Genomic DNA, 55,888 nt, shown 5'->3' on the forward strand with positions numbered 1-55,888 from the left:
CCGTGCCTTCCACGGCGCTGATGCAAGCCCAGGTGGTGTGGTTGTGCGGCACGATGCGCTTGCCGGGGCGCATCACATTGAGGTACAGCGCAAAACTTTGGTCGGCGTCTTCGGCGATCAGATAGCGCGCCTGCAGTTCGGGACTGACGGGCGCATTGAAATCGGCCTCGCTCCACAGGTCCTTGCGGCCGGCCAGCTGGTTCAGTACCGCCAATACCTTGGCCAGGGAGGGGCGCGTCGCCTCACCGCTTCCAACAATAACTTTAATGTTTTGAATGGCGGCGCCAACCACCTGGTTGCGCTCTGCTGCTGCGTTCATGGGCATGTTCCTGAGTGAAATTGCGGTTTGGTGAGCCTAATATAGTCAAGTCATATTTTTCAAACAACTCAGAAATAGAGATAAACGCATTAGCATTCGTAATATGAAGACGCTGCAGTGGAGGCCCTTGCATGAAAACCCTTGACCTGGAATTGCTGAGGTCCCTGGTCGCCATTGACGAGCAGGACAGCTTTGCCGGCGCCGCCGTCCAGCTGGGCAAGACGCAGTCGGCGGTGACGCAGCAGATGCAGCGCCTGGAGGACCAGATCGGCCATCCGCTGTTCGAAAAGCACGGCCGCAGCAAGCGCTTGACGCCGCACGGCCACAAGCTGCTCGAATACGCGCGCCATCTGCTGGCCATCAACGACGATGCGCTGCGCAGCCTGCAGCAGGGCAACCTCGAGGGCGTGCTGCGCATAGGCGCGCCGCACGACGTGGCCGACAACATGCTGCCGACCTTGCTGGCGCAGGTGGCGCGCGTCTCGCCCTTGCTGCAGCTCGACATCCACGTGGGGCGCAGCCCCTTCCTGATGGAGTCGCTCAAGCGCGGCGAGATCGACATGAGCATCTCCAACCGCAACGACCCGGGGCTGGACGGCGTGGTGCTGCGTACCTCTCCGACGGTGTGGCTGTGCTCGGCGAGTTATGTGCACGACCGCGGCAAACCGGTCCCGCTGATCCTGGTGGAAGGCCCGAGCGTGTTCCACCGGCTGGCGCGCGAGGCGCTGGACGCCGCCGGCATCCCATGGACGCCCAGCTACACCGCGTCCAGCCTGATCGGCATCAAGGCGGCGCTGCGCGCGGGGCTGGGCGTGACCGCGCGCGGCATCGAGACGGCGGGCAGCGACCTGCGCGTGCTCGGCGAAACCGACGGCCTGCCGCGCTTGCCCGACCTTGACTACTATCTTTTCATTCGCCGCAACGTCATCAACCCGGTCACGCGCAAGGTGTTCGAGATGCTCAAGGCCAACCTCGGTTTGATTCGCAGCGCGGCGGACCCGGCCTCTCCGGCATGGCCCCCGGTCAGGGGAATCTGACACCTGATGTGCAAGGGCGCGGGGCCGAGGTGTCCAGGGCCTGATCATCCTGTCGACTTTTTTCTTACTTCCAAAGAGCGCGTGCGCGCGAATCAACGGCCACCGTAAGACCTCGAAAGAAGCGCCGTAACAAAATGTTGGACGCAAGCCACATGAAGCGGTCGAACTCGCACGCGAATGCGCTGCTTGCATGGTTCGAGGTTACGCTTGCCGCTCGTTGACAATGCCCGGCATGGGTCGGGGTTGCAGCGTACCTGAGAACAAATGCAAGGAGAGTTCATGTCTGTTTCATCGTTTCCCATCAAGCGGCGCACCCTGCTTGCTGGCTCCGCGGCCACCCTGGCGCTTGGCGCCTCACCCGCATGGGCCGCCTACCCCGACAAGCCAATCAAGATCATCGTTCCCTGGGCAACGGGGGGCAGCACCGACGCCATCACCCGCGTGCTTGCGCAGCGCCTGAGCGAAGGACTGAAGCAGCCCGTGATCGTCGACAACAGGCCGGGCGGCGCGGGCCACGTCGGCATTGACCAGGCCGCCAAGTCGGCGCCCGATGGCTACACGCTGGCGATTGTCGAGTTGTCCCATGTGTATGCGCCCGCGGTTGTCGCCAACCTGCCTTACGACATGCTGCGCGACTTCACGCCGATCACGCTGGTGGGCACGTCGCCCATGGTGCTGTTCACCGGCATGGGCCCTGAAAACACCGACTTCAAGACTTTCCTGAAAACCGCCTCGACCACCAAGGGCGGGCCCCCCGCCATGGCGAACAGCGGCACCGGCTCCATCAGCCACCTGGTGGGTGAGCTGTTCTCCCAGGAAACCAAAATCAAGTTCAACATGGTGCCTTACCGCGGCGGCGCGCCGGCCATGGTGGACCTGGCTGCTGGCCAGGTGTCTTCCTACTTCGCCACGCTGGCGACCGGCTCCAGCCTGATGGCCGCCGGCAAGGTGAAGGCGCTGGCGGTGACGGGCCGCAAACGCTCCGATGTCCCCATCCTGCGCTCCCTGCCGACGATGACGGAACTCGGCCTCAAGAACATGGACGTCGCCCAGTGGTGGGCATTGGTGGCTCCGGCGACCACGCCGCTTGAAGTCACCGAGCGGCTTCGCCTGGAACTCCTCACCGCCATGTCGGACCTCAAGGTAGTGGAGCGCATGTCCGCCCTGGGTGTGGAAATGAAGGGCACTTCGCGCGACCAGTTGCGCGGCTTCCTCCGGGCTGAGTCCGAGCGCTGGCGCACCCTGGCGCGCAACGTGGGACTGAAGCCGCAATAAGGTCAGTTCAGCATGGGCCCCGGCGCCGGCCATTCCAGCCAGCGCCGCGCGGCCGCTTCCAGCGCTTCTTGTGAGCCCGTCGTCAGCAGGGTGACGTGGCCGGGTATTTCGCCCGGCTGCAACTGCCCGGCCGCCTGGAGCAAACGGCGTGTCTGCCGCGCGACCGGCTCGCCGGTTTCGATCAGGCTGACATCGGGTCCCACCAGCACCTGCAATGTGTCCCGCGCGAAAGCGTAGTGCGTGCAGCCCAGCACCAGGGTGTCGACTTGCCCTGCCTGCTCGCCGAACGGCCCGATGGCTTGCGTGTATTGCGCGCACAAGGCGTGGATACGCGCGGCATCATGGTTCTGGATCGCATCGGCCAAACCATCGCAGGGCTGCAGGATGAATTCCGCCTGGCCTTTCAGCGAATCGTGCAAGGCGCGCAGCTTGGCGCTGGCCACCGTGCCGCGCGTCGCCATCACGCCGATGCGGCGTGTGCGGCTCAAGGCAAGGGCCGGCTTGAGCGCCGGCTCGACGCCGACCAGCGGCAGGTCCGGGTGCTCGGTTCGCACAAGATGGACGGCGGCCGCCGTCGCGGTGTTGCAGGCGATCACCAGTGCCTTGATCGCATGCTCGTCGCGCAGCTTGCGCACGACGGCTCGCGTGCGCTCAATGACAAAAGCATCACCGCGCTCGCCATAGGGCGCGAACCCCGCGTCGGCCAGGTAGACGAAAGCCTCGGCGGGCAGTTGCGTCCGCAGCGCCTTGAGGATGCTGAGGCCGCCCACGCCGCTGTCGAACACGCCGATCAAGAAGAGCCCCCATGGTCGCTCACTGCGTGTAGCTCCCTGCCCCCCGAGGGGGCCGCTGCGCCTGCGGTCTGGCAAAGCCAGTCCCGCGGCCCCAACTTGAAGGGAGGGCGATCAGGCACTTGCTTAAGCGCTGGTGACCGGGATCTGCTTGAACTCGCCGGTGGCGATTTTTTTCTGCCACTCGGCCGGGCCGGTGATGTGCGCGCTGGTGCCGCCCGCATCGACCGCGACGGTGACCGGCATGTCGACCACGTCGAATTCGTAGATCGCTTCCATGCCCAGGTCGGCAAAGCCCACCACCTTGGCGGTCTTGATGGCCTTGCTGACCAGGTAGGCGGCGCCGCCGACGGCCATCAGGTAGGCGCTTTTGTGCTTCTTGATGGCTTCGATGGCCACCGGGCCGCGCTCGGACTTGCCGATCATGGAGATCAGGCCGGTCTCGGCCAGCATCATTTCGGTGAAGCCGTCCATGCGGGTGGAGGTGGTCGGGCCGGCCGGGCCGACGGCTTCATCGCGCACCGGATCGACCGGGCCGACGTAGTAGATGACACGATTGGTGAAATCGACCGGCAGCTTTTCGCCCTTGGCCAGCATGTCCTGAATGCGCTTGTGCGCGGCGTCGCGGCCGGTCAGCATCTTGCCGCTGAGCAGCAAGGTCTGGCTGGGTTTCCAGCTGGCGACCTCTTCTTTCGTGAGCGTGTTGAGGTCGACCTTTTTGCTCTTGTTGTAGTCGGGCGCCCAGTTCACGTTGGGCCACAGGTCCAGCGAAGGCGGGTCCAGGTAGACCGGGCCGCTGCCGTCCATCACGAAGTGGGCGTGGCGCGTGGCAGCGCAGTTGGGGATCATCGCGACGGGTTTGCTGGCCGCGTGCGTGGGGTACATCTTGATCTTGATGTCGAGCACGGTGGTGAGGCCGCCCAGGCCCTGCGCGCCTATGCCCAGCGCGTTGACTTTTTCGAACAGTTCGAGGCGCAGCTCTTCGGTTTTGCTGAGCTTGGCGCCCGAGGACGATTTGGCCTGCAGCTCATACATGTCGAGGTCGTCCATCAGGCTTTCCTTGGCCATCAGCACGGCTTTTTCGGCGGTGCCGCCTATGCCTATGCCCAGCATGCCGGGCGGGCACCAGCCGGCGCCCATGGTGGGCACGGTCTTGAGCACCCAGTCGACCACCGAGTCGCCGGGGTTAAGCATTACCAGCTTGCTTTTGTTTTCGCTGCCGCCGCCTTTGGCGGCCACGGTGACGTCGATCTTGTCGCCGGGCACCAGCTCGGTGAAGATCACCGCCGGCGTGTTGTCCTTGGTGTTCTTGCGGTCGAACTGCGGGTCGGCCACGACTGAGGCGCGCAGGGTGTTGTCCGGGTGGTTGTAGCCGCGGCGCACGCCTTCGTTGATGGCGTCGTCAAGGCTTCCGCTGAAGCCTTCCCAGCGCACGTCCATGCCGACTTTCAGGAACACGTTGACGATGCCGGTGTCCTGGCAGATGGGGCGCTGGCCGGTGGCGCTCATCTTGCTGTTGGTGAGGATCTGCGCGATCGCGTCCTTGGCGGCCGGGCTTTGTTCGCGTTCGTAGGCGCGTGCCAGGTGGGCGATGTAGTCGGTGGGGTGGTAGTAGCTGATGTACTGCAGCGCGGCGGCTACGGACTCGATGAGGTCGGCTTGCTTGATCGTGGTCATGGTGGGGTGGGGATCGTCGTTTTAGGGGATTTCGGGCAAACCCCGTAATTATCCGCCCTCGGCACCCGGGGCCGGCCGGCGGCTTTTGGCAAAACCCCTTAGATGAGAATCTTTCTTGTTTGCCGTCATACTTCGACTTTCTCCCTTTCTTTTTTGACAGCGCAGGACATTCCATGACGACAAGCAGCAGCACGCGCACCGAGCGCGATACCTTCGGCCCGATCGAGGTGCCGGCCGACAAACTCTGGGGCGCGCAGACGCAGCGTTCGCTGCAGAACTTCGACATCTCGGGTGAACAACAGCCGCGCGAGATCATCAAGGCGCTGGCCCAGGTCAAGCGATCTTCGGCCAGGGTCAACCACGCGCTGGGCCTGCAGGACGAGAAAAAAACTAAAGCCATCGTAGCCGCGGCCGATGAGGTGATCGCAGGCAAGCACGCCGACGAGTTCCCGCTGGTGGTTTGGCAGACCGGCTCGGGCACGCAGACCAATATGAACGTCAACGAGGTGCTGGCCAACCGGGCCAGCGAAATCCTGGGCGGCGAGCGCGGCGAAGGCCGGCTGGTCCATCCCAACGATGACGTCAATCGCAGCCAGTCGTCCAATGACGTGTTCCCGACCGCCATGCACGTGGCCGCGGTGGAGGCGCTGACCCGCAAGCTGCTGCCGGCCATCGCGAAGTTGCGCGCCACGCTGGCGAAAAAAGCCAAGGACTTCGACGGCATCGTCAAGATAGGCCGCACCCACCTGCAGGACGCCACGCCGCTCACGCTGGGCCAGGAGTTCTCAGGCTACGTCGCGCAACTCGATCACGGCGAAAAGCATGTGCGCGCCGCCTTGCCGCACCTGTGCGAGCTGGCGCTGGGCGGCACCGCCGTGGGCACCGGCCTGAACGCGCCCAAGGGCTATGCCGAGCAGGTGGCGGCCGAGCTGGCCGTGCTCACGGGCCTGCCCTTTGTCACGGCGCCCAACAAGTTCGAGGCCATGGCCTCGGTGGACGGCCTGGTGCACGCGCACGGCGCGCTCAAGACCCTGGCGGCCAGCATGATGAAAATCGCCAACGACGTGCGCTGGCTGGCCAGCGGACCGCGCAGCGGTATCGGTGAACTCAGCATTCCCGAGAACGAGCCCGGCTCGTCCATCATGCCGGGCAAGGTCAACCCGACGCAGAGCGAAGCCGTCACAATGCTGGCGGCCCAGGTGTTCGGCAACGACGTGGCCATCAACTTCGGCGGTGCTTCGGGTAACTTCGAACTCAATGTCTTCCGTCCCATGGTGGCGCACAACTTCCTGCAGAGCGTGCGCCTGCTGGCCGACGGCATGGTGAGCTTCAACGACCAATGCGCCGTGGGCATAGAGCCGAACCGCGAACGCATCACCGAACTGGTGGACCGCTCCTTGATGCTGGTGACGGCGCTGAACACCCACATCGGCTACGACAAGGCCGCCTTCATCGCCAAGAAGGCGCACAAGGAAGGCAGCAGCCTGCGCGACGCGGCGCTGGCCTCGGGTCACGTCACAGCGGAACAGTTCGACCAGTGGGTGGTACCGGCCGACATGGTCGGCCGGTAGGTAGGCACACCCCCGTCCAGGCTCACTTCGTGTAGCCTGTTCCCCCCTTTCAGGGGGCGGCGCCTGCGGCCGGGCAAAGCCAGTTCCGCGGCGCCTGCTTGCAGGGGAGCGGGGCATTTAATGCTGCCGGCTCGCGTGTCTCTGGGACAATGGGCCATGCTGAAATTCGTCCACCGCACCCTCAACCAGTTCATCAATTCGCAATCGCTTTCTGGCGTGGTGCTGGCGCTGGCGGCCGTACTGGCGTTGGTGGTCAGCAACTCTCCATGGGGTGAGGCTTACAACCGGTTTGTGCAACTGCCGGGTGAGGTGCGTGTAGGCGGCGACCTGCTGGTGCTTTCCAAGTCCTTGCTGCACTGGGTCAATGACCTGTGGATGGCAGTGTTTTTCTTCCTGGTGGGGCTGGAGATCAAGCGTGAGTTGCTGGATGGCGAACTGGCTTCGCGCAGCCAGGCCTTGTTGCCGGCAGGTGCCGCGCTGGGCGGCATGGTGGCGCCGGCGCTGATCTATATGGCCATCAACGCCGGCGACCCGATCGCCATGCGGGGCTGGGCGATTCCGGCGGCCACGGACATTGCCTTTGCGTTGGGCATCCTGGTTTTGCTGGGCAGCCGCGTGCCGGCCTCGCTCAAAGTGTTCTTGACGGCCGTCGCCATCATTGACGACCTGGGCGCCATCCTGATCATTGCGTTCTTCTATACCGATGCCTTGTCGGTGGCCGCGTTGCTGGCCGCAGGCCTGGGCGGGCTGGTTCTGCTGGCCTTTAACCGGGCGAAAGTCATGGCGATAGGACCTTATGTGGCGGTGGGGCTGGTGATCTGGCTGTTTGTTTACAAGTCCGGGATTCATGCCACGCTGGCGGGCGTCATCACCGCGCTGGCCATTCCCCTGTCTGACGGCAAGGGCGGCTCGCCGCTCAAGGCGGCCGAGCACGCGCTGCACCCCTGGGTGGCTTTTGCGGTGTTGCCCATGTTCGCATTTGCCAACGCGGGAGTTTCCTTGCAGGGGGTGACGATGGGAACGCTGCTTCAAAGCGTCCCCTTGGGGATCACGGCCGGCCTACTGGTGGGCAAGGCGGTCGGGGTGTTTGGCGCTTCGTGGCTGCTGATCCGTTTTGCCGGCGCGCGCTTGCCGGCTGAATCCAGCTGGCAGCAATTTATAGGGGTCTGCCTGCTCTGCGGTGTGGGCTTCACCATGAGCCTGTTCATCGGCACGCTGGCCTTCGCCGGGCAGGACGCCGGCTACGAAACGCAACTCAAGCTGGGCGTGCTTTGCGGTTCGCTGCTTTCCGGCGTGGCGGGCACGCTGCTGCTGTTGCGAGGCGGCCCCAAGGCGCCGGAATAAAAGCTCAGTGCTTTTGCGCCGCGATGCCCGACATGATCTTGTCGGTATAGGCAATCGCAATGGCCGACAGCAGGAAGGTGATGTGGATCACCGTCTGCGCGATCAGGACCTTGTCGGTGTAGTTGTCGGCGTTGATGAAGGTTTTCAGCAGGTGGATGGAGCTGATGCCGATGATGGCCGTGGCCAGCTTGACCTTGAGCACCGAGGCGTTCACGTGGCTCAGCCATTCGGGCTGGTCGCGGTGACCCTCGAGGTTCATGCGGCTCACAAAAGTTTCGTAGCCGCCCACGATGACCATGATCAGCAGGTTGGAAATCATGACCACGTCGATCAGAGCCAGCACCACCAGCATGATGACCGTCTCGTTGAGCGACGCGACGGGTATGGCGGTCTTGTAGCCGATGCTGGTGATCAGCGATTGCAGGGCGGTCTGGCTGCCGAAGGCGGCTTCTATCAAGTGCCACAGCTCGACCAGGAAGTGCATCACGTACACCGCCTGCGCGGCGATCAGCCCGAGATAGAGCGGCAGCTGCAGCCAGCGGCTGGCGAAAATCAGGTTGGGCAGGGGGCGGAGCGGGGAGATTTTTCCGGGGGGTTGGGCTTGGGTAGGTTCAGTCATGATGGCGTAAGCTGGGGGTTTGCGGCATTGTAGGGGGAGGCGGGCCGCCTCCGGATTCGATGCTTTTTGTAAGGTTCAAGCCAGTCAGTGGCTTGTAAGTGCCGCAGAAGACAGTACCACGCATTCAGTGACAAACAGGAGACATAAACAATGAGCGCCCCCCAATCCGCGATCGAATCGACCCTGGTTGAAAATCGCATTTTCCCGCCTGCCTCCGCCACCGTGAAAGCGGCGCGCATTTCGGGCATGCCGGCCTACCAGGCCCTGTGCGCCGAAGCTGAAAAGGATTTCGAAGGTTTCTGGGCCCGGCTGGCGCGCGAAAACCTCAGCTGGAAAAAGCCGTTCAGCCAGACGCTGGACGAGTCCAGCGCGCCGTTTTACAAATGGTTCGCCGACGGCGAGCTCAACGCTTCCTACAACTGCCTGGACCGCCACCTGGGCACGCCGACCGAAAACAAGAAAGCCATCATTTTCGAGAGCGATGACGGCAAGGTCACCAACGTCACCTACAAAGAGTTGCACGCCAAGGTCAGCCAGTTCGCCAGCGCGCTCAAGGGCGCGGGCATCAAGAAGGGCGACCGCGTCATCATCTACATGCCGATGACGGTTGAGGGTGTGGTGGCCATGCAGGCCTGCGCGCGCATAGGCGCCACGCATTCGGTGGTGTTCGGCGGCTTCTCGGCCAAGAGCCTGCAGGAGCGCATCCAGGACGCCGGCGCGGTAGCCGTCATCACGGCCAACTATCAGCTGCGCGGCGGCAAGGAACTGCCGCTCAAGGCCATCGTCGATGAAGGCATCGCCATGGGTGGCTGCGAGTCGATCAAGAACGTGATCGTCTACCAGCGCACCGCCACGGCCTGCAACATGGTGGCCGGGCGCGACAGCCTGATGCACGAGATCACGGCCAAGGCGCCGCCGGTGTGCGAGCCTGAATTTGTCGGCGCCGAGCACCCGCTCTTCATTCTTTACACCTCGGGCTCGACCGGCAAACCCAAGGGTGTGCAGCACAGCACGGGCGGCTACCTGCTCTGGGCCAAGCTCACCATGGACTGGACTTTCGATATCCAGCCGGCTGACGTGTTCTGGTGCACGGCCGACATCGGCTGGATCACCGGCCACACCTATGTGGCCTACGGTCCGTTGGCGGCAGGCGCGACGCAGATCATCTTCGAGGGTATCCCGACTTTCCCGAACGCCGGCCGCTTCTGGCAGATGATCGAGAAACACAAGGTCACGATTTTCTACACCGCGCCCACGGCGATCCGCTCGCTGATCAAGGCCGCCGAGGGCGATGAGAAGGTGCACCCGGCGCGCTCGGACCTCAGCAGCCTGCGCATCCTGGGTTCGGTCGGCGAGCCCATCAACCCCGAAGCCTGGATGTGGTACTACAAAAACGTGGGCGGCGAGCGCTGCCCCATCGTGGACACCTTCTGGCAAACCGAGACCGGCGGCCACATGATCACACCGCTGCCCGGAGCCACGCCGCTGGTGCCCGGCAGCTGCACCTTGCCATTGCCCGGCATCATGACCGCCATCGTCGACGAAACCGGCAAGGACCTGCCCAACGGATCGGGCGGCATGCTGGTCGTCAAGCGCCCCTGGCCATCCATGATCCGCACCATCTGGAACGACCCGGAGCGTTTCAAGAAAAGCTATTTCCCCGAAGAAATGGGCGGAACGATTTACCTGGCCGGCGACGGCGCGGTGCGCAATGCCGAGAACGGCTATTTCCGCATCACCGGCCGCATCGACGACGTGCTGAACGTCTCGGGCCACCGCATGGGCACCATGGAAATCGAATCGGCGCTGGTGGCGCACTCCGCGCTGGTGGCAGAAGCCGCCGTAGTGGGGCGGCCCGACGACCTGACCGGCGAGGCCATCGTGGCCTTCGTGGTGCTCAAGCGCTCGCGCCCCACGGGCGACGAGGCCAAAGCGATCGCCAAGGAACTGCGCGACTGGGTAGGCAAGGAAATCGGCCCCATCGCCAAGCCCAAGGACATCCGCTTCGGCGACAACCTGCCCAAGACGCGAAGCGGCAAGATCATGCGCCGCCTGCTGCGCGGCATCGCCAAAGGCGAAGCCATCACGCAGGATACGTCGACTTTAGAAAACCCAGCGATCTTGGAGCAGCTGTCTGAAAAGCAGTGAAGTGAAGCAAGCATAAAAAAAGCCCGTCAATGACGGGCTTTTTTGTCGGCTTGCAAGCCGCTTATTTGGTTGCCAGAACCCAGGCGGCCAGCTTCTTGGCTTCTTCAGGGTTGACCTGTGCATTGGCGGGCATGGGCACAGGGCCCCAGACGCCCGAACCACCCTTGATGATTTTGGTGGCCAGCTTGTCGGCGGCGTCTTTCTGGCCGGCGTACTTGGTGGCGACATCCTTGTAAGACGGCCCCACCAGCTTTTTGTCGACCGCATGGCAGGCCATGCAGTTCTTGGCTGTGGCCAGTTGCAGGTCGGCCAGAGCGGGCGTCGACACGGCAAAACCCGCGGTCACAAAAGCGATTACTGAAAGAATGCGTTTCATGGATTGTCCTCGTGGGGGGAGTTATGGATTCGGTTACAGTCAATTAACGTGATTGTAGTGGTGCCGGTTGACCCTTGTTTCAAGGGGATACCCCTTGGCCCGGGTCGATATTTCAGGAGAGAAACATGTATTTTTTATTGCTTGGCATTGTCGGGTTGGCCCTGAAATACCTGGAGATCGGCCCGGTTGCCACATGGAGCTGGTTCATCGTGCTGTCGCCGTTTTTGCTGGCCGCGCTATGGTGGTGGTACGCAGACGCATCGGGCTACACCAAGCGCAGGGAGGTCGACAAGATGGACAAGCGCAGGCAAGACCGTATCGACAAACAGCGCGACGCCATGGGCATGCTGTCGGCCAAGAAGAAGAAAAAATAAGCCGGCGCCGCATCAAGTCCTTTCAATCAGGTTACGCCATCCAATCTATCTGCCTTACGTCAAAGGCGGGGCGTCTCAAAGCAAAGAGCCCGTGAAGTCTGTAACTTCACGGGCTCTTGTCGTTTCAGTGGACTGGAATCAGGTGCTCAATAGTCGTCCAGCACCGCGCCCTTGCTGGCGCTGGAGGCATTGAAGGCGAACTTGGCCTGCACGCCGCGTGTGTAGCGCGGCGCCGGGGCCTTCCAGCCGACTTTGCGTTTTGCCAGTTCTTCATCGCTGATGTTGAGCTGCAGCAGCAGTTGTTTGGAATCGATGGTGATGGAGTCGCCTTCGTGGATAAAGGCGATGTTGCCGCCGGCCGCCGCTTCGGGCGCGACGTGGCCGACCACCATGCCCCATGTCCCGCCGGAGAAACGGCCATCGGTGATCAGGCCCACGCTTTCGCCGAGGCCCGCGCCTATCAGCGCGCCGGTGGGGGCCAGCATCTCAGGCATGCCGGGGCCGCCCTTGGGGCCTAGGTAACGCAGCACCATCACATCGCCGGCCTTGATCTTGCCGGCCAGGATGGCGGCCAGGGCCGACTGCTCGTCATCGAACACGCGCGCCGGGCCGGTCATGACCGGGTTTTTCAGTCCGGTGATCTTGGCGACGCAGCCTTCGGGGGAGAGGTTGCCCTTGAGGATGGCCAGGTGGCCCTGGGCGTACATGGGTTTGTCGATGGGGCGGATCACGTCCTGGTCGGCGCGCGGGACCTCGGGCACATCCTTGAGCGTCTCGGCGATGGTCTGGCCGGAGATCGTCAGGCAGTCGCCGTGCAGCAGGCCGGCAGCCAGCAGCGTCTTCATGACCTGTGGAATGCCGCCGGCGCGGTGCAGGTCGACGGCCAGGTATTTGCCAGAGGGCTTGAGGTCGCACAGCACTGGCGTGCGCTGGCGCACGCGCTCGAAGTCGTCGATGGTCCATTCGACGCCGGCCGTGTGCGCGATGGCCAGGAAGTGCAGCACGGCGTTGGTGGAGCCACCGGTCGCCATGATCACGGCGACCGCGTTTTCAATCGCCTTCTTGGTGACGATGTCGCGCGGCTTGATGTCTTTCTTGATGGCCTCGACCAGGACCTTGGCCGACTCCCTGGCCGAGTTCATTTTTTCGTCGTGCGGATTGGCCATGGTGCTGGAGTAGGGCAGCGAAATGCCGAGCGCCTCGAAAGCGCTGGACATGGTGTTGGCCGTGTACATGCCGCCACAGCTGCCGGTACCGGGAATGGCGCGGCGCTCGATCTGCAGCAGGTCTTCGTCGCTCATGCGGCCGGCGGCGTTTTCGCCCACGGCTTCGAACACGCTGACGATGTTGAGGTCCTTGCCCTTGTAGCTGCCGGGCAGGATGGTGCCGCCATAGACATAGATCGCCGGCACGTTGGCGCGCAGCATGCCCATCAGGCCGCCCGGCATGTTCTTGTCGCAGCCGCCGACCACCAGCACACCGTCCATCCACTGGCCCTGCACGCAGGTTTCGATGCAGTCCGAGATCACTTCGCGGCTCACCAGCGAATACTTCATGCCCTCGGTGCCCATGGCCATGCCGTCGGAAATCGTCGGCGTGCCGAAGACCTGCGCGTTGCCGCCGGCCTCTTCGATGCCGGCGATCGCCGCGTCCGCCAGTTTTTGCAGGCCGCTGTTGCAGGGCGTGATGGTGCTGTGGCCGTTGGCCACGCCGATCATCGGCTTCTTGAAGTCGTCGGCCTCGTAGCCCATGGCGTAGTACATGGAACGGTTGGGCGCGCGCGATTTGCCTTCGGTGATGTTTCTGCTGCGGGGGTTGGGGACGATGTTGACGGTCTTGGTGTTCATGGCGTGTCTCGTGGGTGGATTTTGGCTCTGCCCTCAGGTGCGGGGGCTGTATCGGAAAAGCAGAGTATGCGTGCTTTGATTGATTCTTTCCAATCCATTATTTATGATCTATTAATATGTATGGCATATGAATGATTTCGGCACCGTGGAGACTGCTTCCCGCAAACCGCCTTTGATCGAGTTGCGCCTGTGGCGCCAGTTCCTGGCCGTGGCCGAGGAACTCCACTTCGGTCGCGCGGCCCAGGGCCTGAACATGACCCAGCCGCCGCTCACCCAAGCCATCGCGCAGCTGGAGGCCTTGCTGGGCGTCAGGCTGTTCGACCGCACCAAACGCAGCGTGCGGCTTACGGCGGCGGGCGCCGCCTTGGTGCCCGAGGCGCGTGACCTGCTGGCGCGTGCCCTGGCGCTACCCGCGTATGCGCGAGCCAGCGCCGATGGCGAGGCCGGGCGCCTGCGGCTGGCCTTTGTTTCCACGGTGGGTTTTGACCTGCTGCCGCGCTGGGTGCTGGCCTTTCGCGAGCACTACCCCAAGGTGCAACTGGAGTTGGTAGAGGCGACCGGCGACGTGCAGTTGCAGGCTTTTGAGCGCGGCGAGATCGATGCGGGCTTCATGCTGCATTCCCCCGGATTCGCACCGCCCGGCCTGGCACATCGGCGCATCAGCCAGGACCCCTTGGTGCTCGCCGTGCCCGGGCAGAGCGCCTTGGCAAGCCAGGTGTCGCTCACCGTTTCGGACCTGCTGGACCAGCCGCTGGTGATTTTCCCGCGGCGCATCCTGCCGTCGCTTTACGACGCCATTTTTGCGATGTACCACGCCTCGGGCCGCCTGCCGCGGGTGGCCCAGGAAGCCATCCAGATGCAGACCATCGTGAACCTGGTGTCCGCCGGCCTCGGCGTGGCCTGGGTTCCCGAAAGCGTGCGGCAGTTCCAGCGGCCGGGTGTGGTGTACCGCAGCGTGCCTGCCGGCAGGCCTTCCGTCCGTGGTGGGGCGCGGAGCGCTTCGGTGGTGGTGCCCGGCTGCGAGACCAGCCTGGTGTGGCCGGTCGCCAATGCCAACCCGGCGCTGGCGCGCTTCATGGCTTTTATCGACGAAGAGAGCGATTAAAGGCTTCGTCTTGCTGGCGCTGCCGGCGCGCGGCCACCGCGCTTTGCTGCTGCTGTCTTTCCGCCGGGCTGAGTTCACGCTGCTCCATCCTGCGCTGGGCGATTTCGCCGGCGCTGCTGCAGCGTGCGCCGTGGTTGGCCTCGCAATTGGCAATGATCTGCTTGTCGGAGACCTGCGCCTGGGTTTGGGTGCTGCCCTTGCGCAGGCCTCCCAGCGAGGGCGTAGCCTGGCGCGACCCGTCGCTGGACCGCTCGGCAGCCGCTAAACGGGCATCTGCGGCTGCATTTTCCGCGGCCCAGTCCTTGGGTGCGCCGCCGCCCTCGCCGTAGACCGAACCTGGCTTGCCTGGCGCCGGCATGTCATCGGCCGGCGCCACTGGCGCAGCGGCGGTGCGCGCGCGCATGATGAGTTTTTCGCTGCCGCCCCCCTGGGCAGCGCACGGTATTTGTGAAAACACCTTTTTGCCGGCCGCATCATGGCACTGGTAAACCTGTGCTGCCGCGTGGTTCGCCAAAAACAGGCCAAGGCTGGCAACGAGGGCAGGGCGGAATGAGTGGCGCATGGTGAGGTCCGGTACGGCGTTGCATGTAGTGTAGGGCTCGCGTAAGCCCTTTCCTACGAGGCTTGCGTGCAAAATACCGCCCATGCTTATTCACCCGCAAATCAATCCCGTCGCGCTGCAACTCGGCCCGCTTGGCATCCACTGGTATGGCCTGACCTACCTGGCGGCCTTTGGCCTGTTTTTTTTCCTGGCGACGCGGCGGTTGCGGCACCAGCCTTTTGCTTCCATCACCGGCCCGGGCGCCTGGTCGCGCAGGGATATCGAGGACATGTTGTTCCTGGGCGTCATGGGAGTGGTGGTGGGCGGGCGGCTCGGGTATTGCCTTTTTTACAAGCCGGGCTACTACCTCACGCATCCCCTGGAGATCTTTTTTGTGTGGCAGGGCGGCATGAGCTTTCATGGCGGCATGCTGGGTGTGCTGGCCTCGCAGTGGTGGTTTGCACGTTCGCGCCAACGGCCCTGGCTGCAGGTGATGGACTTTGTGGCGCCTTGCGTGCCCACCGGGCTGGCGGCGGGGCGTGTCGGCAACTTCATCAATGGTGAGCTCTGGGGGCGTTTCAGCGACCCGGCCTTGCCGTGGGGCATGATGTTTCCGGGCAGCGGCTCGATGCAGCCGCGCCATCCCTCACAGGTCTACCAGTTCCTGCTGGAGGGCTTGCTGCTCTTCGTGCTGCTGTGGTTGTACGCACGCAAGCCGCGCAAGACGGGCCAGGTCTCGGGCGCCTTCCTGCTGGGTTATGGCGTATTCCGTTTCATCGCCGAGTTTTTCCGCGAACCGGACGAGTTCCTCGGCATCCTGGCCCTGGGCATGAGCATGGGCCAGTGGCTGTGCGTTCCCATGATTGCCGGCGGCGCCTGGCTGTGGATATGGGCGACAAAGCGTGCTGAACTGGCCTGAGGGCTTTGCAAACTGTCCCTGATTGAGAGACGTGCCCGGCCTCAGTCCAGAAGGCCCGGAGCGCTTGACGTGGGCCTGGTGCCAGGAGCCGTGGCCCCGCTAGGGTTTCTCCCTGTCGTTTTCATGCACATCCTCTTGATCAAAAAGGCGTTCTTTTTCATAATTACAGGTAATTACTTGAAATTACTGCTCGATTGAAGGTTCGAACCACCTGCGGCAACGCGGGTGTTCTGCAAGGCTCCGCCACGCGGCGGATCAGGTCAGTCAAAGGGTCATGCCATGCGTCTTGTCCAGAGTTCACTGCACCAGGAGGTCGCCGATACCCTGCGCGAGCAGATCTTCGCGGGCCAGTTTGCGCCCGGAAGCTTCCTGGATGAGGTCGCGCTGTGCGAACGCCTGGAAATCTCGCGCACGCCGCTGCGAGAGGCGCTCAAAGTGCTGACTTCGGAAGGCCTGCTGCGCCATGAGCCGCGGCGCGGCTGCTTCGTCAACGAGGTGACCGAGCAGGACCTCGACGACATCTTTCCGGTGATCGCGCTGCTGGAAGGGCGTTGTGCCTACGAGGCAGCTCGCAACGCTACCGATGCCGACCTCGCGGCGCTCACCAATTTGCACGAGCGGCTGAACAGCCACGCGGCGGCCGGCCGCATCAATGATTACTACGCCACCAACTTCGCGATCCATGAGGCCATCATCCTGCTGGCCAACAACCGCTGGCTGGCCCAGGCCATCGCCGACCTGCGCAAGATCCTCAAGCTGGCGCGATTGCAGCAATTGCACGCGCCGGGCCGGCTGGCGCAAAGCCTGTCGGAGCACATGACGGTGTTCGCCGCCCTCAAGAGCCGCGACAGCGAAGGGGCCGAAGCCGCCATGCGCACGCACCTGACGCGCCAGCGCGAAGCGCTGCGTGAACTGGCCCGCAACCAGCGCTCCCGGGTGGCCTCATGAGCGCTGCCGACTGGCTCAGCCGCAACGTCTCGCGCTTCACCGCGAGCGACAAAGCCGGCGCGTCCGCGGTACCCGCAGCGGTTGCTGGCAAAAAGACGGCAACCAACGCAGCACTGCCCGCGCGCAGCACCCATGAGCGGCTGCAAGCCACACTGAGCCAAAAGGACGAGGCGCTGTCGCCGCGTGTGTTGCGCCGTACTTTGCAGGAACTGCAGGCCATCATCGACCCGCGAGTGAGCGAGGTCGAGGGCGGGCGCCGCGCCATGGCCATCGCGGCCTGGTACGAGGGCGCCACCGCTGCGCGCCGGCGGGACCTGTGGATGCTCATGAGCGAGCAGTTCGTCGCCAATCCGCAAAAGGTCAAGGCCGCGCAGGCTCAGTTCGCGGCTGCGGTAGGCACGCCCGAAGAGGCGGTGGCTGAGGTGCGCTACCGGCGGGCCACAGTGTCGCCGCGCCGGCGCCTGCTGCAGCGTTTCAGCGTCTATCCGGGCGGCATCCAGTTCCTGGTCGACATGCGGGCCGAGATGCAGCCCAGCCTCAAGTCTGACAAGCGCCTGCTGGCGCTGGACGTCGAGATGGAGTACATGTTCTCCACCTGGTTCGACGTCGGCTTTCTCGACCTGCGACGCATCACCTGGGACTCGCCGGCTTCGCTGATCGAAAAACTCATCAAGTACGAGGCGGTGCACGACATCAAGGGCTGGGCCGACGTGAAGAACCGGCTCGACAGCGACCGGCGCTGCTACGGTTTCTTCCACCCGCGGCTGCCCGAAGTGCCGCTGATCTTCGTGGAGGTCGCCATGGTCGAGCGCATCGCGGGCGACATCATGCCGCTGCTTGACGAACTGGCCGCGCCTTCGGACCTGAGCCGCGCCACCACCGCGATTTTTTATTCCATCAGCAACACCCAGGCCGGCCTGCGCGGCGTGAGCTTTGGCGATTCGCTGATCAAGCGCGTGGTCGAAAGCCTGAAGGAAGAATTCCCCAAGCTCAAGACTTTCGCCACGCTGTCGCCGATTCCGGGCTTTCGCAGCTGGCTGGGCAAGAATGCCGCGGCCATGCTGGAAAAGCTGGGAGACAAGGAGCGCAGCGCGCTGGGCCGCGCCGTTGGCTTCGAGCCGCCGGGTGCCGGGCATTTCTTCACGGCGATCGAGGACCCGCTTTCGCTCGGCGAGAAATCACCGGTGCGAAAAATGCTGTTGCACTGCGCCGCCCACTACCTGGGAAGGACGATGGAAGAAGGCAAGCCGCTCGACCCTGTGGCGCGTTTTCACCTGGGCAACGGCGCGCGCGTGGAGCGCATCAACTGGGCCGGCGACCCGACGCCCAAAGGGCTCAAGCAATCGTACGGCCTGATGGTGAATTACCTCTATGACCTCAAGCGCCTGGACAGGCACCGCGCGCAGCTGGCACAGGGGGAAATCCCCGTGTCAGGGGACATAGAAGATTTGTACATTTAAACGTGTACTTAGAGTCGCTCACAAAACCCTCCTGGCGTTGTTGCGCCGCCTTGCCGTGCTGGTGCACTGTCTGCGGCGACGCGCCTAGCCAGGACCGCTTCGCTGGGTTTTGTGAGCGACTCTTGAGAGCGGTTTGGGTAGCGGCAGGTATGGGTCCATCGTGGGTGAACTTCCGGCTTGCTTTTTCTGATTTCAACAACGACAGGAGACAACAATGACTTTCAGCTTTCATGCCCGGGCGTCCCGGCGAGACATCTTGCGCGCCGCGGCCGCCGGCGCCGCGACACTGTCTTTCGGCAGCCACGCCCAGTCGGCCTGGCCCACCAAGCCGGTGACAATGATCGTGCCGTTTCCGGCCGGCGGTGGCACGGATGCCTTCGCCCGCCCACTGTCCGCCCAGTTCGCGAAGCTGACCGGCAAGCAGCTCATCATCGACAACCGCGGCGGCGCCGGCGGCACGCTGGGGGCCAGCATCGCTGCCAGGGCCCAGCCCGACGGCTATACGCTGTTCATGGGGGCGGTGCACCACACCATCGCGCCTTCGATGTACCCCAAGCTCGATTACGACATCGAAAAAGACTTTGTGCCGCTGGCCCTGATGGCCAATGTGCCGCAGGTGCTGGTGGTCAACCCCCGCAACCTGCCGTTCGCCGATTTCAAGGCCTACCTTGAAGCTGTGCGCAAGGCACCTGGCAAGTACAACTACGGCTCGGCCGGCGCGGGCACTTCGCACCACCTGGCCGGGGAGCTGTTCAAGCAGCAGACCAAGACCTTCATCACCCACATTCCCTACCGCGGCGCGGGCCCGGCCCTGCAGGATTTGATTTCGGGCAATGTCGACATGATGTTTGACGGCCTGGGTTCCTCCGCCAACCACATCAAGGGTGGGCGCATCAAGGCGCTGATGGTGTCCGGCACCAAACGCAACCCGGCCTTCCCGGATGTGCCCTGCGCGGGCGAGCTGGGCCTGCCTGACTACACCGTGACCACCTGGTACGGCATGTGGGCGCCCAAGGGTACGCCGGCCGACGTGCAGGCGCGCATCGTCGACGACCTGCGCAAAGCCGCCACCACCGACGAGCTCAAAGCCATCTGGGCCAGCAACGGCGCCGACTTCGGCAACCTCACGCCGCAGCAGTTCGGCGCTTTCGTGAGCAGCGAAGTCAAGCGCTGGTCTGCCGTGGTGAAAGCCTCCGGCGCCAAACTCGAATGACCGCTTGATGACCGGAGCCGTCTTGCTGGAGGTGAAAGACTCCCTGGCCTTTGTGACCCTGTCCCACCCCGGCAAGCTCAATGCCATGAGCCGCGCCATGTGGCGCGAGCTGCGTGCGATTTTCGAGCGCATCCAGCAGGGCAATGACTTGCGCTGCGTGCTGGTGCGAGGCGAGGGTGGGCATTTTTGTGCGGGGGGCGACATTTCCGAATACGCCGGCTTCCGGTTTGCAGAAGCCGCCCTGCGCGAGTTTCACGAGAAAGACGTGTGGGGCGGCCTGCAAGCCATGCTGGATTGCGACGTTCCCATGGTCGCGCAGATCGACGGCAACTGCATGGGCGCCGGCCTGGAAATTGCCAGCTGCTGCGACATGCGTATCGCCGGCGACACGGCGAAGTTCGGTGCGCCCATCGCAAAGCTTGGGTTTCCGATGGCGCCGCGCGAGGCGGCGTTGGTGATGCGCGCGGCGGGCGAACTGACGGCGCGCGAAATGCTGCTGTCGGCCGCCGTACTGGGTGCCGCCGAGATGAAGCAGCGCGGCTTCCTCAACCAGGTGGCGCCGGCCCATGAGGCGGGCGCGGCGGCCCTGGCTTGCGCGGCGAGCGCCGCCGCCCTGGCGCCTGGCGCGGCGCGGCTGAACAAGCAGGCCTTCAGGGTCTTGGCCGCAGCAGGCAACGCGCAAGCCGTGAATGATTTGACCGCGGGTGCTTACCGCTACGCCGCATCGCCCGAACACCGGGAGGGTGTCACGGCCTTTGTTGAAAAACGCCCGCCCCGGTTTGACGGCCGGGCCCCTGCATCCACTCCACCGACAGCCTGACCCATGAAAAACCATAACCTTTTTTCGGCGCTGCGAGCCGCCTTTCCCTCTTCGCTCGATGAGACCGCCGTCGAAACCGACAACGGCCTGCGCTATTCATGGCGCGACCTCGAACGCGGCACCGCGATGATGGCCAACCTGCTGGCCTCGCTGGGCTTGCCAGAAGGGGCCCGCGTGGCGGTGCAGGTCGAAAAGTCGGTGGAAGCCATGATGCTTTACCTGGCGACCCTGCGCGCCGGCTATGTGTTTTTGCCGCTCAACACGGCTTACCAGAGCGCCGAGATCGAATACTTCATCGGCAATGCCGAGCCTTCGGTCATGGTGTGCAGCAGCAAGAACTTCGGCTGGGTCAGCAAGATCGCCTTCAAGGCCGGCACGCAGAACGTCTTCACGCTCGACGACGACCGTACCGGCTCGCTGCTGGACCGCGCCGCGCACTGCAGCGACAAGCATGAAGCCGTGGCACGCCAGGCCGACGATCTGGCCGCCATCCTTTACACCAGCGGCACCACGGGCCGCAGCAAGGGCGCGATGCTGACGCACGGCAATATGCTGAGCAATGCGCTGGTGCTGAAAGACTACTGGGGCTGGAGGAAGGGCGACGTGCTGATCCATGCCTTGCCGATTTTTCACGTGCACGGCCTGTTTGTCGCCATCCACGGTGCGCTGATCAACGGCAGCAAGATGATCTGGCTCTCGAAGTTTGATCCCAAGCTTGTGGTGCAAAAACTGCCCGAGGCCACGGTGTTCATGGGCGTGCCCACGCTCTATGTGCGCCTGCTGGCTGAGGCTGGCCTGACCCGCGAAGCCTGCCGCAACATGCGGCTCTTCGTCGCGGGATCGGCCCCTTTGCTGATCGAAACCTTCAACGAATGGAAGGAGCGTACCGGCCACACGATCCTGGAGCGCTACGGCATGTCCGAAACCGTGATGCTGACGTCCAATCCCTACCAGGGCGCCGAGCGGCGCGGCGGCACCGTGGGTTTTGCGTTGCCCGGCGTCAGCCTGCGCGTGCAAGGCGAGGACGGCAAGTCCCTGCCGGCTGGTGAGATCGGCGGCATCCAGGTCAAGGGCCCCAACGTTTTCAAGGGCTACTGGCGCATGCCGGAAAAGACCAAGGAAGAATTCACGGCCGACGGCTACTTCAAGACCGGCGACGTCGGCAAGATCGACGAGCGCGGCTACATTGTCATCGTGGGCCGCAGCAAGGACCTCATCATCAGCGGGGGCTACAACGTCTACCCCGCAGAGATCGAGGGCTACATCAACGACATGCCGGGCGTGGCCGAAAGCGCGCTGGTCGGCGTGCCGCACCCGGATTTTGGGGAAGTAGGCGTTGCCGTGGTGATCGCCAAGCCGGGCGTTTCGCTGGAAGCCGGTCAGATCGTGGGCGAGCTCAAGTCCAAACTGGCCAACTTCAAGATTCCCAAGCAGTGTTTTGTGGTCACCGAGCTGCCGCGCAACACCATGGGCAAGGTGCAGAAGAATCTGCTGCGCGAGCAGTACAAGGGTTTGTTCGCTTAAGAGCAGGCGCTACGGCGCGAAGTCGTCGACCTGGATCACTTTGTCCGCCGCACGCAGGTAGGCCAGTGCCAGCTCAGGGTTGCTTGAGCTTTGCGCGGCGCGTTCCATGGACTGGCGGCCGCGCACGGCCTTGTTGAGCGCCACGGTTTCTTCCCCCAGTTGCTCCGCCAACGCGAGCGCATCCATCAGATCCCGCAAACCGCCGCTGCTCGGCGTGGCCAGGTCGGGGCACAGGCGCCGCATGATCGCGTTGCGGGTGCGCAGCAGTTTCGCCAGTTCCAGCAACTGCGCATCCCGGAGCGGCGCCAGCCGGGTGCTGCGGTTGAGCACCATGGCCCCCACCACACGGCGCAGCGGCGAGGGGAAATTGGCGTAGAGCGCTTCCAGCGCATTGCCGGCTTCGTCAAGCTGCATGCGAATCGCGGCCCTGGCCACCGGCAGCATGTCGCCGTCCTCTTCCACGGCATAGCGCCAGGCGCAGGCGCTGGCCATGTAAAGGTGGGCCAGCACGTCGCCCAGCCGGGCCGACAGCAGCTCCATGCGCTTGAGCTTGCCGCCCAGCAGGCCCATGGCCAGGTCGCAGGTGAGCGCGTACTGGCTGCTCAGGCGGGCGATCAGGCGGGCTTCTTTTTCCAGGCCCGCCGGCGGCGTGCCCCGCAGTGGTGCGCCCGCGATGCTGTGCCAGAAGTTGCGCAGCACGTGCCCGCCGTGGCCCATCAAGGCCTGGCCCAACGCTTCGGCGTCCTTGTCCTGCACGGCCTGCATTTCCTTCATCACGTAGGGGTGGCAGCGCACCGCGCCCTGGCCGAAAATGATCAGCGAGCGGGTCAGGATGTTGGCCCCTTCCACGGTGATCGCGATGGGCGCGCCGCGGTAGGCCACGGAGAGCAGGTTGGACGGGCCCTGGATGATGCCCTTGCCACCCAGGATGTCCATGCCGTGGCTGACGGCGCGCCGGCCGGCTTCGGTCAGGTGCACCTTCAGGATGGCGCTGGCCACGCTGGGCTGCTCGCCCTTGTCCAGCACGGCGGCGGTGTAGCGGCGCGCGGCGTCCGTCGCGTAAAGCTCGCAGGCCATCCCGGCGATCACGCCGGCAATTGCGTCGAAGCGGCCTATGGGAAGCCCGAACTGTTCACGCACCTGGCCGTAGCCGTTGGCGACGAAGAGTGCGGTCTGCTGCATGGCCGAGCCCAGTGCCGGCAATGAAATCGCGCGCCCGGCGGCCAGGCACTCCATCAGCATGCGCCAGCCCTGGCCGACCCGGGCCTCGCCGCCTATGACCCAGTCCATGGGGATGAAGACCTCGCGGCCCTCGATGGGGCCGTTCATGAAGGCGGCATCCATGGGCCTGTGCCGCCTGCCGATGTCCATGCCGGGCTGCGGCACGGGGATCAGTGCGCAGGTGATGCCCAGCTGGCGCTGGCTTTCGGGCAGGCTTTCGTCGATGGCGTTGAAGGCCAGGCCGACGACGGTCGCCACCGGCGCCAGCGTGATGTAACGCTTGGAAAAATTGACGCTAAAGCCGCGCACCATGGCGCCGTCGACCTCGCGTTCGACCAGCACGCCGCTGTCGGGAATGGAGGCTGCATCGGAGCCCGCATAGGGCGAGGTCAACCCGAAGCAGGGCAGGTCGCGGCCGTCAGCCAGGCGCGGCAGGTAATGCTGCTTCTGTGCCGGTGTCCCGTAGCGCAGCAGCAACTCTGCCGGACCCAGGGAGTTGGGCACCATGACGGTCACGGCAGCGGAGATATTGAGGGTGGCGATGCGCGTGACCACGGTGGCGTGGGCGTAGTGGCTGAAACCCAGCCCGCCATGTTCCTCGGGGATGATCATTCCGAAGAAGCGGTGCTCGCGCAGATAGGCCCGGACCTCGGCGGGCAGGTCGCCAGCCTGGTCAATGGCGAAATCGTCCAGCATGGCGCAGAGGGCGGTGACTTCCCTGTTCATGAAGGCTTGTTCCGTGGCGCTGAGCACGTTGGGCCCGGCGGCCAACAGGGCGTCGAAATCGGGTTGGCCTGAAAACAGCCGGCCTTCGAAGCCGACGGTGCCGGCCTCCAGCGCGGCGCGCTCTGTGTCGCCCATCACAGGCAATGCCCGGGCAAAGGGTTTCATGGCGGCCTGGCCTAGCCAGCGGGCAAATCCCATGGGGTATCTTTCGGAAAGGAGAGTGAAGGCTTGTTCCAAAAGCGTACGTGGGGAGGGGCAGGGCGGCTAGCGTCTTAGGCCCGTTTTGCTGTAGGCGGATTTGCCGGGCGGCCGGCGACGGGCCTTCATGCAAAGGCCGCATAAGAAAGGTTCCCGCCCCTTCGGCCCTCTTATACAATTGCTCCGGTCTGATTTTTGCTAGTGTTTCCTGGTTTTTACTTCCAAGTTTTTATAAGAGGAGTTGAGGACATTATGAAAAAGCATCTTGGGTATTGGGCGTTTTCGGCCATGCTGGTGGCGGCACTGACCGCCTGCGGTAAAAAAGAAGAAGCGCCTGCTGCTGCCGCACCGGCCGCCGCCGCGAGCGCCCCGGCGCCTGTCGCCGCCGAGGAAAAGGTGCTCAATGTCTACAACTGGCCTGACTATGTCGCCAAGGACATGATCGCCAACTTCGAAAAGGAAACCGGCATCAAGGTCAACTACCAGACCTTCGAGAACAACGAGGCCCTGCACGCCAAGCTGGTAGCCGGCAACACGGGCTATGACATCGTCGTCCCCGGCGCCGTGTTCGCCAAGCCGCAGATCGACGGTGGCCTGCTCGCCAAGCTCGACAAAACCAAGATCGCCAACTACGGCAACCTGGACCCGGCCATCATGGAAAAGCTGGGCACCATTGACCCCGGCAACGGCTACCTCGTGCCCTGGGCCTGGAGTTTCACCACGGTCGGCATCAACAAGGCCAAGGTCACCAAGGCCCTGGGCTCCACTCCCATGCCGGAAAACGCCTGGGACCTGGTGTTCAACCCGGTCTACACGGCCAAGCTCAAGGCCTGCGGCATCGCCTACCTTGATTCGCCCACCGAAGTGCTGCCGCCGGCCATGCACTACCTGGGCAAGAACGCCTATTCCAACGACCCGGCCGACCACAAGGCGGCCGCCGAGATGCTGGCCAAGGTGCGTCCGCACATCCGCATGTTCTCCAGCACCATGATTGACGACCTGGCCGGTGGCAAGGCCTGCGTGGCCCTGGCCTGGGCCGGCGATATCAATATCGCCCGCGCCCGCGCGATTGAAAACAAGAGCGGCAACGATGTCGAGGCCCTGCTGCCCAGCACCGGTGGTCTGATCTTCTTCGACACCCTGGCCATCCCCAAGGATGCCAAGCACCCCAACAACGCGCTGGCCTTCATCAACTACTCGCTGCGCCCGGAAGTGTCCGCATCCCTGACCAACGAACTGGGCTACGCCACCGCCAACAAGGCCAGCCTGGCGAACGTCAAGCCTGAGATCGCCAAGGACAAGGCTGTCTTCCCCGACCCGGACAACCTGAAGAAAATGGTGTCTCCGGCCAGCTTCAGCAATGAGGCCCGCGAGTCCATGAGCAATGTGTTCACCGCCTTCAAAAAAGGCAAGTGAGCTTTCCGCTGATTTTTGCCGAACGGTAATTTGAATCTGAACCCGGCTGTGCACGCAATGCTTTGCGTGCGCAGCTTTTTTTCATCTTGGTGACGACAGGAACTACTGTTCATGAACCTGCCCCTACCGCCCGGTGATGGCTATTTGCGGACCGACCAGCTGGTCAAGCGCTTTGACGGCGTGGCCGCGGTCGACGACGTCTCGCTGTCCATCCACAAGGGTGAAATCTTCGCGCTGCTCGGCAGCTCCGGCTGTGGAAAATCGACCCTGCTGCGCATGCTGGCGGGTTTTGAGAAACCGACCTCCGGCGCGGTCATCCTGGACGGCGTGGACATCGCCTCCTTCCCGGCCTACGAGCGGCCCATCAACATGATGTTCCAGTCGTATGCGCTGTTTCCGCACCTGACGGTTGAGGACAACATTGCCTTCGGCCTCAAGCGCGAGGGCATGCCCAAGAGCGAGATCGCGGCCCGCGTGCAGGAGATGCTCAAGCTGGTCCAGCTCGAGGCTTTTGCCAAACGCAAGCCGCACCAGCTCTCGGGCGGCCAGCAGCAGCGCGTGGCGCTGGCGCGCAGCCTGGCCAAACGTCCGCAACTGCTTTTGCTCGACGAGCCCCTGGGCGCGCTGGACAAAAAACTGCGTGAGCGCACGCAGTTTGAGCTCGTCAACATCCTTGAGTCCGTGGGCGTGACCTGCGTCATGGTGACGCACGACCAGGAGGAAGCCATGGCCATGGCCTCGCGCATCGCCGTGATGAGTCACGGCCGCGTGCTGCAGGTTGGCACGCCCAAGGAAATCTACGAGCATCCTAATTGCCGCTTTGTCGCCGACTTCATCGGCAACGTCAACATGCTGGAGGGCGAGCTCACGCTGGACGAGGCCGATCGCTGCGAGGTCACCACCGACCAGGGCGTAGTGAGTGTGGGGCACGGCATCAGCGGCACACTGGGCATGTCGGTCGCCATCGCGGTGCGGCCCGAGAAGATCCACATCGCCAAGACCCGGCCGGCCGGTATCGGCACCAACCTTTTTACCGGAAAAGTGCGCGAGATCGCCTATTTCGGCAGCTACAACACCTTCATCGTGGAAGCTGCCGGCGGCCGTACCCTCAAGATCACCGAGACCAACACCACGCGCCACGACAGCGACACGATCACCTGGGACGACCCGGTCTTCTTCTGGTGGGATGGCTCCGCGCCGGTGGTGCTGACGCAATAAGTCCAGCCCACCAGCCCCAAAGATTTAATCCCGGCGATGAAAAACATCCCCTCCTGGCTTCAACTCAACCTCGGGCGGCGCTTCGTCATCGCCGTGCCTTACGTCTGGCTTCTGCTGTTTTTTGTGCTGCCTTTCCTGATCCTGCTGCGCATCAGCGTGACGGACATGGGCAACGGCGTCGATCCCTTCGCGCCCTTGATCGAGACGGTCAAGGGATCGTGGCACGTGCTGCTGCGCTACAACAACTACGCGTCCATCTTCATCGACAAGGCGCAGGATGCTGCGGGGGGCTTCGGCAACACGATCTACATGGAGGCCTACAAGACCTCGCTGAAGTATGCCTTGCTCACCACGCTGTCCTGCTTGGTCATCGGTTACCCCTTTGCCTATTTCATCGCCCGCTCACGGCCCGCGATCCGCCCGGCCTTGCTGATGCTGGTGATGCTGCCGTTCTGGACCTCCTTCCTGCTGCGCGTCTACGCCTGGAAGGGAATCCTGGCCGACCAAGGCGTACTCAACAACCTGCTGCTGTCTCTGGGCATCATCCAGGAGCCCATGGTGATGCTCTACACCGACGTCTCCATGCTGGTGGGCATGACCTATGTGTACTGCCCCTTCATGATCCTGCCGCTCTACGCCAACCTGGTGAAGATGGATTTCCGCCTGCTGGAGGCCGCGCACGACCTGGGCGCCAGCGCCTGGAAGGCGTTCTGGCTGATCACCGTGCCGCTCAGCAAATCGGGCATCGTGGCCGGCTCCATGCTGGTGTTCATTCCCAGCGTCGGCGAGTTCGTGATCCCCTCGCTGCTGGGCGGCGCCGAAAACATCATGATCGGCCGCGTGGTCTGGGACGAGATGTTCAGCAGCAACAACTGGCCGCGCGCCTCCGCACTGGCGGTGGTGATGATTCTGCTGATCCTGGTGCCGCTGGCCTTCTATTACCGCTCCAGCAGCGATCGCGACGCGCGGGGAGGGCACTGAGATGAAAACCGGCATGAGGGGTTTTTCGCGCCTGGTGGAAAACAATGTGGGCAAACTCTGGATGGGGCTGGTCTACCTCTTTCTCTACATCCCGCTGTTTTTCCTCATCGTTTTTTCTTTCAACAGCACGCGGCAGGACGGCGTCTTCACCGGCTTCTCGACGCGCTGGTATGAGGCCTTGCTGGCGGACTCGCGGCTGGTCGAAGGCTTTTTCCTGTCGCTCAAGGTGGCGCTGATCACCGGCACGCTGTCGGTGGTGCTGGGCAGCTTTGCCGCCTTTGTGCTGGTGCGCTATCTGCGCTTCACCGGGCGCACGCTGTTTTACGGGCTGGTCAACGCACCGCTCGTCATGCCCGAGGTCATCATCGGGCTGTCCTTGCTGCTGCTGATGGTGGCGGTGCAGCGCACCGTGGGCTGGCCCGACCGCGGCTTCATCACCATCGTGACCGGCCATACCCTGCTGGGCATGGCTTACGCCACCGTGGTGATCCAGTCGCGCCTCAGCGAAATGGACCGCACCCTCGAAGAGGCCGCCATGGACCTGGGCTGCCGGCCCATGCAGGTGTTCTTCCTGGTGACCCTGCCAAATATCGCGCCGGCCCTGGTGTCGGCCTGGCTGCTGACGTTCACGCTCTCGTTTGACGATGTGGTGATTTCGGAGTTCTTGTCGGGCCCGGGCGTGACGACCCTGCCGCAGGTGATCTTCAGCTATGCCCGCCGCGGCGTGAACCCGTCGATTTACGCGGCGGCCACGATTTTGATCACCGTGGTGTCGCTGGGCATCATCAGCTATAGCCTCTATGTGATGCGCCGGCAAAAGCGGCTGGACCGCGAGATCAGTGCGGCGGCTCGACCGGAACAGGCTTTTCCAGACCCCGTCCCGGCAAAGTAGCCAGCACCACGCCGGCCAGCGCAATGCCGAAGGCGCCGATCTGGGTGGCGTTCAGTGTTTCACCGAGCACGATGACGCCGACCGTAGCGGCGCTGATGGGCAGCAGCACGGCAAATACGCCGGCCTCGTTGGCCGGGATGGTCTTGAGGCCCGTCATCCAGAGCCAGACCGTCCAGACACTGGCGGCCAGCGAGTAAAACACCAGCAGCAACCACAAGGACGGCGCGACCCGGCCGAAGTCAAAACTCCAGGCCATCCAGAGCCCCAGCGGCGTGACGAGCGCAAAACCCCAGAGGTTGATCAAGGCTGAAATGCGTTTGGGGCTCAGCACGCCGGTCAGTTTCTTGCCGATTACCGCATAGAAGGCTTCGCACAGGACCGCGCCCACCAGCAGCAGATTGCCCAGCCAGGCGTACTTTGACGCCAGGTCGGCTTCCGGCCCAGCGGCGGCGTGCGCCGGCGGTGGATTTTTGGACAAAGACACCAGGGCGATACCGACCACGGCGCAGGCTACCGCGCCCCATACCCGCAGGCCGATGCGCTCGCGCAGGAAGAGCCAGCTCATGAGCGCGACGGCGGCCGGGATGGAGGCCATGATGACGCCGGCCGCGACGGCGCTGGTCAGGCTCACGCCGAACAGCATGCAGATGGAAAACAGGAAGTTGCCCAGGAAAGACTCCAGGAACAGCAGGCGGGCGGTTTGCCGGCTCATGGGAATCTCTTCAGCGGGCTTTTTGAGCCAGCGCAGCATGGCTGCACCGCCTATGCCAAAACGCAGCCAGGCGAGCAGGAAGACGGGCAGGGCGGCGACCAGGGGTTTGGACAGCGCCACATAGCTGCCCACCAAAGACATGCTGAGCCCGAGACAGGCGTACGCCACAATGCGGTTCATTAAACTGGGGTTCCTGTTGCACGGCCATGCGGCCCGCCGGTTGGAGGGGTTGGCAGGGATGCCAGCAGGCCGGAATCATGCCTTAATTTTCAGGGCTGAATTTTTCCGATACCCAGGATTCCAAGCGATGCCATCTTCTTCCATCACTCGCCATGTCTTTGTCTACGGCACCCTGCGCAAAGGGGAAGAGCGGGACATCAACCGCCTGCAGCCCGCACCGCGCTGGGTAGGGCGGGCGCAAGTGGCGGGCCTCATGCATCATCTGGGAAGCTACCCGGGCCTGGTGCTGGGCGGACCAGGTGTGGTGCACGGTGAGGTCTACGCCATCAGCGCCGAGCTGGAACGCGTGCTCGATGAAATCGAAGAGGTCTGGCCGCAGCAAACTGGTGAATATGCCAAGCGCGAGGTGGTAGTGCAGCTGGACGCGAGCCCGAAGCCAGGCGGGTCGCGAGGCGCGGCGCGTGAGCTCTTGTGCGTCCTTTATGAAATCGCACCTGAGCGCACCCAGGGCAAACCCGTCATCGCCGGAGGCGACTGGGTGCTGCACCGTACCGGCCGCAAAAGCTGAGTTTCCGCGCTTGTTGCCGCAAGCATGCGTGCACCGTGCACCCATTCTGATTGGATCGAAGCACGGGCTGCCTTCGCGGCACTGTTGGGCCCGCTCGTGGCCTTGCCCCATATTTCACGATTCAATAAATTCATTTCACAATATAAAAATGTGAAATGGTGCGCTGCGGAAATTTTTCTCAATCTGAGAAATAGAATTTTGTATTGCGGTATTTATTCGGAAGAGTGTTGATTTTGTTTGATTTTAAATTTGTCTTATATAAGACATAAGAGCTTCACAAAGTCTTGTAGAAGACTTAAAGTGACTTCATCGCATTCACTTTTTTCTCTTCTTCAATTCTCTTTAACCCACGGAGCCCACCATGCCACAAACCCTCACTGAACAACTGAGCCGCGACCAGCAGATTTCCGCCCTGGAAAAAGACTGGGCCACCAATCCCCGCTGGAAGGGCATCAAGCGCGGTTACAGCGCGGCCGACGTGGTCCGCCTGCGCGGTTCCTTCCCCATTGAGCACACGCTGGCACGCCGCGGCGCTGAAAAACTCTGGGACCTGGTCAACAACGAGCCTTACGTGAATTGCCTGGGTGCGCTGACGGGCGGCCAGGCCATGCAGCAGGTCAAGGCCGGCGTCAAAGCGATTTATCTGTCGGGCTGGCAAGTTGCCGCCGACAACAACAGCTACGCTTCCATGTACCCCGACCAGTCGCTGTATCCCGTGGATTCCGTGCCTACCGTGGTCGAGCGCATCAACAACACCTTCCGCCGCGCTGACGAGATCCAGCACTCCAAGGGCATCGATGCCGGCGACAAGGGCTATATCGACAACTTCGCGCCCATCGTGGCCGATGCTGAAGCCGGTTTCGGCGGCGTGCTCAACGCCTTTGAACTGATGAAGGCCATGATCAAGGCCGGCGCTGCCGGTGTGCACTGGGAAGACCAGCTCGCCTCGGTGAAGAAATGCGGCCACATGGGCGGCAAGGTGCTGGTGCCCACGGCCGAAGCCGTGCAAAAACTGGTGGCGGCCCGCATGGCTGCCGACGTCTGCGGCGTGCCCACGCTGGTGATTGCCCGCACCGACGCCGAGGCGGCCGACCTGCTGACCAGCGACTACGACGAGAACGACAAGCCCTTCATCACCGGCGAGCGCACCGCGGAAGGCTTCTACAAGACGAAAAAAGGCATTGACCAAGCCATTAGCCGCGCCATCGCCTACGCCCATTACGCCGACCTGGTGTGGTGCGAAACCGGCACGCCTGACCTCGAGTTCGCCAAGAAATTTGCCGACGCCGTGCACAAGGTGCACCCCGGCAAGATGCTGGCCTACAACTGCTCGCCGTCCTTCAACTGGAAGAAGAACCTCGATGACGCAACCATTGCCAAGTTCCAGAAAGAGCTGGGCGCGATGGGCTACAAGTACCAGTTCATCACCCTGGCCGGCATCCATTCCATGTGGTACAACATGTTCGATTTGGCTCAGGACTACGTCAAGCGCGGCATGTCGGCCTATGTCGAGAAGGTTCAAGAGCCCGAATTCGCTGCCCGCGACCGCGGCTACACCTTCGTGTCGCACCAGCAGGAAGTTGGCACCGGCTACTTCGACGAAGTCACCACCGTGATCCAGGGCGGCAAGTCCAGCGTGACCGCGCTGACCGGCTCCACCGAAGAAGAGCAGTTCCACTGAACTGAACTCCCGCAACAATTACCCAGACGCTTGTACCTTCAAGGTGCAGCTTTAGCCCGGACAGGAACTTAGGGCCTATCCGGGCTTTTTTGTGAATGCTTTTTGGCGTAGAGTGCAACTTGTTACATAAAACACGACTTTGAATATCAACTGGAGGGGCTGCCGTGTCGGACTTAACCGTGGGTTTCAAGCGTATTTCCTGTCCCGATTGCGAGGGTTCCGGTGAACTGCGCATCGAGAGCGAAAACATCAACGAGCATTTCGAAGTCGAAAAGCAGACCGTCATCACTGAATGCCCGCGTTGCCTTGGTTTGGGCTTTTTGCCGCCTGGCTCGCAATAGCGTTTCGCGCAACGCTGAACGGGCGCCGGGGACGGGGTTTTGCCAACCTGCGTAAAATACGCGCATGCAATCAATCAAGCTGGAAACAGGAAGGATCGTTCGGGTTATGACACCGCGAACTACGACCTCGTCCGTTTTCTGGAGTCATCCAGGGCGCTAGGCCGCTCCCCTTGGTGATTGTTAGCTACACAATTTATAGCTCTCATCCAAATTTCCCCATCAAAGCGCGGCGTGTTCCGCGCTTTTTTGTTGCTCCCATTTTTATCTCAAAAAAAGTCCATCACATGATTCAGATCACGCTCCCCGATGCCTCCAAGCGCGAATACCCGCAAGCTGTGACGGTCGCCGAAGTCGCCGCCTCGATAGGCGCCGGCCTGGCCAAAGCCGCCCTGGGCGGCAAGGTCGACGGCAAGGTGGTGGACACCAGCTACCTGATCGACAAGGACAGCGCGGTCTCCATCATCACGGCCAAGGACGCCGACGGCCTGGACATGATCCGCCACTCGACGGCCCACTTGCTGGCCTACGCCGTCAAGGAACTGTTCCCCGATGCGCAGGTCACCATTGGCCCGGTGATCGAGAACGGGTTTTTCTACGATTTCTCCTACAAGCGCCCGTTCACGCCGGAAGATCTGGTAGCGATCGAAAAGCGCATGACAGAACTCGCCGCCAAGGATGAGCCGGTAACCCGCCGCGTGTTGCCGCGCGACGAGGCCGTGGCGCACTTCAAGAGCATCGGTGAACACTACAAAGCCGAGATCATCGCCAGCATCCCCGCCAATGAGGACGTGTCGCTCTATCGCGAAGGCGCCTTTGAAGACCTGTGCCGCGGGCCTCACGTGCCCAGCACGGGCAAGTTGAAGTTCTTCAAGCTCATGAAAGTGGCCGGCGCCTACTGGCGCGGCGACCACCGCAATGAAATGCTGCAGCGGGTCTACGGCACGGCCTGGGCGACCAAGGACGAACTCCAGCAGTACCTGACGATGCTGGAGGAGGCTGAGAAACGCGACCACCGCAAGCTCGGCAAGGAGCTCGACCTGTTCCACATCGACGACCATGCACCCGGCCTGGTGTTCTGGCACCCCAAGGGCTGGACTGTGTGGCAGGGCGTGGAGCAGTACATGCGCAAGGTCTACCAGGACAACGGCTACCAGGAGGTCAAAGGCCCGCAGATCATCGACAAGACGCTGTGGGAGAAAACCGGCCACTGGGACAAGTACCGCGACAACATGTTCACGACCGAGAGCGAGAAGCGCGAATACGCGCTCAAGCCCATGAACTGCCCCGGCCACATCCTGATCTTCAAACAGGGGATCAAGAGCTACCGCGACCTGCCGCTGCGCTACGGCGAATTCGGCCAGTGCCATCGCAACGAACCTTCGGGCGGGCTGCACGGCATCATGCGCGTGCGCGGTTTCACGCAGGACGACGGCCATATTTTCTGTACAGAGGACCAGATTCTCAAGGAATGCGTGGACTACACGACCTTGCTGCAGAAGGTGTACACCGATTTCGGCTTCAAGAACATCATCTACAAAGTGGCCACGCGCCCCGAAGCGCGCATCGGCTCGGACGAAAGCTGGGACAAGGCCGAGCACGCGCTGATGGAAAGCCTGCGCGCATCCGGTTGTGAGTTTGAAATCGCCCCTGGCGACGGTGCGTTTTACGGCCCCAAGATCGAATACACCCTGAAAGACGCCATCGGCCGCCAATGGCAGTGCGGCACCATGCAGGTCGATTTTTCGATGCCGGAGCGCCTAGACGCTGAATATGTGGGCGAAGACGGCAACCGCCACCGGCCGGTAATGCTGCACCGCGCGATTGTGGGCAGCCTGGAGCGTTTTATCGGGATTTTGATCGAAGAGCACGCCGGCGCGTTGCCGACCTGGCTGGCTCCCGAGCAGGTTTCGGTCCTCAATATCACCGATTCCCAGGCCGAATATGCCCGGGAAGTTGCCAAAACGCTGCAAAATCAAGGGCTTAGGGTCAACCTGGACCTGCGCAATGAGAAAATTACGTATAAAATACGGGAGCACTCGATGAAAAAGCTGCCTTACATCCTGGTCGTAGGCGACAAGGAGAAGGAAGCCGGATCCGTAGCAGTGCGCGCCCGGGGCAATAAAGACCTTGGAGTGATGCCCCTCGATGCATTTGCCCGGCAAATTGCTTCTGACATCACACAAAAAGCCTGAATCGCTGACGAATTCCTCCGAGTTTGTGGGCATTAAAGCTTCTCGTCCATGCTGGACGGGCGCAAGCCGCTATAGCTTTTATAGCAAGAGTTAAAGGATAGAACCATCGCTACTGAATTTCGTGACCGCCGTCACCGTGAAGAACGCAAGCACCGCTTGAACCGTGAAATCATGGCCCCCGAAGTGCGTCTGAGCGGGCCGGACAACGAGCCTTTAGGCATTGTCAGCATCGCGGAGGCCTTGCGCCTGGCAGGTGAGGCCGACGTGGACCTTGTTGAAATCTCCCCCACGGCGGTTCCGCCCGTGTGCAGGTTGATGGATTACGGCAAGTTCAAGTACGCCGAGCAGAAGAAGGCGGCGGAAGCGAAGTCCAAGCAAAAAGTGATCGAGATCAAGGAAGTCAAATTCCGGCCCGGCACTGACGATGGGGACTACAACATCAAATTGCGCAACATCAAGCGCTTTTTGGAAGAGGGCGACAAGTGCAAGATCACCTTGCGCTTTCGCGGCCGCGAAATCACGCACCAGGAACTGGGCCTCGCCCTGCTGGCGCGCATTCGCGACGAGTTGGCGGATTTGATTGTGGTGGAGCAGTTCCCCAAGCTTGAAGGCAGGCAGATGGTCATGATGATCGCGCCGGGCCGCAAGAAGCCCGGCGGCAAGCCGGCAGCGGAAACTGCCGCCGCACCGGCGCCTTCGGCCGCCGCCTGAGGCAGGAAGAAGAACACTGGTTTGCCGGATTCATCCGGCGGGCCGTAGGGGATGCCGCAAGGCGTTTCCGGTGAGGGCAGGCGACAAGCCTTTCCTCCGAAAGTGACGGGGTCAAACCCGTCGCGCCCAGCGAATGTTGAAAAACGCCCGCTGGCAGTGGCAAGTGTCATCACTCGCCACTGACAAGTGGCTCGGGGCCATCAAGTCTGCGGAAGGTTCGCAGCGCCTCACGAGCACAAATGAAAAGGAGCATTTACATGCCCAAAATGAAGACCAAGAGCGGCGCTAAAAAGCGTTTCCGCGTTCGTCCGGGTGGTACCGTCAAGCGCGGCCAAGCCTTCAAACGTCACATCCTGACCAAGAAGACCACCAAAAACAAACGCCATCTGCGTGGTGCGGTGACTGTTCATGAGACCAATATGGGTCACATGGCACAGATGCTCCCAGGCCAGGGCATTTAATTAACGACGAACAAGGAGTACACACATGCCTCGCGTCAAACGTGGTGTAACGGCTCGCGCCCGCCACAAAAAAGTTTTAACCCTTGCAAAAGGTTTCCGCGGCCGCCGCGGCAACGTCTTCCGTATCGCCAAAGAAGCGGTAATGAAGGCTGGGCAATATGCCTACCGTGACCGCCGTACCAAGAAACGCGTGTTCCGCCAGTTGTGGATCGCCCGTATCAATGCTGCAAGCCGTTCATTCGGCCTGACCTACAGTCAGTTTGCCAATGGTCTGAAGAAAGCCGGCATCGAGATCGACCGCAAGGTTCTGTCCGATATGGCCATCCATGACAGCGCTGCTTTCGGTGCCATCGTTGAACAGGTGAAAGCCAAGCTGGCCGCCTGATTTTCAGGCCAGGCGGTATTGAGACTATCGAATCAATCACTGCCGACGCAAGAAAATAAAGGGCTGGAGCTTGAAAAGGCTCTGGCCCTTTTTCATGGCCTTTTCCGCAGCGCTCACTGCTTGCTTGCATGGTGAGAGTGCTGCCGAAAGCGCCTTCGCTGTTTTGTATTTCGAACAAGAGAACGTATGACCCAACCTGATGCCCTCCAAGAACTGGTCAGCAGCGCCCAGGCCAGCTTTGCGCAGGCCCACACACCTGCCGACCTGGAAAACGCCAAGGCGCAGTTCCTGGGCAAGGCCGGCCGCGTGACCGAGTTGATGAAGGGCATGGCGGCCCTCAGCGTCGAAGAGAAAAAATCCCGCGGCGCCGCCATCAACCTGGCCAAACAGGCCATCGAAGCCGCGCTGAGCGAACGCCGCCAGGCACTGGCCGACGCCGAACTGCAAAAGCAGCTCAAAGCCGAAGCGCTCGACGTGAGCCTGCCGGGCCGCCAGCGCGCGCAGGGCGGCCTGCATCCCGTGTCGCTGACGCTGGAACGCATCGAAGGCATTTTCGGCTCCATGGGTTTTGATGTGGCCCAGGGCCCCGAGATCGAAACCGACTGGTTCAATTTCACCGCGCTCAACACGCCCGAAGACCATCCGGCGCGCTCGATGCACGACACCTTTTATGTCGAGGGCGGCACCGAAGCCGCGCCCAACCTGCTGCGCACCCATACCAGCCCCATGCAGATCCGCCATGCGGTCCAGCATGTCAAAAAACACCGCGCGCTGATTGATGCCGGCGGCCGCATGCCAGAGATACGCGTCATCGCGCCGGGCCGCACCTACCGTGTCGACAGCGACGCCACTCACTCACCCATGTTCCACCAGTGCGAAGGCCTGTGGATAGGCGAGAACGTGAGCTTCAAGGACCTCAAGTTCGTTTTCACCGATTTCTGCCGCACCTTCTTTGAAAGCGACGACTTGGTGCTGCGCTTTCGGCCCAGCTTCTTTCCTTTTACAGAGCCGAGCGCCGAGATCGACATCCAGTTCCAGACCGGCCCGCTCGCCGGCCGCTGGCTGGAAGTGGCCGGCTCCGGCCAGGTGCATCCGAACGTGGTGCGCAACATGGGGCTGGATCCCGAGAAATACATCGGCTTTGCCTTCGGCATGGGCCCCGACCGCCTGACCATGCTGCGCTATGGCGTCAACGACCTGCGCCTGTTCTTCGACGGCGACATCCGTTTTCTCTCGCAGTTCCAGTCATAAGCCATAAGAACAAAAACAAGGTCTCACCATGCAATTCCCAGAATCCTGGTTGCGCGAATTCTGCAACCCGCCGCTCGATACCCAGCAGCTCGCCGACACCCTCACCATGGCCGGCCTGGAGGTCGAAGAGCTCAAGCCTGTGGCGCCGCCTTTCACCAAGATCGTCGTCGGTGAAATCAAGGAAGCCGTCCAGCATCCTGACGCCGACCGCCTGCGTGTCTGCCAGGTCGACGTGGGTCAGGGCAGCCTGCTCAACATCGTCTGCGGCGCGCCCAATGCCCGCGTCGGCATCAAGGTGCCTTGCGCCCTGGTGGGCGCCGAGCTGCCGCCCGGCGAAGACGGCAAACCCTTCCTGATCAAGGTCGGCAAGCTGCGCGGCGTCGAAAGTCAGGGCATGCTGTGCTCTGCGCGCGAACTCAAGCTCTCCGAAGACCATGGCGGCCTGCTCGAACTGGCCGCCGATGCGCCGCTGGGCCAGGACATCCGCGAGCACCTGCGGCTCGACGACACGCTGTTCACGCTCAAGCTCACGCCCAACCTCGCGCATTGCCTGAGCGTTTATGGCGTCGCGCGTGAAGTCGCCGCGCTCACGGGCGCTCCACTCAATACGCCATCTTTTCCTGCGGTGGCTGCGGCCGACGCCACCAAGGTGCCGGTCAAGATCAGCGCCCCCGATCTGTGCGGCCGCTTTTCCGGCCGCGTGGTGCGCAACGTCAATACCAAAGCCGCCACGCCGCAATGGATGGTCGACCGCCTGGCCCGCTGCGGCCAGCGCAGCGTGACCGCGCTCGTGGACATCTCCAACTACGTGATGTTCGAGCTGGGCCGCCCCTCGCACATCTTTGACCTCGACAAAATTCACGGCGGGCTCGACGTCCGCTGGGGCAAGCCCGGCGAGACGCTCAAGCTGCTGAACGGCAATACCGTGACGGTCGATGAAAAGGTCGGTGTCATCGCCGACAACGCACAGGTCGAATCGCTTGCTGGCATCATGGGCGGCGACGCAACTTCCGTATCTGACGACACGAAACACGTCTACGTCGAGGCCGCTTTCTGGTGGCCCAAGGCGATTGCCGGCCGCTCGCGCCGCTACAACTTCTCGACCGATGCGGGCCATCGCTTCGAACGCGGCGTTGATCCCGGGCAGACCGTCGAGCACATCGAACGCATCACCCAGCTGATCATCGACATCTGCGGCACGCCGGAAACCGTGTGCGGCCCCATGGATGACCAGCAGGTCAATGTGCCCAAGGCGGCGCCCGTCACCCTGCGCGTCGCGCGAGCCGCCAAGGTGATCGGTATGCCGCTCACGCAGGCACAGTGCCTGGATGCGCTCCAGCGCCTGGGCTTGCCGGTGGCGCAGGGGGAGGGCACGCTGACCGTGACGCCTCCCAGCTACCGCTTCGACCTGCAGATAGAGGAGGACCTCATCGAAGAAGTGGTGCGCATGGTCGGCTACAACCATTTGCCCGACACGCCGCCGCTGGCGCCCATCACGGCGCGGCTGCGCCCCGAGGCCGAGCGCAGCCCCTTTGGCGTGCGCCGCGCTTTGGCTTCGCTGGGCTACCAGGAAACCATCAATTTCAGCTTTGTGGAAGAGCGCTGGGAGCATGAGCTTGCCGGCAACCCGAACCCCATCAAGCTGCTGAATCCGATTGCCAGCCAGATGAGCGTGATGCGCAGTTCGCTGCTGGGCTCGCTGTTGCAGGTGCTCAAGTTCAACCTGCACCGCAAGGCGCCCCGCGTGAATGTGTTCGAGCTGGGCCGCGTTTTCTTGCGAGACGCCCAAAGCCAGAACACCGACACCACCGTGGCGGGCTTCAATCAGCCCATGCGCGTGGCCGGTTTGGCCTACGGCCCGCGGGCTGCGCTGAACTGGAGCCAGCCCGACAAGGCGGTGGATTTCTTCGACATCAAGGGTGACGTCGAAGCCTTGCTCGCGCCGCTGCAGGCGATTTTTGCCCCCGCCGCGCATCCCGCCATGCATCCCGGCCGCTGCGCCAGCGTCTCTGTGGCGGGCAAGCAGATCGGGTTCGTAGGTGAACTGCATCCGCAGTGGCGCCAGGGCTACGACCTGGCCCAGGCACCGCTGTTGTTCGAACTGGACCTCGACGCGGTCTTGCAGCGCCAGGTGCCCGAATTCAAGCAGGTCAGCAAGCTGCAACCCGTGGAGCGCGACATCGCCGTCATCGTGGCCGAGGGCATCACGCACGCCGCGCTCATGGGGACCATCCATGGCGCCGCCACGCAAGGCCTGCTCAAGGGTGCGACCTTGTTCGACGTCTACCGGCCGCAACAAGCAAGCGCCAGCATGCAATTGGGCGAAAAAAGCCTGGCCGTGCGCTTGGTGCTTTCGAGCGACACCGCTACACTGACCGACGAGGAAATTGAGGCGGCCGTTCAGGCGGTTCTCGCGAATCTGCAAGGCCAACTCGGGGCACGTTTGCGTGCCTGAGGCTTCCACGAAATCTTCCAAGAATAAAAACGCCAGGAGCACTGCCGCATGGATTTTTCTGTAGAAAGCCTGGAAACCCCGGCGCTGACCAAGGCGCACCTCGCCGAACTGCTGTTTGAGCAGATCGGGCTCAACAAACGCGAATCGAAGGACATGATCGACGCGTTTTTCGACCTGATTTCAGACAGTCTGGTGGACGGCAATGACGTGAAAATTTCCGGTTTCGGCAATTTCCAGATCCGCACCAAGGCCCCCCGTCCCGGCCGCAACCCCCGCACCGGCGAGGCCATTCCCATCCAGGCCCGCCGTGTGGTCACCTTCCACGCCAGCCACAAGCTCAAAGACCAAATCCAGGGCGAAACCGCGGCCGAGTGAGTCCCGCCGGCGCCCGGTCCTCGGCGGCGTGATTTTCACCAAGGCGATCACCTTAGTAACTAGGTGTTACCTGTGTGACGGAACAACAGATTTCAAAAAAGCCCAGCAACCCTTTGCGCTAACTTTCGACTTAGAGTAGATTTAGAGGTTTCCTCCTTAGCGCATTGATTTAATTGGAGAAAACCCTTCCACCCATCCCGGCGAAACGCTATTTCACTATCGGTGAAGTCAGTGATTTGTGCGGCGTCAAACCTCATGTGCTCCGTTATTGGGAGCAGGAGTTTACGCAGCTACGCCCGATGAAAAGGCGCGGCAATCGCCGCTACTACCAGCACCACGAGGTGCTCATGATCCGCCGCATCCGTGACCTGCTCTATGACCAGGGTTTCACCATCAGTGGCGCGCGCAACAAACTCCAGGAAATCGTCCAGATCGAACGCGACAAGCGCCGCAATGGCGAGGTCATGCTGGACGGCGTCGAAGTGCTCGAAGGCGGGGAGTCGCTGCTTGAAGGCGGTGATTCGGTACTCGACGATTTTGAGGACTCGACGGACCACTCCGACTTTGAAGACAGTGAGGGGTCTGACCTGCCCACGGGCACCGCAGCGCAGCAAAGGCTGCAGCTTGTGCGTCGCGAGTTGTTCGAAATCCGCGATCTCCTCGGCAACAACCACTGAGAAGCGCTTCGGGGCAGGCTATAATCTGAGGCTTGTCGGTGTGTGGCGCAGCCTGGTAGCGCACTTGCATGGGGTGCAAGGGGTCGAAGGTTCGAATCCTTTCACACCGACCATTAAAACCAGCAGAGAGCCGGTTAGCGTTTGCTAACCGGCTTTTTTGTTTCTGGATGCAATTACACGGCCGCGGCCTGCACCGCCCGGCGAAGCGCCGCCCGCGCCAACAGACGCGTCGAATCCAGGGTCGGCAAGGGTGAATTGGCGTCACTCATGATCAGCGGGATTTCGGTGCAGCCTAGGACGACGGCATCGCAGCCCCCGCCTTTCATGCGGGTCATCACCTGCTGGAAATACGCGATCGCCTGGGGCGTGAAGACGCCATACACCAGCTCATCCATGATGATGCGGTTGATCTCGTCACGTTCAGCGTCTGTGGGTCGCAAGTAGTCCAGTCCGCGTGCGCCTAGCTTGTCCGGGTAGACCTCGCTGCCCACCAGCCATCGGGTGCCGGTGATGCCTATGCGCTTGTAACCGCGTTGCGCAGCCTCTCCGGCGACGACTTCCGCGATGTGCAGCCAGGGCAGGGGCGAGCGCCCCTCAACATGCGCGAAGGCCTGGTGGATGGTGTTATCGGGGCAAATCAGAAAATCGGCGCCCGCCGCCGCAAGCTTGTGGGCCGAGGCCAGCATGATGTCGCCGACACCGCGCCAGTCGTCCCGGTAAATGCAGGCCATGTAGTCGGCCAGCGAGGGCGTGTGCAGGGTCACCTCGGGATGGGCATGCGGGCCCAACAGTTTGGCGCCTTCGGTGCAAATGGTCTGGTAACAAAGCGCTGCGCCTTCCGCGGAACAGCCGACGATGCCGATGTGCAGGGGTTTCACCATGGTATTCATGACCTTGTGCGAGGGATGCTGCCGCGGCGCGAGTTCGCGCGGCTACCTCGTCAATTAACGCTGCCGCCGCGGGATTTCAACCCCCGGAAAACCCTGATCGCTCAGGCGGGTTCGGGTGCGAGTTCCACCGCAGGCGTTGCTTCGGGCTGCCCGGTATCGGCCTCACCGTCGCCGAGTTCGCCGCCCAGCGCATCCAGCACATCGGGGATCAATGAAGACAGCTCACCGGTGATGATGGCCGCGTCGGTGTCAAAACCATCGTCGTCCTTGCCGCTTTCCTGCACGCCGTCCAGCACCACGTCGAGCAGCTTGAGTTTTTTGAGCTGTGCGGTTTCGGTGAGTACAAAAGACACGCGCTCGTTCCAGGTCATGGCAAGCTGCGTGGGCACCTTGCCGGCTGCGATGTGCTGAGCCACTTCGTCGATGTCCAGGGTGTGGCGTGAATAGCGGACCGTTGCCTTCTGGTCATCGGGCGTCTTGAGTTCGCAGTCGCGGTCCACCGTAAAGTTGTAAGGTGCTTCGCGGGTCGACAGCCAGTGGGACATGGCAGCGGCGGCCGACATCTGCGTCTGGATGGGGCTGGCCTTGAGGCCGGGCAGGGCGCCGGGGAGTTCGCTGAGCGCCTCCACCAGGTAGCTGATGACCTTGTCGGCGCCCGTGAGGTTGCCGGAATCGACCACCAGGAATTTGTTCACCGGGTCTATCCACAGCGTGGTGGTAGAGCGTTTGGTGAAGGCGCGCGGCAGAAGGTCCAGCATGACTTCCTGCTTGAACTCCTTTTTGATCTTGGCGCCCACGCGCTCGCGGCCAGTTTCTTCCTTGTATTTTTCAATGCGCTCATCCACCGCGGCCTTGACGGCTGAGGACGGCACGGGCCGGCGCTCGGTGCACAGGCGCGCGATCAACGAGCGGCCGACACTTTCGAGCAGCACGGTGCTTTTGTTGCCGCGGGGCGGCACCCAGCCGCTGGATTCCGGCTCGGTCGCACCGCAGGGCACAAAACGGTGCGACTGGAAAATTTCTTCCAGGGCCTCCAGGGGCGGCAACACAAAATCATCGGCAATGCGGAAAAAGATCGCGGTATTGAACATGGATTCCGGGGAGGTGTTGGGGAAGGAGAAAAGAGACTGGCCTTGAGGCCGGCCGCAAACGAAGGCCCTTGTGGGATTCGCTGCTATGCGGGAAATTCTACCGGGGACTGCCGCGCGGGCGGCCGGTCTTTATGTGATATCAAGCGTATGGATGCCGAAGGCGCCCTTGCGCCTGTCCTCAAAATAGTGTTCCAGGGTTTCCTTGACGGTCTTGAAGGCAATCTCGTCCCAGGGGATCTCGGCTTCGGTGAACAGCCGGGCTTCCAGGGTTTCATGGCCCGGGTTGAATTCATTGCTGAGCAGGCGTGCCCGGTAGTACAAATGCACCTGCCCGACGCTCACCACATTCATCACGGTGAAGAGGCCCAGCATTTCAAATTGGGCGCCGGCTTCTTCGTCGGTCTCGCGGGCCGCGCCCCCAGCGGTAGTTTCGCCCAGTTCCATGAAGCCGGCGGGGAGCGTCCACTTGCCCCAGCGCGGCTCGATGTTGCGCTTGCAGAGCAGAACCTGCGCGCCGTCCTCACCCCAGGCCGGCACGGTGCCGACCACGTTGAGCGGGTTTTCATAGTGGACGGTGTTGCAGGCCGGGCAGACCGCGCGCTCCTTGGTATCGCCGTCATCCGGCAACCTGTAGGCCACGGCGGTGCCGCAGACACGGCAGTGTTTCAGGGGAAGGCGGTGCATCGGATGAGTGTAGCGGCTCCGCAATAGCGCACCGTAACCGCCCTCAGGGCTTCTGCTTACTTGAGGGACGAGTAGTTGAGCGGAACCCAGGCGTAAGACTTACCGGTGGCCTTGCGCACATGGCCTAGGCCGGGGAAAGCGATGTGGGCGGAGCCGACCAGGTAGCCACCCTTTGCCGCGGCGGCATAGGCCAGCGCGCGCTCTTTGGCGGCCGGGGCCGAGTCGCTGTCGAATTTGATGGTGACGGCGGGGTCGTCGAACTGGACGGCGGCAACGTGCATCAAGTCGCCCCACAGCACCAGCTTCTCGCCCTTGCTTTCCACCACATACACGCTGTGGCCGGCGGTGTGGCCGTGCGAAGGTTGGGCGCTGATGCCGGGCACGAGTTCGGTGCGGCCCTCGAAAGGCTTGAGCTTGCCGGCCGCGGCGTAAGGTTTGATCGAGGCCATCGCGCCCTGGAAGAAACCCTGCGATTCTTTGGGTGCGGCCTTCATTTTGGCTTCGTCCAGCCAGAAGTCGGCGTCGGCCTTGTCCACGCGCACGATGGCGTTGGGGAAAGCAACGGCGCCAGCTGTCACCAGGCCACCCACATGGTCGGGGTGCATATGGGTGATGTAGATCTCATCGACCTGCTCGGGCTGGTAGCCGGCTGCCTTGAGGTTGGCCTGCAGGCTGCCCAGCGTGGGCCCGAACAAGCCGGCGGCGCCGGTGTCTATCAGCACCAGCTTGCTGCCGGTGTTGATGAGGTAGGCATTGACCGAGGTTTCCACCTGGTCGGGCAGGAAGGCTCGCTTCAGGGCTGCATCGACCTTGGCGGGGGTGGTGCGGGTCAGCAGGTCTTTGACGGGCAGCTTGACGGTGCCGTCCGACAGCGCGGTGACCTCAAAGTCGCCGAGCATGACGCGGTAATAGCCCGGGGCCTGGGTCTTGACCATGGGGCCGGCGGCGGAGGCGCTGAGCGCGGTGCTGGCCAGCAGGACGCTGAGGGCGAGGTGCTTGAAAGTGAAAGGACGCGACATGGAGTTCCCCTTGTGTTGTTGCTGTGTTGTGAATGATGTCGGAGCGCGTGTGAATGTAGGCGCTGGGCGAGTTTTTTGCGCGCTGCTTTGGGCAATCCCCTGCTCGCGGATGGGCAACTCGCAGAAGGCATCCTCGGGGCGGCCGACTGCTGTTAATGGCTTGGCTCGGGCGCTGAAACGAAAAAACCGGGCCTCGGCCCGGTTTTTGTCTTGTCGCGGCCTGGGGTCAGGCCTTGGTCGTCTTGGTGTGCTTTTCGATCAGGCCGCGCGCCGTGTCGAGCAGCTTCTTGCCGTCAAAGCCCTTCTTGTTCATGTCTTCTACCCATTCGACTTCCACCGTGCGTGACTTGCGGCGGAACTCCTGGGCTTCGGCTGCACTCACGGTGTAAATCGTATTGCCGCGGTCGCTGGCGGTCTTGCGGCCGGGGACGTCGTTGCCCTGCTGCACCTTGCCCATCCAGGCCGAGGTGGCCATGCCGGAGTTGTTGTCGATCACCTTCTTGAGGTCCGGCGCCAGCGAGTTGTACTTGGCCTTGTTCATCGCCATCACAAAGGTGGTGGTGTAGAGGCTGCCGCCAGCGGGGTCGAACTCGGCATGGAACTTGGTGAGCTCGTTGACTTTGACCGAAGGCACGACTTCCCAGGGAATCACGCAGCCGGTGATGGTCCCCTTGCTCAGCGCGTCGGGAATCTGCGGCAGCGGCATGCCCACTGGCGTGGCGCCCAGCACACCCATGAGCTTGGTGACCTGGCGGGTGGGCGCGCGCAGCTTGAGGCCGCGCATGTCGGCAATCGACTTGACGGGCTTGTCGACCGTGTGGATCACGCCGGGGCCGTGCACCTGCAACGCCAGCACCTGGGTGTCCTTGAATTCATCGGGTGCCATCGTCTGCACGTATTCCCAATAGGCCTTGGAAGTCGCTTCGGCATTGGACATGATGAAAGGCAATTCAAACACCTCGATGCGGGGGAAGCGGCCGGCGGTGTTGCCGGGCAGCGTCCACACCACGTCGACAACGCCGTCCTTGGCCTGGTCGTAGAGCTGCACGGGCGTGCCGCCCAGCTGCATGGCCGGATAGCCTTCGAACTTGATGCGGCCGCCGGATTCTTTCTCGACCTTCTCCATCCAGGGTTTGTGCATGCCCAGCCAGACGTTGGACGAGGGCGACATGAAGGTGTGGAATTTCAGGGTCACGGCCTGCTGGGCCAGGCCCGACAGCGCCGGTGCGCCCAGCGCGGCGGCGGCGCCGGTTTTAAGAAGGGTTCGTCTTTGAATCATGGCGTGTCTCCTGTAGGCAATGTCGATAACTTAAGGCAGGCGGATGGGTTTGGGAAGCGGTGAAAGCCCTAGCTGATGTATTTCACCAGCCACAGCGATATGCCCGGGAACAGCAGCAGCAGGGTGGTGCGGATGGTGTCACTGATCAGGAAGGGCATGACACCTTTGTAGCTTTCGCTGATGGGCACGTCCTTGGCCAGCCCGTTGACCACATAGACGTTCAGCCCCACCGGCGGCGCCAGCATGCCGAAACCGACGGTCATCAGCACCATGATGCCGAACCAGATCGCGGTGGACTCCTTGGCCATGCCGAAGTCCAGGCCCATCACCATGGGAAAAAAGATGGGAATCGTCAGCAGCAGCATGGACAACTCGTCCATCACGGCACCCAGCACCACGTAGAACAGCAGGATGGCCGTGACGACCATCAGCGGCGACAAGCCCCAGCCGCCGACCACGCCGGCGAGCTGGTTGGGCACCTGCGTCAGGGCCAGTGCGGAGTTCATCAGGTCGGCGCCTATGAAGATCAAAAAGATCATGGCCGAGCTTTCCGCCGTGGCATAAAAACACAGCTTGAACTTGGCCCAGGTGATTTCGCGCTTGAGCAGGGCCGCCACGAAGGTGGCGGCCGCGCCCACGGCCGCGCCTTCGGTGGGTGTGAACAAACCACCGTAGATGCCGCCGAAGACGATCACGAAGATGATGGCGATGGGCAGTATTCCCAGCAAGGAGGCCAGCGTCATGGGCGGCCTGTCATTGTCCACTTCGGGCGCCTGTCCGGGCACCAGCCGCACATAGATGGCGATGGCCACCATGTAGCCGAACATCGCGATGATGCCCGGCACCATGGCCGCGGCAAACAGCTTGGCGATGTTCTGTTCGGTGAGGATGGCGTAAATCACCAGCGGCACAGAGGGCGGGATCAAAATGCCCAGCGTGCCGCCGGCCGCCAGTGTGCCCGTGGAAAGGCGGCCCGAGTAGCCGTGGCGTTTCATCTCGGGCAGCGCCACGCCGGTGATGGTGGCGGCTGTGGCCACGGAAGAGCCGCAGATGGCGCCGAAGGCCGCGCACGCGAGAACCGACGCCATGGCCAGACCACCCTTGAAGCCGCCCATCACACCCGCCGCGAAACCGAAGAGGGCTCGGCTGATGCCGCCCTGCGTCGCGAAATGCCCCATCAGGATGAAAAGCGGGATCACCGACAGGTCGTAGCTGGCGAAGCGCGCGAAGGCCTGGGTGTTGAGGAAGCTGGAAAACGGCCCCCAGCCGGTCTGCATCACGTAGCCGATGGCGCCCGCGGCGAACATGGTGATCGCGATGGGCACGCGCACGGCCATGAAGACCAGCATGATGCCGAAAATGATCAGGGCGAGCGTGATGGAGCTCATATGTGCGCCTCCAGCTCGTCCAGCGGATTGTGCGGCTCATGGGCATCGCCGAAGCCGAACACGGATTGGTAAATACCGATCACGCAGGTCAGCACAAAGGGCGGGACCATGGTGGCGTACACCGTCCATTCCGGGAAGCCCAGGATCTGGGTTTCCGAATGCGTGTTGTAGGAGTTGAGGCCTCCCAGCACGGTCCGCCAGGCCAGCAGGCCGAAGATCAGGCCCAGCAGCAGTGCACCGAAGCGGTCCAGCCTGTCGTTGGACGTCCGGCTGAGTTTGGCCGTGAAAAAGTCCACGATGATGTTGCCGCGCTGGATCTGGCAAAAAGGCATGAAAAGCGCGATGGCCGCGCCGGTGACCACGCCGGTGAGTTCAAAGTCGCCGACCAGGGTGGCGCCGAGCAGGTTGCGGCCTATCAGGCTGGCGCAGGTCATCAGCGTGATGGCCGTGAGCAGCACGCCGGCCAGCACGGCGCAGAGTTTCGCGAGGGACTGCAGGATTTTCAAGAAGGGTCTCCGAAAAACGAACGTGGTCTCGGGAACTCCCCCAAACCGCATGGGCCGATTATCAGAACTGCGGCTTGATCCGGGCAGGTGGGTTACCCCGAGGCTGCCCGGGTATTTGCGCGGTGATTAAAACAGATGTGCGTTTATCGCGCAAACCGCCCGCCCATAAAAAACGGCCGCGCGGGGCGGCCGTTTTTCCTTGTCCATACCGCATTCCCGCCTGCGTGAGGGCGAGGGCGTGCAGCTTTATGGACTTACGCGACCTTGACGGTCAGCGTTCCGAGGCCGGCCACGCTGCCGACCATGGTGTCGCCCGAGACCACCGCCGCCACGCCTTCAGGCGTGCCGGTGTAAATCAGGTCGCCGGGCTGCAGTTCCCAGGCGGCCGACAGGTGCTCTATGGTTTCGGAGATGTTCCAGATCAGCTTGGAGACATTGCTGCGCTGGCGGTCCGTGCCGTTCACCTGCACATACAGCTCGGCGTTGTTCACGTCGCCGGCCTGGGCCACAGGCGTGATGGGGCCGATGGGCGCGGAGTGGTCGTAGGCCTTGCCGATGCACCAGGGGCGGCCCTGTTTTTTCATCTCGCCCTGCAGGTCACGGCGCGTCATGTCCAGGCCCACGGCGTAACCGTAGATGTGCTTGTGCGCATCGGCGGCCTTGATGTTTTTGCCGCCCGTGCCGATCGCCACTACCAGCTCGATCTCATGGTGCAGGTTTTTCGTCAGGCTGGGGTAGGGAATGGTGCCGGTGCTGCCGGCATCCACCGCGACGATGGCGTCGGCGGGCTTCAGGAAGAAGAAGGGCGGCTCGCGGCCGGTGAAGCCCATTTCCTTGGCGTGCTCTTCGTAGTTGCGGCCCACGCAGTAAATGCGGTGAACCGGAAACCGCTCTTTCGTGCCGGTGACGGGGACGGACACCGTGGCGGGTGGGGTGATGACAAAACTCATGACAACCTTTCTTCTCTGTGTATGCCCAGGGCTTGGTGCACCGGGCGGTCTGAAAAACTGAACAGCACACAACCTTGCGCCGAACGCAATTGCGCAGTGTGCCACGACGGAATCACAAAATGGTCGCGCGGGCCGAACTCGAAAACCTGGGTCTCGCCGTTGCGCTCGATGTGAACAGTACCCGAGCCTTCGACCACGCTGAACACCGCGCCGTCGGTCTGGCGCCAGGGCTTGCCGACAAAACCCGCCGGCAGGCGCTGCATGAAGGTCGCCATGGTCGGCATGGGCGAGCCGCCTGTGGCCGGGTTCACATAACGCAGCTTGACGCCGTCCCAGGCATCGACGTCGGCATGCGTCTCCAGCTGGTGCAGGGTTTCGCGGGTGCGCTCGTAGGGGTAGCTGAAGATCGGCGAGGTCTGGCCGAAGGGCGCGTCATAGCGCATCGGCAGCATATTGGCGCCGTAGCGGTGGCTGCTGATGCCCAGGGGCTTGGTGACTTCCTGCTGTTTGGCGCCGCCGTTCTCGGCAAAACCCGCGTCGAAGAAACGCAACATGGGAATGTCCAGGCCGTCCAGCCAGACCACCGGCGTGTCGGATTCGACGCGGCCTTCATGGCCGTGGTCGTGCCAGGTCCAGCTGGGCGTGATGATGAAGTCGCCGGGTTTCATCAGCGTGCGCTCGCCGTCCACCGCGGTGAAGGCGCCATGGCCTTCGACGACAAAGCGAAGCGCGCTTTGCGTGTGGCGGTGGCTGGGTGCGATTTCGCCCGGCATGATGACCTGCAGGCCCGCGTACAGCGACTGCGTGATGCAGGACTGCCCGCGCAGGCCGGGATTTTCCAGGATCAGCACGCGGCGCACCGCTTCTTCGGCGGTGATCAACCGGCCCGACTGCATCAGGAAGGGATGCACGTCGGCGTACTTCCACAGCGCCGGCTGGCAAGGCGTGCTGGGCGATGGCGGCACCAGCGCATGCAGCACTTCCCAGAGCGGCGTCATGCTGTGCGCCGAAATGGCGTCATAAAAAGCCTTGCGCGCGGCGCCGTTGGGCACCGCGGGCTGGCCGTGGGCGGGAGGGGGCGTCATGTCCATGGTGGGTATCCAGTCTCTTTGGGTTAAAGATCGCCGTCGTCGTTATCAAAATACACACCGTCCTGCGTGAGCAACTGCTGCAATTTCTTCACGTCGATGTCGGAAAAAGCTTGGCTCGCGCCCGGCATGGCCGCTGCCGTGCCGGCCGCCTGGCCCATCACAAAACAGCCGCCGCTGGCGCGCGCGGCCGACTGGCCTTCATGCGTCATCGAGGCGCAGCGCCCGGCCACCAGCAGGTTGGCAACGCCCTGGGGCACCAGCATGCGCCAGGGCAGCTCGTTGTAGGCGAGGCCCTGGGGCGCGTCCACATTGCGCGGAAATTTCCAGTCGATGCGTCCGTCGGCATGCAGCTCCATCGGCCAGGCGTTGACGCCGATGGCGTCGTCGAAACGCGCCGAGGAAAGGATGTCTTCGCCGCTCAGCGCATACAAGCCCTGGATGCGGCGCGTCTCGCGTATGCCGACCTGGGGCGCGATGTCCACGATGGCGGACTCCGCGAAGCCCGGTACTTCATCGCGCAGGAAGCGGAAGTATTCGGTGATCTGCCGCCGGCCTTCGAGTTCGCCTTCGCTGAGCTGGCGCGCGTCGGTGGCGTCCATGGCTGTGCCCTGGGCGTTGCGGATCTGCGTGACGTTGGCGCGCCATTCGGTCGGGTTTTTCTGCGGGCGCAGGATCGCGCCTTCGCGCGGGAATTTGTAGCGGCCCGGGTGCCGTGCCTGGCTTTCGGCCATCAGGGTGTTGATGGCCTTGAACTCGCCCACCGCGGCCAGTGCGCGCGATGCATCGACATGGCCGACGCGGAACATGGTGGACGGGAACAGCGCGCTGCCGTGGCCGTCACCGAGCTCGAAAGGCACGCCGGCGAAGTTCGCCACGTCGGCGTCGCCCGAGCAGTCGATAAAACGCGTAGCGCGTATCGCCTGGCGGCCGGATTTGGTTTCCACCACCAGGGCGCCGATGCGATCGCCTTCCATCACCACGGCCGCGGCCCAGGCATGGAAGAGGATGTTGACGCCGCCGGCTAGCAGCAACTGGTCGGCCGCGCATTTGTAGGCCGAGACGTCGTAGGAGCGCACGCGGATACGGCCCTGCATGCCGTCCTGCGGCGCATTGAGGCCGCCCAGCGCGTCAATGCGTTGCAGCAGGTCGTCGGCGACACCGCGCACCACCTGCCGCATCTGGCCGTTCTTGCGGCCGTAAAGGCCCGCGAAATTGGTCACGCCGCCGGCCGTGCCCATACCGCCGAGGAAACCGTAGCGTTCAACCAGCAGGGTGCGCGCGCCGTGCCGGGCGGCGCTGACACTGGCGGCCAGGCCGGCCGGCCCGCCGCCCACGACGACGACGTCGAACTCCCCATAAACGGGCAGGCTGCGTGCGGGTTCGGTGATGGAGGTCATGGGTTTTTCATCTGCTTATTCAAGCTTGATTCCTTGCGACCGAATGATGTCCCCCAGGATGGCGGCCTCGTCCTTGACCCGGCTTTTGAGGCCCTCGGGCGAGGTGCCTACGGCCTGCCAGCCCTGGTTGAACAGCTTTTGCCGCGTGTCGGCATCGCGGATGATGCGCGGCACTTCCTGCGCGAGGCGCGCCTGCGCGGCTTTGGACAAGCCCGCTGGGCCTATCAGCGCCGTCCAGACTTCAAGGTTGACATTGGCCACGCCGGCATCGGCCAGCGGCGGCACTTCGGGTACCAGCGAAGAGCGCCCGCCGGCCAGGCCTATGGCCTTGAGCTTGCCGGAGCGCACATGCGGCATGGCCACGCCCGGCGGGATCAGCGCCATCTGGATCTGGCCGCCCAACATGGCGGTGACCACCTGCGGGTTGCCGGCAAAAGGCACGTGCACGGGGGTGAGGCCGGGCACGCGGCTTTTGAGCAGCTCCATGCCCAGGTGGGCAACCGAGCCGTTGCCGACCGAGCCGTAGTTCCAGCGGCTGCCGCCCTGGCGCGCGGCCGCGAAAAATTCAGCGCCGCTGGGCTCGTTCGCGGGTGCCACCAGCACCAGCGGCGCGGTGGCCAGCAGCGAGATGGGTGTGAAGTCTTTCGCCGGGTCGTAAGGTAGTTTGGGGTAAAGCAGTTTGGCCGAGGTCAGGTTGCCGTTGATCACGACACCCAGCGTATGGTCGTCGGTGGCCTTGGCGACCTGGTCGGCAGCGATGTTGCCCGATGCGCCGGGTTTGTTCTCGATGACCACCGGCTGGCCGAGCGCGCGGCTCAGCGGTTCGGCCAGTGTGCGCGCCGCCATGTCGGGGGTGGATCCGCCGGGAAAGCCCACGAGGATGCGCACCGGTTTTGTCGGCCAGGCGGCGGGCTCGGCTGCCACAGCGGATTGTGCGCAAACGGCGAAAAACACGGCGGAAAACAAGGCAACGGAAGGCTTCATGACGGTCCCTGAAACTTTAAAACCGTCATTGGAACAGTTTTGACGGCTCGATTCCGTCGTACATCCACTTCAGGCCCGCGAAGCCCGCGCTTTCGGTACCGCTCTGGAACATCTGGTTGCGAAGTTCGCGCTGCACGCCGGCCGCATGGTAAATATCACCATAAAAACGCGCCGTCAGCTGCACGCGGCCGGTGCGCAGGTAGCGGGCCTGCTGGTATTTCTGGAAGGCCTTGGGCACGTCGCCGCGGGTATGGCGCAGCGCTTCGCGCATGACCACCGCGTCCTCGATGGCCTGGCCGGCGCCCTGGGCCAGGTACTGCAGCATGGGGTGGGCCGCGTCGCCCAGCAGCGTCACGCGCCTGTCGGTCCAGTTTTTCACCGGCTCGCGGTCGCACAACACCCACATCTTCCAGGTTTCGATCTTGCCCAGCAGTTCCTTGACCTGCGGGCAGGCGTCGGCGAAGCGCTCGTTGAGCTCGGCCGTGTCGCCGAAGGTGTTCCAGCCTTCGTCGTATTTGTTGCTGTGGAACACGGCGACCAGGTTGAACAGCTCGCCGCGGCGCAGCGGGTAGTGCACCAGGTGGGTTTTTTCGCCGCCCCAGAGCAGCACGTCGTCGCTCCACAAATGGGCCGGCACGTCCTCGCGCTTGAGCACCGCGCGGTAGGCGATATGGCCCGAGACGCGGGGCTTGCCGTCACCGACCACGGCTTCACGGATGCGGCTCCACATGCCGTCGGCGCCTATCAGCGCGCTGCCTTCAATGGTTTCGCCGCCTTCGAGCCGCACCGTCACGCCGTCCGCCGACTGGTCAAAGGATTCCACCTTGGCGCTGGTGCGCAGGGTGACATTGGACTGGGCGCGGCAGGCGTCCAGGAAAACCTGGTGCAGGTCGGCGCGGTAAATCACGCCATAGGGGAAGCCGTAGGTTGCGCGGGCCAGGTCGCCCAGCGGTACACGCACGACTTTTTCGCCGGTGCGCACGTCGTTCATGCCCAGGCCGAGAGGAAAGAAGGCCACGCGGTTGATGGCCTCTGTCAGGCCCAGGTAGTCGAACATGCGGAAGATGTTCGGGCCCAACTGGATGCCGGCGCCGATTTCGCCGAAGCTCGCAGCCTGCTCGAACAAGGTCACGCGGTGGCCGTCGTGGGCCAGCACCATGGCCGCGGCCAGCCCGCCAATGCCGCCGCCCGAAATGAGGAGAGGGAGTGGGGATGTTTGTGCCATATGTGAGAGGATGGGTAAGGTGGGAGCCGGGGAAACAGATGGGGAATCGGGTTTCAGCGCCTTGATGATAAGTATACTTATTAATAAACCACCCTGGTAGATACCCTGAATTGCAAAGCGGGCCGTTAAACTCCGCACATGGCAAAAACTTTTAATTTCAGCGAAGCCCCGGGACACCTGATCCGCCGCGCGCAGCAGCTTGCGGTGGCGATCTTCATGGAGGAAACGGCCGGTTTTGACGCCACGCCGGTGCAGTTTGCCATCCTGAACGCCCTGATGGACGACCCCGGCGAGGACCAGATCACGCTGTCGGGCCGCGTCGCGTTTGACCCGGCCACCTTCGGTTCGGTGATAGGCCGGCTGGAGGCCAAGGGCTGGGTCAAGCGCGAGGCTGACCCCTCCGACAAGCGCCGCAAGCTGCTGTGGACCACGCCCGAAGGCGAAAAAGTCGCGCTGCAGATGAAGCGCGCTGTCGGCAAGACCCAGCAGCGCATCCTGGCCCCGCTGGACGAGAACGAGCGGGTGCAGCTGAACCAGCTGCTGGCCAAGCTGGTCACCGGCCACGAGAACGACGGCCGGTAGGCGGCGACCAAGCTGTGGACCAATAAAAAACGGGGCTTCAAGCCCCGTTTTTTATGGAGTCCGACCCAACCTCAGGCCGATTTGGCGACCAGGTCGAAATGTTCCACGGTGGGCGTGCCGGCGAAAAACGGCCCGACGATGGCGCGCCAGTCGGCAAAGGCCGGCGACTGGCGGAAGTCGACGGTGTGGTTTTCCAGCGTATCCCAGAAGATCTGCAGGATGTAGCGCTCCGGGCTTTCAATGCCTTTGTTGACCTTGAAACCCTGGAAGCCCTTGGCCTTGGAAATCACTTCGCGGAGGCCGCGCTGTATGGCTTCGTCAAAAGCGGCCTGCTGGCCGGGGTGGATGCGGATGTCGGCGAGTTCGAGAATCATGAAGCTTCCTGTCCTTGTTAATACTGGGTGACCGGCAACTCTACCGTCAATCCGTCGAGCGCGGGCGTGAGCTTGATCTGGCAGCTCAGGCGGCTGGCGGGACTGCGCGGCGCGGCGGTGAATTCCAGCATGCCCAGCTCCTCACCGTCGGGCGGCGGCAGGCTGGACGCGTAGGGCTCCCGCACGTGCACATGGCAGGTGGCGCAGGTCAGCAGCCCGCCGCAGTCGGCGGCGATGCCCTCAATGCCGGCCGCCACGGCGGCTTCCATCAGGCTTTTGCCGGGTTTTCCTTGCGCCGAGGTGGCGCGGCCGTCGGCCGCGATGAAATGAAGGGTGATCATGAAGTGTGCGGTGGCCTGTTGGGCCGTCAGATGCGGCTGAAGTATTCGCGCCTTTGCCAGTCGTCCTTGTCCTCGGCGTCGGCATGGCGGGCGATTTCGGCCTGTTTGATGTGGATGAGGTGGCCGATGAAAGTATCGCCGAAGGCGGCCACAAGCACGGTGTCGGCTTGGAGCGCTTCCAGCGCCTCGCCCAGGCTGGTCGGAATTTTGTTGGTGCCGGCGCCATAAGGTGCGTCGGTGGCCGGCGGGGCCTTGAGGCGGCGCGCGATGCCGTCCAGCCCGGCGTGGATTTGCGAGGCCAGGTAGAGGTAGGGATTGGCGGCGGGTTCGCCCAGGCGGTTTTCAATGCGCGTGCTGTTGTCATTGCATTGGCCGACCACCCGCAGCATGGCACCGCGGTTGTCGCGGCCCCACAAAATCGATTGCGGCGCCAGCGCGTTGGGCCGGAAGCGCCCGAAGCCGTTGATGGTGGGCGTGCAGAAAGCCGTCATGCCGCGCGCACGGGCAAGCAGCCCGGCCAGGTAGTGTTCGCCGGTTTCCGAAAGCGTGTATTGCGCGTCCGACGGCGTCGTGCCGGCTGCGGGGCTGGCGCGCTTGAACAGGTTGCCGCCGCTTGCCAGGTCCACCAGCGACTGGTGCAGATGCCAGCCGCTGGACATGATGTTCGGGAAGGGCGGCCGGCACATAAAAGTCGCGTGGTAGCCGGCGCGCCGCAGCGCCTGCTTGACCGCGCTGCGAAACAGCACCATGTTGTCGGCAGCCGCCAGTGCATCGGTGGCCTCGAACACCGCCTCGACCTGGCTGGGGCCGAGTTCGATTTCCAGCGACAGCAAGGGCAGGCCCAGCGCCTGCGCCGTGCGCTGCACGATGCGCAGCGGCTCCTCGGCCATGTCCGCCCACTGCTCGGACAGCAGGTGGTAGCCGGGGTGGATCATGCTCACCTCGGGCGGCAGGCCGGGCCAGCCGGCCAGTTCCGGGTCCAACTGGGGCTGCAGTCCACCCTCGATGATGCGGTAGATGTGGAACTCGATCTCCAGCCCGCACTTCATGCCGTAGCCGGCTTGCGCCAGTTTTGCCAGCGCGTTCTGCAGCACCCGGCGCGTGTCGAGCTCTACCGGCCTGCCGTCGGGAAACCAGGGTTGGCACTGGAGCCAGCCAGTTTTGTCCGCCCAGGGCAATTCTTTCAGGCTGGCCGGGTCGGCCAGCAGCATCACGTTGGCGCCGAATTCAAAGCCCGGCAGTTCGGCCGCGCCGCCGGCCTCGAACACCTTGTAAGCGGTGCGGTCGGCCGTGTCCTTCAGCAGCAGCGTGCTGACCATGCCCACCCCGTCGGCCATGGCCTGCGCCGCGGCGGCTGCCACCAGCGTCTTGCCGCGCAGCATGCCGTGCAGGTCGCACCAGGCGAAGCGCACCAGCTCCAGGCCGCCCGCCTCGATGCGCCGCACGGCTTCGGCCTGCGCGGCCTGCCTCGCGGCGTCGTTTACGCCGCATTGCGCCGCGAAGCTCATGATTGTGTTGCGGTGTCGGCGGGAGTGGAT

54 protein-coding genes and 1 tRNA gene (2 of these 55 only partly in view) are annotated in these 55,888 nt (G+C 63.2%); 29 read left to right on the forward strand and 26 right to left on the reverse strand.

Annotated elements, in window-relative coordinates; genetic code table 11:
• Positions 1-319 carry the 5' portion of a cysteine dioxygenase family protein gene (locus AC1D0O_RS16455; RefSeq protein ID WP_477654578.1) on the reverse strand. Its footprint begins 269 nt before the window's first position, so 319 of the gene's 588 nt are visible here — the first part of the coding sequence; its start codon is at positions 317-319; the stop codon falls past the left edge of the window.
• A gap of 131 nt (positions 320-450) precedes the next feature.
• On the opposite strand from AC1D0O_RS16455, the gene AC1D0O_RS16460 reads away from it, so the two are divergent.
• A complete protein-coding gene (locus AC1D0O_RS16460; protein ID WP_477654579.1) occupies positions 451-1,356 on the forward strand; it encodes a LysR substrate-binding domain-containing protein in 906 nt (301 codons plus the stop codon).
• A gap of 279 nt (positions 1,357-1,635) precedes the next feature.
• Positions 1,636-2,631, forward strand: a complete 996-nt coding sequence (locus AC1D0O_RS16465; RefSeq protein WP_477654580.1) for a Bug family tripartite tricarboxylate transporter substrate binding protein — start codon at positions 1,636-1,638, stop codon at positions 2,629-2,631.
• A gap of 2 nt (positions 2,632-2,633) precedes the next feature.
• Here AC1D0O_RS16465 and murI read toward each other — a convergent pair whose 3' ends face one another.
• Together murI and AC1D0O_RS16475 are read right to left on the reverse strand one after the other, a co-directional pair.
• Complete coding sequence (murI, locus tag AC1D0O_RS16470) at positions 2,634-3,425, reverse strand: glutamate racemase (RefSeq protein ID WP_477654581.1); 792 nt, start codon at positions 3,423-3,425, stop codon at positions 2,634-2,636.
• A 123-nt stretch (positions 3,426-3,548) separates the two neighbouring features.
• Complete coding sequence (locus AC1D0O_RS16475) at positions 3,549-5,099, reverse strand: fumarate hydratase (RefSeq protein ID WP_477654582.1); 1,551 nt, start codon at positions 5,097-5,099, stop codon at positions 3,549-3,551.
• A gap of 173 nt (positions 5,100-5,272) precedes the next feature.
• Here AC1D0O_RS16475 and fumC point away from each other — a divergent pair, with 173 nt between their 5' ends.
• Complete coding sequence (fumC, locus tag AC1D0O_RS16480) at positions 5,273-6,670, forward strand: class II fumarate hydratase (RefSeq protein ID WP_477654583.1); 1,398 nt, start codon at positions 5,273-5,275, stop codon at positions 6,668-6,670.
• Positions 6,671-6,826: 156 nt separating this feature from the next.
• Positions 6,827-8,014 carry a Na+/H+ antiporter NhaA gene (gene nhaA, locus AC1D0O_RS16485; protein WP_477654584.1) on the forward strand — a complete coding sequence of 396 codons (1,188 nt, stop codon included), beginning with the start codon at positions 6,827-6,829 and terminating at the stop codon, positions 8,012-8,014.
• A 4-nt stretch (positions 8,015-8,018) separates the two neighbouring features.
• Here the strand turns inward: nhaA and AC1D0O_RS16490 are convergent, their stop codons facing one another.
• A complete protein-coding gene (locus tag AC1D0O_RS16490) occupies positions 8,019-8,633 on the reverse strand; it encodes a YqhA family protein (protein WP_477654585.1) in 615 nt (204 codons plus the stop codon).
• Between the two features lie 150 nt (positions 8,634-8,783).
• Here AC1D0O_RS16490 and acs point away from each other — a divergent pair, with 150 nt between their 5' ends.
• The gene (acs, locus tag AC1D0O_RS16495; protein ID WP_477654586.1) at positions 8,784-10,781 is read left to right on the forward strand and encodes an acetate--CoA ligase; all 1,998 of its coding nucleotides are present in this window, start codon (positions 8,784-8,786) and stop codon (positions 10,779-10,781) included.
• Positions 10,782-10,842: 61 nt separating this feature from the next.
• Here the strand turns inward: acs and AC1D0O_RS16500 are convergent, their stop codons facing one another.
• A complete protein-coding gene (locus AC1D0O_RS16500; RefSeq protein WP_477654587.1) occupies positions 10,843-11,157 on the reverse strand; it encodes a c-type cytochrome in 315 nt (104 codons plus the stop codon).
• A gap of 125 nt (positions 11,158-11,282) precedes the next feature.
• Between AC1D0O_RS16500 and AC1D0O_RS16505 the strand changes: the two genes are divergently transcribed.
• The gene (locus AC1D0O_RS16505) at positions 11,283-11,531 is read left to right on the forward strand and encodes a TIGR04438 family Trp-rich protein (RefSeq protein ID WP_477654588.1); all 249 of its coding nucleotides are present in this window, start codon (positions 11,283-11,285) and stop codon (positions 11,529-11,531) included.
• 146 nt (positions 11,532-11,677) lie between these two features.
• Here the strand turns inward: AC1D0O_RS16505 and ilvD are convergent, their stop codons facing one another.
• Positions 11,678-13,378 carry a dihydroxy-acid dehydratase gene (gene ilvD, locus AC1D0O_RS16510; protein WP_477654589.1) on the reverse strand — a complete coding sequence of 567 codons (1,701 nt, stop codon included), beginning with the start codon at positions 13,376-13,378 and terminating at the stop codon, positions 11,678-11,680.
• 127 nt (positions 13,379-13,505) lie between these two features.
• Here ilvD and AC1D0O_RS16515 point away from each other — a divergent pair, with 127 nt between their 5' ends.
• Entirely contained in the window at positions 13,506-14,483 is a 978-nt protein-coding gene (locus AC1D0O_RS16515; RefSeq protein WP_477654590.1) for a LysR family transcriptional regulator, read from the forward strand.
• Here AC1D0O_RS16515 and AC1D0O_RS16520 read toward each other — a convergent pair.
• On the reverse strand, positions 14,461-15,129 hold the full coding sequence (locus tag AC1D0O_RS16520; RefSeq protein WP_477654591.1) for a DUF4124 domain-containing protein: 669 nt from the start codon (positions 15,127-15,129) through the stop codon (positions 14,461-14,463). The genes AC1D0O_RS16515 and AC1D0O_RS16520 overlap by 23 nt on opposite strands.
• Here AC1D0O_RS16520 and lgt point away from each other — a divergent pair.
• The 6 genes from lgt (at position 15,128) to AC1D0O_RS16550 (ending at position 21,908) form a co-directional block, all read left to right on the forward strand.
• Positions 15,128-15,943 (forward strand): prolipoprotein diacylglyceryl transferase, encoded by an 816-nt coding sequence (gene lgt / locus AC1D0O_RS16525; RefSeq protein WP_477654592.1) that lies wholly within the window; start codon positions 15,128-15,130, stop codon positions 15,941-15,943. The two genes, AC1D0O_RS16520 and lgt, sit on opposite strands and share 2 nt — an antisense overlap.
• A gap of 279 nt (positions 15,944-16,222) precedes the next feature.
• Entirely contained in the window at positions 16,223-16,891 is a 669-nt protein-coding gene (locus tag AC1D0O_RS16530; RefSeq protein WP_477654593.1) for a GntR family transcriptional regulator, read from the forward strand.
• Complete coding sequence (locus AC1D0O_RS16535) at positions 16,888-18,351, forward strand: malonyl-CoA decarboxylase domain-containing protein (RefSeq protein ID WP_477654594.1); 1,464 nt, start codon at positions 16,888-16,890, stop codon at positions 18,349-18,351. Before AC1D0O_RS16530 ends, AC1D0O_RS16535 begins: the two co-directional genes overlap by 4 nt.
• 214 nt (positions 18,352-18,565) lie before the next feature.
• Complete coding sequence (locus tag AC1D0O_RS16540; protein WP_477654595.1) at positions 18,566-19,564, forward strand: Bug family tripartite tricarboxylate transporter substrate binding protein; 999 nt, start codon at positions 18,566-18,568, stop codon at positions 19,562-19,564.
• 7 nt (positions 19,565-19,571) lie between these two features.
• Positions 19,572-20,384: an enoyl-CoA hydratase/isomerase family protein gene (locus AC1D0O_RS16545; protein WP_477654596.1), complete on the forward strand. Its 813-nt coding sequence runs from the start codon at positions 19,572-19,574 to the stop codon at positions 20,382-20,384.
• A gap of 3 nt (positions 20,385-20,387) precedes the next feature.
• A complete protein-coding gene (locus tag AC1D0O_RS16550) occupies positions 20,388-21,908 on the forward strand; it encodes a malonate--CoA ligase (RefSeq protein ID WP_477654597.1) in 1,521 nt (506 codons plus the stop codon).
• A 9-nt stretch (positions 21,909-21,917) separates the two neighbouring features.
• On the opposite strand, the gene AC1D0O_RS16555 is transcribed toward AC1D0O_RS16550, so the two are convergent.
• Positions 21,918-24,053: an acyl-CoA dehydrogenase gene (locus AC1D0O_RS16555; RefSeq protein WP_477654598.1), complete on the reverse strand. Its 2,136-nt coding sequence runs from the start codon at positions 24,051-24,053 to the stop codon at positions 21,918-21,920.
• 252 nt (positions 24,054-24,305) lie between these two features.
• Between AC1D0O_RS16555 and AC1D0O_RS16560 the strand changes: the two genes are divergently transcribed.
• From AC1D0O_RS16560 to AC1D0O_RS16575, 4 genes are all read left to right on the forward strand, one after another.
• Positions 24,306-25,469, forward strand: coding sequence for an extracellular solute-binding protein (locus AC1D0O_RS16560; RefSeq protein WP_477654599.1), 1,164 nt, complete (start codon positions 24,306-24,308; stop codon positions 25,467-25,469).
• A gap of 111 nt (positions 25,470-25,580) precedes the next feature.
• A complete protein-coding gene (locus tag AC1D0O_RS16565) occupies positions 25,581-26,687 on the forward strand; it encodes an ABC transporter ATP-binding protein (RefSeq protein WP_477654600.1) in 1,107 nt (368 codons plus the stop codon).
• Between the two features lie 36 nt (positions 26,688-26,723).
• On the forward strand, positions 26,724-27,668 hold the full coding sequence (locus tag AC1D0O_RS16570; protein ID WP_477654601.1) for an ABC transporter permease: 945 nt from the start codon (positions 26,724-26,726) through the stop codon (positions 27,666-27,668).
• 1 nt (position 27,669) lies between these two features.
• A complete protein-coding gene (locus AC1D0O_RS16575) occupies positions 27,670-28,560 on the forward strand; it encodes an ABC transporter permease (RefSeq protein ID WP_477654602.1) in 891 nt (296 codons plus the stop codon).
• On the opposite strand, the gene AC1D0O_RS16580 is transcribed toward AC1D0O_RS16575, so the two are convergent.
• Positions 28,505-29,452, reverse strand: coding sequence for a DMT family transporter (locus AC1D0O_RS16580; RefSeq protein ID WP_477654603.1), 948 nt, complete (start codon positions 29,450-29,452; stop codon positions 28,505-28,507). The genes AC1D0O_RS16575 and AC1D0O_RS16580 overlap by 56 nt on opposite strands.
• A 127-nt stretch (positions 29,453-29,579) precedes the next feature.
• Between AC1D0O_RS16580 and AC1D0O_RS16585 the strand changes: the two genes are divergently transcribed.
• The gene (locus tag AC1D0O_RS16585; RefSeq protein ID WP_477654604.1) at positions 29,580-30,020 is read left to right on the forward strand and encodes a gamma-glutamylcyclotransferase family protein; all 441 of its coding nucleotides are present in this window, start codon (positions 29,580-29,582) and stop codon (positions 30,018-30,020) included.
• A gap of 361 nt (positions 30,021-30,381) precedes the next feature.
• Entirely contained in the window at positions 30,382-31,701 is a 1,320-nt protein-coding gene (gene aceA, locus AC1D0O_RS16590; protein WP_477654605.1) for an isocitrate lyase, read from the forward strand.
• Between the two features lie 173 nt (positions 31,702-31,874).
• On the opposite strand, the gene AC1D0O_RS16595 is transcribed toward aceA, so the two are convergent.
• Positions 31,875-32,108 (reverse strand): hypothetical protein, encoded by a 234-nt coding sequence (locus tag AC1D0O_RS16595; protein ID WP_477654606.1) that lies wholly within the window; start codon positions 32,106-32,108, stop codon positions 31,875-31,877.
• 218 nt (positions 32,109-32,326) lie between these two features.
• Between AC1D0O_RS16595 and thrS the strand changes: the two genes are divergently transcribed.
• The 9 genes from thrS (at position 32,327) to AC1D0O_RS16640 (ending at position 40,662) form a co-directional block, all read left to right on the forward strand.
• Entirely contained in the window at positions 32,327-34,234 is a 1,908-nt protein-coding gene (gene thrS / locus AC1D0O_RS16600; protein ID WP_477654607.1) for a threonine--tRNA ligase, read from the forward strand.
• A gap of 105 nt (positions 34,235-34,339) precedes the next feature.
• Positions 34,340-34,945 carry a translation initiation factor IF-3 gene (gene infC, locus AC1D0O_RS16605; protein ID WP_436155388.1) on the forward strand — a complete coding sequence of 202 codons (606 nt, stop codon included), beginning with the start codon at positions 34,340-34,342 and terminating at the stop codon, positions 34,943-34,945.
• A 257-nt stretch (positions 34,946-35,202) separates the two neighbouring features.
• On the forward strand, positions 35,203-35,406 hold the full coding sequence (gene rpmI / locus AC1D0O_RS16610) for a 50S ribosomal protein L35 (RefSeq protein ID WP_007870723.1): 204 nt from the start codon (positions 35,203-35,205) through the stop codon (positions 35,404-35,406).
• 25 nt (positions 35,407-35,431) lie between these two features.
• The gene (rplT, locus tag AC1D0O_RS16615; protein ID WP_477654608.1) at positions 35,432-35,791 is read left to right on the forward strand and encodes a 50S ribosomal protein L20; all 360 of its coding nucleotides are present in this window, start codon (positions 35,432-35,434) and stop codon (positions 35,789-35,791) included.
• 186 nt (positions 35,792-35,977) lie between these two features.
• Positions 35,978-37,042: a phenylalanine--tRNA ligase subunit alpha gene (gene pheS, locus AC1D0O_RS16620; RefSeq protein ID WP_477654609.1), complete on the forward strand. Its 1,065-nt coding sequence runs from the start codon at positions 35,978-35,980 to the stop codon at positions 37,040-37,042.
• A 28-nt stretch (positions 37,043-37,070) separates the two neighbouring features.
• Positions 37,071-39,497, forward strand: a complete 2,427-nt coding sequence (gene pheT, locus AC1D0O_RS16625) for a phenylalanine--tRNA ligase subunit beta (protein WP_477654610.1) — start codon at positions 37,071-37,073, stop codon at positions 39,495-39,497.
• A gap of 48 nt (positions 39,498-39,545) precedes the next feature.
• Positions 39,546-39,872 carry an integration host factor subunit alpha gene (locus AC1D0O_RS16630; protein ID WP_477654611.1) on the forward strand — a complete coding sequence of 109 codons (327 nt, stop codon included), beginning with the start codon at positions 39,546-39,548 and terminating at the stop codon, positions 39,870-39,872.
• A gap of 173 nt (positions 39,873-40,045) precedes the next feature.
• Complete coding sequence (locus AC1D0O_RS16635) at positions 40,046-40,549, forward strand: MerR family transcriptional regulator (RefSeq protein WP_477654612.1); 504 nt, start codon at positions 40,046-40,048, stop codon at positions 40,547-40,549.
• A 36-nt stretch (positions 40,550-40,585) separates the two neighbouring features.
• Positions 40,586-40,662 (forward strand) — tRNA-Pro (locus AC1D0O_RS16640).
• 60 nt (positions 40,663-40,722) lie between these two features.
• Here AC1D0O_RS16640 and AC1D0O_RS16645 read toward each other — a convergent pair.
• The 12 genes from AC1D0O_RS16645 to AC1D0O_RS16700 form a co-directional block, all read right to left on the reverse strand.
• The gene (locus AC1D0O_RS16645; protein WP_477654749.1) at positions 40,723-41,430 is read right to left on the reverse strand and encodes an aspartate/glutamate racemase family protein; all 708 of its coding nucleotides are present in this window, start codon (positions 41,428-41,430) and stop codon (positions 40,723-40,725) included.
• Positions 41,431-41,540: 110 nt separating this feature from the next.
• Positions 41,541-42,530 (reverse strand): recombination-associated protein RdgC, encoded by a 990-nt coding sequence (locus tag AC1D0O_RS16650; RefSeq protein ID WP_477654613.1) that lies wholly within the window; start codon positions 42,528-42,530, stop codon positions 41,541-41,543.
• Positions 42,531-42,659: 129 nt separating this feature from the next.
• Positions 42,660-43,214 carry an NUDIX hydrolase gene (locus AC1D0O_RS16655; protein ID WP_477654614.1) on the reverse strand — a complete coding sequence of 185 codons (555 nt, stop codon included), beginning with the start codon at positions 43,212-43,214 and terminating at the stop codon, positions 42,660-42,662.
• Between the two features lie 56 nt (positions 43,215-43,270).
• Positions 43,271-44,233: an MBL fold metallo-hydrolase gene (locus tag AC1D0O_RS16660; protein WP_477654615.1), complete on the reverse strand. Its 963-nt coding sequence runs from the start codon at positions 44,231-44,233 to the stop codon at positions 43,271-43,273.
• Positions 44,234-44,459: 226 nt separating this feature from the next.
• Positions 44,460-45,512 carry a TRAP transporter substrate-binding protein gene (locus AC1D0O_RS16665; RefSeq protein WP_477654616.1) on the reverse strand — a complete coding sequence of 351 codons (1,053 nt, stop codon included), beginning with the start codon at positions 45,510-45,512 and terminating at the stop codon, positions 44,460-44,462.
• Between the two features lie 68 nt (positions 45,513-45,580).
• Entirely contained in the window at positions 45,581-46,900 is a 1,320-nt protein-coding gene (locus AC1D0O_RS16670) for a TRAP transporter large permease (protein WP_477654617.1), read from the reverse strand.
• Positions 46,897-47,406: a TRAP transporter small permease gene (locus AC1D0O_RS16675; protein WP_477654618.1), complete on the reverse strand. Its 510-nt coding sequence runs from the start codon at positions 47,404-47,406 to the stop codon at positions 46,897-46,899. Before AC1D0O_RS16675 ends, AC1D0O_RS16670 begins: the two co-directional genes overlap by 4 nt.
• Positions 47,407-47,660: 254 nt before the next feature.
• Positions 47,661-48,356 carry a fumarylacetoacetate hydrolase family protein gene (locus AC1D0O_RS16680; protein ID WP_477654619.1) on the reverse strand — a complete coding sequence of 232 codons (696 nt, stop codon included), beginning with the start codon at positions 48,354-48,356 and terminating at the stop codon, positions 47,661-47,663.
• A complete protein-coding gene (gene gtdA, locus AC1D0O_RS16685) occupies positions 48,353-49,447 on the reverse strand; it encodes a gentisate 1,2-dioxygenase (protein ID WP_477654620.1) in 1,095 nt (364 codons plus the stop codon). The genes AC1D0O_RS16680 and gtdA overlap by 4 nt, the downstream gene beginning before the upstream one ends.
• Positions 49,448-49,470: 23 nt before the next feature.
• Positions 49,471-50,844, reverse strand: a complete 1,374-nt coding sequence (locus tag AC1D0O_RS16690; RefSeq protein WP_477654621.1) for an FAD-dependent oxidoreductase — start codon at positions 50,842-50,844, stop codon at positions 49,471-49,473.
• 15 nt (positions 50,845-50,859) lie between these two features.
• Positions 50,860-51,828, reverse strand: a complete 969-nt coding sequence (locus AC1D0O_RS16695) for a Bug family tripartite tricarboxylate transporter substrate binding protein (RefSeq protein WP_477654622.1) — start codon at positions 51,826-51,828, stop codon at positions 50,860-50,862.
• 25 nt (positions 51,829-51,853) lie between these two features.
• A complete protein-coding gene (locus AC1D0O_RS16700; protein WP_477654623.1) occupies positions 51,854-53,053 on the reverse strand; it encodes a 3-hydroxybenzoate 6-monooxygenase in 1,200 nt (399 codons plus the stop codon).
• Positions 53,054-53,191: 138 nt separating this feature from the next.
• Between AC1D0O_RS16700 and AC1D0O_RS16705 the strand changes: the two genes are divergently transcribed.
• Positions 53,192-53,635, forward strand: a complete 444-nt coding sequence (locus tag AC1D0O_RS16705) for a MarR family winged helix-turn-helix transcriptional regulator (protein ID WP_477654624.1) — start codon at positions 53,192-53,194, stop codon at positions 53,633-53,635.
• 71 nt (positions 53,636-53,706) lie between these two features.
• Here AC1D0O_RS16705 and AC1D0O_RS16710 read toward each other — a convergent pair whose 3' ends face one another.
• The 4 genes in view from AC1D0O_RS16710 to AC1D0O_RS16725 are tightly spaced (at most 26 nt apart) and all read right to left on the reverse strand, a layout consistent with a single transcriptional unit that may run on beyond the window.
• Positions 53,707-54,009 carry an antibiotic biosynthesis monooxygenase family protein gene (locus tag AC1D0O_RS16710; RefSeq protein ID WP_477654625.1) on the reverse strand — a complete coding sequence of 101 codons (303 nt, stop codon included), beginning with the start codon at positions 54,007-54,009 and terminating at the stop codon, positions 53,707-53,709.
• A 17-nt stretch (positions 54,010-54,026) separates the two neighbouring features.
• Entirely contained in the window at positions 54,027-54,350 is a 324-nt protein-coding gene (locus tag AC1D0O_RS16715) for a 2Fe-2S iron-sulfur cluster-binding protein (RefSeq protein WP_477654626.1), read from the reverse strand.
• Between the two features lie 26 nt (positions 54,351-54,376).
• The gene (locus AC1D0O_RS16720) at positions 54,377-55,858 is read right to left on the reverse strand and encodes a glutamine synthetase family protein (RefSeq protein ID WP_477654627.1); all 1,482 of its coding nucleotides are present in this window, start codon (positions 55,856-55,858) and stop codon (positions 54,377-54,379) included.
• Positions 55,855-55,888 carry the end of a Rieske 2Fe-2S domain-containing protein gene (locus tag AC1D0O_RS16725; protein WP_477654628.1) on the reverse strand. It continues 1,382 nt past the right edge of the window, so the window shows 34 of its 1,416 coding nt (coding positions 1,383-1,416); its start codon lies off the right edge, out of view; it ends in the stop codon at positions 55,855-55,857. The genes AC1D0O_RS16720 and AC1D0O_RS16725 overlap by 4 nt, the downstream gene beginning before the upstream one ends.

It is taken from the genome of Polaromonas sp. P1_F2 (assembly GCF_056405735.1).

Coding starts and splice junctions, on each gene's coding strand:
- AC1D0O_RS16695 (WP_477654622.1), bottom strand. CDS start 51,828: ATGAAGCCTTCCGTTGCCTTGTTTTCCGCCGTGTTTTTCGCCGTTTGC.
- nhaA (WP_477654584.1), top strand. CDS start 6,827: ATGCTGAAATTCGTCCACCGCACCCTCAACCAGTTCATCAATTCGCAA.
- AC1D0O_RS16720 (WP_477654627.1), bottom strand. CDS start 55,858: ATGAGCTTCGCGGCGCAATGCGGCGTAAACGACGCCGCGAGGCAGGCC.
- AC1D0O_RS16555 (WP_477654598.1), bottom strand. CDS start 24,053: ATGGGATTTGCCCGCTGGCTAGGCCAGGCCGCCATGAAACCCTTTGCC.
- AC1D0O_RS16505 (WP_477654588.1), top strand. CDS start 11,283: ATGTATTTTTTATTGCTTGGCATTGTCGGGTTGGCCCTGAAATACCTG.
- AC1D0O_RS16490 (WP_477654585.1), bottom strand. CDS start 8,633: ATGACTGAACCTACCCAAGCCCAACCCCCCGGAAAAATCTCCCCGCTC.
- AC1D0O_RS16670 (WP_477654617.1), bottom strand. CDS start 46,900: ATGAGCTCCATCACGCTCGCCCTGATCATTTTCGGCATCATGCTGGTC.
- AC1D0O_RS16580 (WP_477654603.1), bottom strand. CDS start 29,452: ATGAACCGCATTGTGGCGTACGCCTGTCTCGGGCTCAGCATGTCTTTG.
- AC1D0O_RS16655 (WP_477654614.1), bottom strand. CDS start 43,214: ATGCACCGCCTTCCCCTGAAACACTGCCGTGTCTGCGGCACCGCCGTG.
- AC1D0O_RS16690 (WP_477654621.1), bottom strand. CDS start 50,844: ATGACCTCCATCACCGAACCCGCACGCAGCCTGCCCGTTTATGGGGAG.
- pheT (WP_477654610.1), top strand. CDS start 37,071: ATGCAATTCCCAGAATCCTGGTTGCGCGAATTCTGCAACCCGCCGCTC.
- AC1D0O_RS16475 (WP_477654582.1), bottom strand. CDS start 5,099: ATGACCACGATCAAGCAAGCCGACCTCATCGAGTCCGTAGCCGCCGCG.
- AC1D0O_RS16680 (WP_477654619.1), bottom strand. CDS start 48,356: ATGAGTTTTGTCATCACCCCACCCGCCACGGTGTCCGTCCCCGTCACC.
- fumC (WP_477654583.1), top strand. CDS start 5,273: ATGACGACAAGCAGCAGCACGCGCACCGAGCGCGATACCTTCGGCCCG.
- AC1D0O_RS16565 (WP_477654600.1), top strand. CDS start 25,581: ATGAACCTGCCCCTACCGCCCGGTGATGGCTATTTGCGGACCGACCAG.
- AC1D0O_RS16550 (WP_477654597.1), top strand. CDS start 20,388: ATGAAAAACCATAACCTTTTTTCGGCGCTGCGAGCCGCCTTTCCCTCT.
- AC1D0O_RS16665 (WP_477654616.1), bottom strand. CDS start 45,512: ATGATTCAAAGACGAACCCTTCTTAAAACCGGCGCCGCCGCCGCGCTG.
- AC1D0O_RS16515 (WP_477654590.1), top strand. CDS start 13,506: ATGAATGATTTCGGCACCGTGGAGACTGCTTCCCGCAAACCGCCTTTG.
- rplT (WP_477654608.1), top strand. CDS start 35,432: ATGCCTCGCGTCAAACGTGGTGTAACGGCTCGCGCCCGCCACAAAAAA.
- AC1D0O_RS16535 (WP_477654594.1), top strand. CDS start 16,888: ATGAGCGCTGCCGACTGGCTCAGCCGCAACGTCTCGCGCTTCACCGCG.
- acs (WP_477654586.1), top strand. CDS start 8,784: ATGAGCGCCCCCCAATCCGCGATCGAATCGACCCTGGTTGAAAATCGC.
- rpmI (WP_007870723.1), top strand. CDS start 35,203: ATGCCCAAAATGAAGACCAAGAGCGGCGCTAAAAAGCGTTTCCGCGTT.
- AC1D0O_RS16460 (WP_477654579.1), top strand. CDS start 451: ATGAAAACCCTTGACCTGGAATTGCTGAGGTCCCTGGTCGCCATTGAC.
- AC1D0O_RS16705 (WP_477654624.1), top strand. CDS start 53,192: ATGGCAAAAACTTTTAATTTCAGCGAAGCCCCGGGACACCTGATCCGC.
- pheS (WP_477654609.1), top strand. CDS start 35,978: ATGACCCAACCTGATGCCCTCCAAGAACTGGTCAGCAGCGCCCAGGCC.
- AC1D0O_RS16500 (WP_477654587.1), bottom strand. CDS start 11,157: ATGAAACGCATTCTTTCAGTAATCGCTTTTGTGACCGCGGGTTTTGCC.
- thrS (WP_477654607.1), top strand. CDS start 32,327: ATGATTCAGATCACGCTCCCCGATGCCTCCAAGCGCGAATACCCGCAA.
- AC1D0O_RS16700 (WP_477654623.1), bottom strand. CDS start 53,053: ATGGCACAAACATCCCCACTCCCTCTCCTCATTTCGGGCGGCGGCATT.
- AC1D0O_RS16465 (WP_477654580.1), top strand. CDS start 1,636: ATGTCTGTTTCATCGTTTCCCATCAAGCGGCGCACCCTGCTTGCTGGC.
- AC1D0O_RS16650 (WP_477654613.1), bottom strand. CDS start 42,530: ATGTTCAATACCGCGATCTTTTTCCGCATTGCCGATGATTTTGTGTTG.
- AC1D0O_RS16630 (WP_477654611.1), top strand. CDS start 39,546: ATGGATTTTTCTGTAGAAAGCCTGGAAACCCCGGCGCTGACCAAGGCG.
- AC1D0O_RS16520 (WP_477654591.1), bottom strand. CDS start 15,129: ATGGGCGGTATTTTGCACGCAAGCCTCGTAGGAAAGGGCTTACGCGAG.
- lgt (WP_477654592.1), top strand. CDS start 15,128: ATGCTTATTCACCCGCAAATCAATCCCGTCGCGCTGCAACTCGGCCCG.
- AC1D0O_RS16645 (WP_477654749.1), bottom strand. CDS start 41,430: ATGGTGAAACCCCTGCACATCGGCATCGTCGGCTGTTCCGCGGAAGGC.
- ilvD (WP_477654589.1), bottom strand. CDS start 13,378: ATGAACACCAAGACCGTCAACATCGTCCCCAACCCCCGCAGCAGAAAC.
- AC1D0O_RS16585 (WP_477654604.1), top strand. CDS start 29,580: ATGCCATCTTCTTCCATCACTCGCCATGTCTTTGTCTACGGCACCCTG.
- AC1D0O_RS16710 (WP_477654625.1), bottom strand. CDS start 54,009: ATGATTCTCGAACTCGCCGACATCCGCATCCACCCCGGCCAGCAGGCC.
- AC1D0O_RS16545 (WP_477654596.1), top strand. CDS start 19,572: ATGACCGGAGCCGTCTTGCTGGAGGTGAAAGACTCCCTGGCCTTTGTG.
- AC1D0O_RS16560 (WP_477654599.1), top strand. CDS start 24,306: ATGAAAAAGCATCTTGGGTATTGGGCGTTTTCGGCCATGCTGGTGGCG.
- AC1D0O_RS16595 (WP_477654606.1), bottom strand. CDS start 32,108: ATGCGCGTATTTTACGCAGGTTGGCAAAACCCCGTCCCCGGCGCCCGT.
- AC1D0O_RS16530 (WP_477654593.1), top strand. CDS start 16,223: ATGCGTCTTGTCCAGAGTTCACTGCACCAGGAGGTCGCCGATACCCTG.
- aceA (WP_477654605.1), top strand. CDS start 30,382: ATGCCACAAACCCTCACTGAACAACTGAGCCGCGACCAGCAGATTTCC.
- gtdA (WP_477654620.1), bottom strand. CDS start 49,447: ATGGACATGACGCCCCCTCCCGCCCACGGCCAGCCCGCGGTGCCCAAC.
- AC1D0O_RS16660 (WP_477654615.1), bottom strand. CDS start 44,233: ATGTCGCGTCCTTTCACTTTCAAGCACCTCGCCCTCAGCGTCCTGCTG.
- AC1D0O_RS16570 (WP_477654601.1), top strand. CDS start 26,724: ATGAAAAACATCCCCTCCTGGCTTCAACTCAACCTCGGGCGGCGCTTC.
- AC1D0O_RS16540 (WP_477654595.1), top strand. CDS start 18,566: ATGACTTTCAGCTTTCATGCCCGGGCGTCCCGGCGAGACATCTTGCGC.
- AC1D0O_RS16715 (WP_477654626.1), bottom strand. CDS start 54,350: ATGATCACCCTTCATTTCATCGCGGCCGACGGCCGCGCCACCTCGGCG.
- AC1D0O_RS16575 (WP_477654602.1), top strand. CDS start 27,670: ATGAAAACCGGCATGAGGGGTTTTTCGCGCCTGGTGGAAAACAATGTG.